This is a genomic window from Thiogranum longum (genome assembly GCF_004339085.1).
GTDB classification, from domain to species: Bacteria; Pseudomonadota; Gammaproteobacteria; order DSM-19610; family DSM-19610; genus Thiogranum; species Thiogranum longum.
Genome location: NZ_SMFX01000001.1, coordinates 851,609 through 906,574, shown reverse-complemented (window position 1 = coordinate 906,574; position 54,966 = coordinate 851,609). Strand labels below are relative to the sequence as shown.

Sequence of the window (54,966 nt, the reverse complement as noted above, 5' to 3'; positions counted from 1 at the left end):
CAGTGGAATATACCAGTACACCCATCATCGAAAACGGAGAGCTGGCTGGCGCTGTAGTGGTATTCAAGGACATCTCGGAACGTAAACAGGCAGAACAGGAATTACGCCAGGCTTATGCCGAAGTCGAGCAGATGAAAGGACGCCTGGAAGCCGAGAACATTTATCTGCAGGAAGAGATCAAGGTTGAAAGGAACTTCGCGGGCATTGTCGGACAGAGCCATGCCGTCCAGCAGGTATTACACCAGATTGAACTGGTCGCACCCACCGATGCCAGCGTCCTGATCAGCGGGGAATCAGGGACTGGCAAAGAATTAATTGCATGCGCAATACATGAGCAGAGCACCCGGAACGAACGCCCATTAATCCGGGTCAATTGCGCGGCGATACCCCGCGAATTGTTCGAGAGCGAATTCTTCGGCCATGTCAAAGGCGCCTTTACCGGCGCACTCAAGGACCGCACCGGCCGGTTTGAACTCGCTAATGGCGGCACCATCTTTCTGGATGAAGTCGGGGAAATCCCCATGGAGCTGCAAAGCAAGCTGCTGCGTGTCTTGCAGGAAGGGCAGTTCGAACGGGTCGGCGAGGAAAAAACCCGTACGATTGATGTGCGTGTTGTTGCCGCATCAAACCGTGACCTGAAAGAGGATATCGAATCCAGGCGTTTTCGCGAGGACCTGTACTTCCGACTGAATGTATTTCCCGTTGAAGCAGTACCGTTGAGAAACCGTATTGATGATATCCCGTTGCTGGCTACACATTTCATCACCCTGGTCTGCCGCCGCCTGAACCGCCCGGAACCAAACCTCACACAAACTAATATCAGACAGCTACAGGCTTACCAGTGGCCTGGCAATATACGCGAGCTGCAGAATGTCATTGAGCGGGCCTTGATAGTGAGCAAAGGCAGGCGGCTGCAGTTCAGTTTGCCGAGTGAGGGCATTGAGACAGACACTGTATATACCGGATCCGCAGGAGAAATAGCGGAAGATGTCACCTTCCCCGAAACAGAACGACTGGCCCGTGACCGTGCCAATATCCTTACAGCCTTACGGATCACCAACGGCAAAATATCGAGCAAGGATGGTGCCGCTGAATTACTTGGCATCAAACCTACAACATTGGCATCACGGATGAAGTCCCTGGGTGTGGAAAAACCGAAATAGCAGTTGGGACGGCGTGGCTGCGTCACATCATCAGGCAATACCATACCCATGTAATGACAGCACTTACCTGTTTAAACGGGTCTTTATAAACGCTATTGGACAACCACTAACAGAATCGGCCAAATAGATCGCTATAACAAGTTGATTTAAAAAAGAATTATGGCGCGACCGGAGAGATTCGAACTCCCGACCGCCTGGTTCGTAGTGTTCCGACTGAACCCCTGTATATTGTTGTAATTATTAGCTTTTATACGAGATACACTGTCCAATAAAATCGGGCTATTTGGCTATATTTGCCTGTATTTGGGGTTATTTGATGCTTTCTATTGGACAAGTGATTTACTCATGTTACTTAGTACTTGTGATCACTTCACGCAATGAGACACTCGTACGGAATCTTCAGGCCTTCATGTAATTTCCGGATCATTGTCAGCGTCAAATTTCGCTTTTTACCCAATACCTCGGACACACGCCCACTCGTTCCGATATACGGTTCCAGGTCTTTGCGCGACAAGCTGTTCTGCTCCATCAAGAACTTGATCGCCTCAACGGGATCTGATGCGGGAATGGCATAATGCTCATCTTCATATTTTTCTACGAGCAACATCAGAACATCCAGTTCATCGCCTCTTGGCGTATTGGGTTTTGCACCCCAAAGCTCATCGATGCGCTTTAACGCACGATTCAGTTCACGTTCATTTTTGATGGGCCTCAGTTTCATCATGCACCTCAAATATTCTCAATATCCTCAATCTCGTCGTATTCCTTATGTGTCCCTACAAAGCGAATCAGCATCCCGTGCCGGATATAATCGACAAGCACTACAATTCTGTACTTGTTCCCACATAGATTAAAAACAACACGGTTATTCTTTAAGATACTCGCATTACGTAAATCCGCCTTTAATTTGTGCGGCGTACTCCACTCTGCCGCTGCACAGAAGTTATACCATTCCGTCATTTGCTTCCTTGCATCTCTGTATTTCGGACTACTCTCCCAAAACTTCCGCAGCATGGACTTTGCGATCACTCTCATCGGCTCACTCTAGCATCCTCCCGTTATGGGAGCAAGTAGAAATATCCCAATTTGGGAGGTTCGGTAACGATACGGATAGTAAACTCATCACAACTAAAACAGCGCCTGTAGCAGATCGTCATCACACAGGTCCCACCCAGACGTGCAATATTCAACAGTTCATCGTAAGAACCACGGCACAATGAACTTTTCTTATGTGCAGCGAGTACTTGCGCGGGGATTAGTCGTTCAGATGAAGGCGCAAAAAGACGGCACCTGTCCAATAGAATGGATATTCTCCCCCCTATTGGACAGACATGAGGAAACCGGCTATGCGGAATGCATGTAACATGCTGATATGAATAGAAAATTGGCGCGCCCGGAGAGATTCGAACTCCCGACCGCCTGGTTCGTAGCCAGGTACTCTATCCAGCTGAGCTACGGGCGCGTAGAAGCGCGAGATTATCCATAAGCACGCGCTAAAACTCAAGGACATTCGCTCTTCCGTAGACAAAAAAAGACCCCTTGCGGGGTCTTTTGATATTTGGCGGAGAGGGAGGGATTCGAACCCTCGATGGGCTATTAACCCATACTCCCTTAGCAGGGGAGCGCCTTCAGCCGCTCGGCCACCTCTCCAGTCTGACAATCAGTAATTACGCGATTTCAGAGGCGGCAAGGATACCGGCGTCGATCTGCGAGGTAAAGTTAAAACTCGTTGTTATCGACAGCCTCCTTCGAGGCAGTACCTGAATCCTGTTCACGCTTGATGCGATCGTAGATCTCTTCACGATGCACAGCGACTTCTTTCGGCGCATTAACGCCGATACGGACCTGGTTACCCTTTACGCCCAGCACAGTGACGGTTACTTCGTCACCGATCATGAGAGTTTCACCGACCCGTCTTGTAAGTATTAACATTCCTTTTGTCTCCTTGACCTGCACTTTTTCACCTGCCCACATTAAAGGGCTGGCACATATTCATAAGGCAACCAACGTACAATCTAGTGTCGGCCACCCCCATTAAAACTAAAACACAACTTCAGTTTTTTGTTTTTATTGGATATTTTATTTTGCGCGAATGCTTATTTGGAGACTTAATTTACAGCTTCCTGCTCAAGCTCAAACGCCTCGTGCAGGGCGCGAACACCCAGTTCGAGGTACTTCTCGTCAACCACCACCGAAACCTTGATCTCGGAGGTCGAAATCATCCTTATATTAATCCCCTCTTTCGCCAATGTCTCAAACATCGTTGATGCGATACCGGCGTGTGAGCGCATACCCACACCGACCAGGGAAATTTTGACGATTTTGTCGTCACCCGATACTTCACTGGCGCCCAGCTCATTGGCGGTCGCCTGAAGAATCTCCATTGCACGCGCATAGTCATTGCGGTGAAGGGTGAAGGTAAAATCGGTGGTCTTGCCATCCGGCGCCATGTTCTGGACGATCATGTCGACCTCGATGTTGGCATCGGCGATCGGCCCGACGATCAGGTGCGCAATACCCGGCTGATCCGGCACACCGAGCACGGTGAGCTTCGCCTCGTCGCGATTGAACGCGATACCGGAGATCAGTGCCTGTTCCATTCCTTCTTCCTCATAGGTAATCAGCGTGCCGTTGCCCGGCTCGAAACTGGACAGTACACGCAGAGGCACATTGTACTTCCCCGCAAACTCCACAGCACGGATTTGCAGTACCTTTGAGCCAAGGCTGGCCATTTCGAGCATTTCCTCGAAAGTTATACGATCCAGCCTGCGCGCATCAGGTGCAACCCGCGGATCTGTGGTGTATACCCCATCAACGTCGGTAAATATCTGGCATTCATCAGCTTTTAACGCTGCAGCCAGTGCCACGGCGGTGGTATCTGAACCGCCACGGCCCAGTGTGGTGATGTTTCCTTCCTCGTCGATACCCTGGAAACCGGCCACCACCACCACCCGGCCCGCCGACAGGTCGGCACCGACCCGCTCGGCGTCGATGTCCTGGATACGCGCCTTGTTGTGTGCGTTGTCAGTCAGGATATGGACCTGTCCACCGGTGTAGGAGCGCGCCGGGCAACCGCGCTTTTCCAGCGCCATTGACAACAGGGCAATGGTGACCTGCTCGCCGGTGGAAAGCAGGACATCGAGCTCACGGGGTACAGGGCGGTCGCTGATCTGGCCAGCCAGTTCCAGCAGACGGTTGGTTTCACCGCTCATGGCAGACACCACCACCACGAGCTGGTGCCCCTGATCGCGGTAGGCAATGACCTTGTCCGCCACCGCCTCGATACGCTCGGGCGTGCCGACTGAAGTCCCACCATATTTTTGAACGATTAACGCCATTTCAGCTTGCCAATCCAGTGTCCGCGCCAAAACGGTGCATTAGACTACAAATCGAGGTGTGATAAAACCGTTTAATCAGCCGCCAAGCTGCTGGCTGACCCACGGCACCACGGAGGCCAGCGCCGCGTCGAGATTTTCCGGCTGGTTGCCGCCGGCCTGTGCCATGTCCGGGCGTCCGCCGCCACGACCACCGACCTGTGTTGCCACCTGGTTCACCAGGTCACCGGCCTTGATGCGTTTGCTCTCGGCCTTCGTCACGCCAGCCGCCAGTGAAATCTTGTCGCCCTCGACCGTGGCGAGCACCACGGCGGCAGCACCCAGTTTGTTTTTAAGCTGATCCACGGTCTCGCGCAGCGTTTTGGCATCGGCACCGTCGAGCCGTGCGGCCAACACCTTGATGCCATCGACTTCCTGCGCCTGCGAAGCCAGGTCGCCGCCCTGGGTACTGGCCAGTTTTGCCTTCAGCGTATCCAGTTCTTTTTCCAGTTTACGGTTACGCTCGATCATCTGGCTGACGCGCGTGGTCACGTCCTCGCGGTTACCCTTCACCAACGCTGAAATCTCGCCGAGGTTCTTTTCGGTTTCACCGATATAGTGCAATGCTTCCTCGCCGGTCACTGCTTCGATGCGGCGCACACCGGAGGCAATACCGGTTTCGGACAAAATCTTGAACACGCCGATGTCACCGGCGCGTCGCGCGTGCGTACCGCCACACAGTTCGACAGAGAAGTCACCGATCGACAGCACCCGCACTTCATCGCCGTACTTTTCACCGAACAGGGCCATGGCGCCGGCTTCCATGGCCTCGTCAACGGGCATGACGCGGGTTTCGATATCGGCGTTGGCGCGGATCTGTTCGTTGACCAGCGTTTCGATCTGTTCCAGTTCTTCCGGCGTGACCGGCTGAAAGTGCGAGAAGTCAAAGCGCAGCCGCTCCGGGTCAACAAGCGAGCCTTTCTGCTGCACATGATCGCCCAACACCTTGCGCAAGGCCGCATGCATCAGATGTGTCGCGGAGTGGTTCAGGCGTGTCGCATCACGACGCTGTTGATCGACCAGCGCATCGACCTTGTCACCCACATGCATCTCGCCCTGGGTCAGCATGCCAAGGTGCGCAATCACATCCTTGCCCTGCTTCTGTGTATCCATCACGCGGAACACGCCGCCCTCGAAGCGGATCACACCCCGATCGCCGACCTGGCCACCGGACTCGGCGTAGAACGGTGTATGGTCGAGCACCACGATACCCTCTTCACCACCCTTCAGGACGTCGACCTTCTCGCCATCGTGGAACAGGCCGGTCACCTGTGCCTGGTCGTTGAGCGTATCGTAGCCGGTAAATTCCGTGCTGCCATCGATCTCGATACCGCCGGTATCGACCACAGAAAAATGGCTGGCCGCGCGCGCGCGGTCGCGCTGCGCTTCCATTTCGGTTTCGAAACCGGCCATATCCAGCGACAGGCCACGCTCACGTGCAATATCAGCGGTCAGGTCAACCGGAAAGCCGTAGGTATCATAAAGCTTGAACACGGTACTGCCGGGAATGACCTTGCCTTTCAGCCTGGCGATAGCGTCTTCCAGAATCTTCATGCCGTTGTCGAGTGTTTCCGCGAAGCGCGCTTCTTCCTGCGCCAGTACTTTCTCGACCTGCGAGCGGGCCTTGACCAGCTCCGGGTAGGCGTCACCCATCTCCTTCACCAGTGGCGCAACCAGTTTGTGGAAAAACGGCTCGCGCTGGCCCAGCTGGTGTCCGTGGCGAATGGCGCGGCGAATGATACGTCGCAACACATAACCGCGGCCCTCGTTGGAGGGAATCACACCATCAACCACCAGGAACGAACAGGCGCGGATGTGGTCGGCAATCACGCGCAGAGATTTGCTTTCCAGGTCCTTGCAGCCGATGAGATCCGCCGCGGCCCGTATAAGATTCTGGAACAGGTCGATTTCGTAATTACTGTGCACCCCCTGCAGAATCGCAGCCAGCCGCTCCAGTCCCATGCCGGTATCGACAGAAGGCCTGGGTAACGGGTTCAGGGTACCGCTGGCATCGCGGTCGTACTGCATGAACACCAGGTTCCAGATCTCGATATAGCGATCGCCGTCTTCCTCGGGGGTACCGGGTGGTCCGCCGGGGATGTCCGGGCCATGATCGTAGAAGATTTCCGTACACGGCCCGCAGGGACCGGTATCCCCCATCGACCAGAAATTATCCTTTGCACCGATGCGCGAGAAACGCCCGGCATCGACACCGATTTCCTTCAACCAGATGTCCGCGGCTTCGTCGTCGTCCTCGAACACTGTCACCCACAGGCGCTCCGGTGACAGCTTGACGACTTCGGTCAGGTACTCCCAGGCAAACCGGATGGCTTCGCGCTTGAAATAATCGCCAAAGCTGAAGTTGCCGAGCATTTCAAAAAAGGTGTGATGGCGCGCCGTATAACCGACGTTTTCCAGGTCATTGTGCTTGCCACCGGCACGCACGCAACGTTGCGAACTGGCCGCGCGTATGTAGCTACGCGTTTCCAGCCCCTGGAAGACATCCTTGAACTGCACCATGCCGGCATTAGTGAATAGCAGGGTCGGATCGTTGCCGGGCACCAGCGAGCTGGAGGGCACGATTTCATGGCCTTTTCCGCGGAAAAACTCCAGGAACTGCCGGCGTATTTCGGTGGTACTTGTCATGGCGCGGAAAGGTACAGGATATTGTCGCCAATTGCATCCATATCGCGAGTTAGCTGCTGTAAAGTATGGGAAATCCCGAACCCGGGAGTAACCCCGGAGCGACTCAGGGGTAACGCGGCGCCGACGCGAGTGCGGCACGCGCCTGTTCACCGCTAAACCCCCGCTGCTGCAGGAAACGCAACTGGCGTGCGCGCTCCCTGAAGTCCTGCGGCGGGGTAACACCGAAGCGCCGATCACGCTGCCGGCGCGCGGCATCGAACCAGTCCGCTCCCAGCTCGCGGAACGCGTCTTCAACCAGTCCTTCGTCCACACCCCGCTCGCGCAACTCGGCGCGGATCTTCAGTGGCCCGGTACCCCGCTCGTGTCGGCTGCGGACAAACACCTCCGCGAAGCGCGCATCGCTTAAATAACCGTCATCAACCAGTTGCGACAGCACTTCGTCGATGACAGCAGGCCTGTAATCGCGACGCTCCAGCTTGAAGCGCAGTTCGCGTTCACTGTGCTCGCGGCGCACCAGCAGCCTCAGTCCACAGGCGTAGGCCTTCTGACAGGCTTCCGCAAAACTGCATTCGGCGTCCGGCTCAGTGTTTGACTTCTGCGGCGTCGACCTCTTCATCCACTTTCGTCTCTTCCACTGTGTTGGTTTCCAGCAGCATGGCGCGTAACTGACGGTCGATGTCCACGGCCATCTCGGGATGTTCCTTCATGTACTTGCGTACATTGTCCTTACCCTGGCCAATACGGTCACCGTTGTAGCTGTACCAGGCACCGGCCTTGTCGATCAGGTCGTTCTTGACGCCCAGGTCAATCAGCTCACCTTCACGTGAAATACCTTCACCGTACAGGATCTCGAACTCGGCCTGGCGGAAGGGCGGCGCCATCTTGTTCTTCACTACCTTGACACGGGTTTCGTTGCCGACAATCTCGTCACCCTTCTTGATGGCGCCGATACGGCGGATGTCCAGTCGCACCGAGGCGTAGAACTTGAGCGCATTACCACCGGTGGTGGTTTCCGGGCTGCCGAACATGACGCCGATCTTCATACGAATCTGGTTAATGAAGACCACCAGTGTATTGGAACGCTTGATGTTAGCCGTCAGCTTGCGCAATGCCTGTGACATCAACCGTGCATGCAGGCCCATATGCGAATCGCCCATGTCGCCCTCGATCTCGGCCTTGGGCGTGAGTGCCGCCACCGAATCGACCACGACGATATCCACCGCGCCGGAGCGCACCAGCATATCGGTGATTTCCAGTGCCTGTTCGCCGGTATCCGGCTGCGAGACCAGCAGATCGTCGATCTGCACGCCCAGCTTCTCGGCATACGCCGGGTCCAGCGCGTGCTCGGCATCGACAAAGGCCGCCGTGCCGCCGGCCTTCTGGCACTCGGCGATGGCCTGCAAGGTCAACGTAGTCTTGCCGGATGACTCAGGCCCGTAAATCTCGACAACGCGTCCACGCGGCAGACCACCAATCCCCAGCGCCACATCCAGTGCCAGCGAACCGGTGGAAACAACGTCCACGTCACGTACCGCGCCCACATCGCCCATGCGCATGACCGAGCCCTTGCCAAACTGTTTTTCGATCTGACCAAGTGCTGCGCTGAGTGCCTTGCGTTTGTTATCGTCCATCGTCTTCTCCCGACTGTTGCATCTTCAAGAACACGGACCCCGGGGCGGGCTTTCCGCGGCAACCGGGCGTCTCCCGGTTGAATGACAGGCAGTATGCCGCATACCACTGTAAAAATAAACAGTAGTGTTTCTGATCCGTGTCAGCCAATACCCGACAGGCCGTCGAGCTTGCAGATTACAGCGCCCATCGTTCAAGAACGACATATCGGACGCCATCAGGAGACGGTACGGATTCGGCCAGCACAAAGCTGTCCACCGGCCAGACCAGGGGCTCCGGCAACGGGTCTTCAACGGGATTTTTTGCCTTGCGAGAAAGTGTTACGTGGGGAACGAAAGGTCGTGTCTCAGCTTCTGTACCGCACGCTTCAAGAGCGCCGTTCAGCCTGTCGACCAGCTCACCGAGCGCTGCCGGCGGTGCCGACGGCCCCAGCCACTGGATGCGTTTACGCGCCCAGCCACCATAGCGATCCAGTGACAGTGTAAACGGGCAAGCGCTGACCTGTGCAGCGGCATGACAAAAGCAGCGCCGGGCCGACTCGTCCTGCATGCCCAGGAAGCGCAGCGTCAGGTGCAGGTTGTGTGCCGGCACCGGCTGCCTGCACAACTGACGGGACACGGCGGCAAGTTGCTGGCGCACAGCATCATCCGGCCACAGCGCAAAAAACAGTCGCCGTTTGCCTTCAGCGGGCACCGGTTTCCAGCCGTTCCAGCAGGCCCTGCAAGGCCGCCGCCACGGACTGACGGCGCACCCTCTCCCGGTCGCCCTCGAAATGGTAATGCATCGCCTTCTGCCAGCCGTCCGGCCCGGCCCAGGCCATCCACACGCTGCCGACCGGCTTGTCGGGCGTGCCACCACCCGGCCCGGCAATCCCGCTTATTGCCAGCGACCAGTGGGCCGCACTGTTGGCCAGCGCGCCGTCCGCCATTTCCCTGACTGTCGCTTCGCTGACCGCGCCGTATGTCTCCAGCGTTGTGGGCAGCACGCCCAGCATCTGCTGTTTGGCCAGGTCGGTATAAGTCACAAATCCACGCTCGAACCAGCCGGAACTGCCCGGCATGTCGGTACACACCTTGGCCACCCAGCCCCCGGTGCAGGATTCAGCGCAGGCGAGGTACTCACCGCGTGCCTGCAAGTATTCGGCCAGAGTAACGACCCGCGCTGCAATCCCCCCCGGCATGGTCGCTAGTCGCCGCTATTGATGGTGCAAATCAAACCGCCGACCACAAACCGCGATTCCTCTGCCAGCGCCTCGACACGCACCACTTCGATAGTGGCGTCCAGTACCGACATCAGCACCTGTGTTGCCTCGATGCGCAGGTTTAGCCGATCGCCGGGCTGCAGTGTCTCATCGGTCACAAACAACACCCCGTTACCGCTGAGGTTGCGCCCCTCTGCGGTGAAATGCCGTCCGGTATCCACGGCTTCAAGGGAAATATCGCAGTCCACCGGTACGCGAATGAAATCCCGCTTTTCGTCGAATGATCGCCGGTCCAGACTCATGCCCTGCTCCTCTCCTGTTATGACTCCATCAGTATCAAACACCGGCCGGATGTGCAAGCTATGGCCGGCGCTTCAATTGGGCTAGACTGGCGCACCATGTCAGCCGCCCCCGAGACACGCAAGCACACGCCCATGATGCAGCAGTACCTGGGCATCAAGGCCGAGCACCCGGATATCCTGGTGCTGTACCGGATGGGTGATTTTTACGAACTGTTCTACGAAGATGCGCGGCGTGCCGCGGAGTTGCTGGATATCACCCTCACCGCGCGCGGCCAGTCGGCCGGCGAACCCATCCCCATGGCCGGCGTACCGGTGCATTCCATCGAGCAGTACCTCGCCAAACTGGTGCGCCTCGGTGAATCGATAGCGATCTGCGAACAGATCGGCGACCCGGCCACCAGCAAGGGGCCGGTAGAGCGCAAAGTGGTGCGTATTGTCACCCCCGGCACCCTCACCGAAGAGGCCCTGCTGGACGACCGCCGCGACAACCTGCTGGTGGCGCTGCACCGCGATGACGAGGGCTACTACGGACTGGCGGCCCTGGATCTGTCCGCCGCCCGCTTCACGGTACAGGAGTTCAACGGCGAGGACGCCCTGCTGGGCGAGGTCGCACGGCTGCAACCGGCCGAGCTGCTGGTCAGCGAGGCTCTGACGTTGCCCCCGGCATTGCACCAACGCGCCGGCCTGCGCCGGCTACCGCCCTGGCACTTCGACACCCGCAGCGCGGCCGAACAACTCAACCAGCAGTTCGGCACCCACGATCTCAGCGGCTTCGGCTGCCAGGACATGCCGGTTGCCGTGGGCGCCGCCGGCGCGTTGCTGCAATACGTCAAAGACACCCAGCGCGCCGCCCTGCCGCACTTGCGTGGCATGCACACCGAACGCCACGAAGACAGCGTGATCCTGGATGCCGCCACACGGCGCAACCTGGAGCTCGATCAGGCCCAGTCCGGTGAGAAAAAACACAGCCTGATCGCGGTGCTGGACAAGAGCGTCACCGCCATGGGCGGGCGTATGCTGCGACGCTGGCTGCACCGGCCGCTGCGCGATCGCGACACCCTGGCCCGTCGTCATCAATGTATCGACTCGCTGCTGCAGGCAAACCTGTTCGAGTCCCTGCGCGAGTCCCTGCGTGGCAGTTGTGACCTGGAACGCATTCTGTCGCGCATTGCGCTCCGCTCGGCGCGTCCGCGTGATCTCAGCGCCCTGCGTGACACCCTGGCGCGACTGCCCGACCTCCAGCAACTGCTGCGCAGTGACAGCGACCCGCTGCTGGGCCAATTGTCCAGTCGCATTGGCGAGCACCCGAAACTGGTGAAATTATTGCGCCGGGCGATCCCCGATATTCCGCCGGCACTGGTTCGCGACGGCGGCGTGATCGCCACCGGTTATGATGAAGAACTCGACGAACTGCGCCGCCTGTCCGAACAGAGCGACCAGATCCTGCTGGACATGGAAGCACGCGAACGCGAACGCTCCGGCATCAACGCACTGAAAATCCGCTATAACCGGGTGCACGGCTACTACATCGAAGTCAGCAAACTGCAGGCCGACAAGGTGCCGGACGACTACCAGCGCCGCCAGACCCTGAAGGGCGTGGAGCGCTACATCACCCCGGAACTGAAACAACACGAAGACAAGGTGCTGAGTGCGCGCAGCAAATCGCTGGAGCGCGAGAAACAGCTCTATGAGCAACTGCTCGAGCTGTTGATGGAGCGTCTGCAACCATTGACAGCCTGCGCCGAAGGTCTCGCCAGCCTTGACGTGCTTACCACGCTGGCCGAACGCGCCGAGCGGCTTGGCTGGTCGCGCCCTGTGCTTTGTGATGAACCCGGTATCGTGATCCGCGGCGGTCGTCACCCGGTCATCGAGCAGTGTAGCGACGACCCGTTTGTTCCCAACGATGTCAGACTCGATGACAAGCAACGCATGCTGGTCATCACCGGGCCGAACATGGGTGGTAAGTCAACCTACATGCGTCAGACCGCGCTCGTGGTGCTAATGGCCTGCATGGGCAGTTTCGTGCCGGCGGACGCGGCGGAAATCGGTCCGGTAGACCGCATCTTCACACGCATCGGCGCATCCGACGACCTGGTGAGTGGCCGCTCCACCTTCATGGTGGAAATGACCGAGACCGCCAACATCCTCAACAATGCGACCGACCGCAGCCTGGTGCTGATGGATGAAATCGGTCGCGGCACCAGCACCTACGATGGCCTGTCACTGGCCTGGGCGGTAGCACGGGAACTGGCCGCTATCGGCGCCTGGACGTTGTTTGCCACACATTACTTCGAACTCACCAGCCTGCCCGAGGAATGTAACGGGATTGCCAATGTACATCTCGATGCCGTGGAGCACGGTGACCGTATTGTGTTTTTACATACGGTGAAGGAAGGCCCGGCCAGCCGCAGTTACGGCCTGCAGGTGGCGGCACTGGCCGGTGTACCGGAAAAGGTATTGATCGAAGCCCGGAAGCAGTTACAGCTACTGGAAAACAAACTGCATCAACAGGCGGTAGCAGACAGTGACACCACGCAAATCGACCTGTTTCCGGGTGACCGGGAACACCCGCTGGCCGAAGCCTTCCAGGGCATCGACCCCGACAACCTGACGCCAAGGCAGGCACTGGAACTGTTGTACAAGCTCAAGGAGCTGAGCACGTAGGCACCACCGCTAGAACATAATATCCTTGACGACATCCACACTGCCAGACGTTCTGACCGGGGACGCCTGATGCAGTCTCGATTATTGATAAGTCTTTCCCTGGTGCTCAAGCCAGCCACCAATATGGCGCCCACCCGGGTCATGGTGCGTCCAGTGTACAACGCCCCCTTTTTCATTCCATTCATACTCACCGTAGAATGCCAGCGTATCACCGGCACGCAGATTGGCCACTCGTGGCGCAAGGTCAATATTGTGTGCAATCAGGATAGTCTGACCGGCGGGAAGTTTGACGAGCAATCGTTGATGCCTTGAACCATCAAGATCATCCGGCAAGACTTTCACCACCACACCTTCACCCCGGACCTGGACGTCGCTTTTCCGGTTACTGATGGCCTGCTGCAATGCATTGCCCGAAACCTCACCCGAAACCTGATCCTGGCCTGCCAGTCCGGGCAGGGTAATCCCCCGCTCCTGGGCTATCCCGTAAACCAGCGCCAAGGCAATAACAAGAAACAGCGGTTTTTTGGCACCCTTCTTCATAGCATTGAACCACCCGTCATATCATTCTTCATCATTACCGTCCTTCCGCGCTGCTTCGCTGTCTGACCCGGAGCGCATTTTTTCACGCTGCCGCTTACCGACCCAAAGGGCGCCAATCAGACTTGCAATCACACCAATGGCCGTCACACCGACAACAACCAGGCCGGATGATTTCATCGGTGTGGTATCCCCCGGTTTGTTCATGCAAGAACCTCCCGTTATCTGGCGGTTATGAGTGCCCAGTCGCACATGAGCTGTCCGTCAACGTCACGACTCTGGCTGTAATATACATAGTCAGCAATACGGACAATGCAAAGGCATATAATCCAAAACGCATTTCGACGCTGACGATTACGCCGAGCTTAACAGCTACTACCAGCACTGCAACGACAAAAACATCCAGCATCGACCATTTCCCGTACAAATGCATCAACCGCAAAGCCCTGTCAAGGTTGTTGGCGGGCATTGCACGCTTGCCAAGCAGCCGGTACAAAACACCGATTTTCAGGATCGGCAACACAACACTGAAACCGGCAATAATAACAAACAGAAACACCTGCCCCTCTTTTAATAATTCCAGCACACCACCCAGCACAGAGAAAGTATTCTCTACCAGTACGAATTTCTTCAAGGTGATAATGGGCGTGACCAGCCCCGCAAACAGGCTTACGGCAGATATGGCCAACAATATCCGTAGCCGCCTGACAGCTTCAGGGTAACGGAGCGCAATATTCACACACTCACTTTCAGGGTGATTCATGGTAAGGCTGCATTACCTGCATTGAATAGCTACCTGTTAGCGATATCAGGACTTAAAACGGAATTTGGGTAGTGTAATATTGTAGTAAATGGCCAGCAGGCGTGAAATAAATATGCCCAGCCCTGCAATAACAGCTGCCAGCGTTATGTCCAGACCGAAGTGCAGGAAACCGATAAAGAACAAAGAACCGACCCACGAGACTGTTGCATATAAAGGGCTGAGAAAAACAACAGGTGGTTCGTTGCATAGCAGGTCACGGAAAACACCACCCATGGTTCCTGTAATAACACCCATAAAGCTTGCAATAAGAGGCGGGGCACCAACCATTAGCGACACCAGAGTACCTGCCACACCAAACGTTGCCAGACCGGCGGCATCTGCAACCAGGAAGAATCTCGGGGGAACCACAACAAGCCTTGACGCAATAAAGATCACAATGGCACTAGCAAGCGATGCCATAAAGAATACCTGGTCGCGAATCCAGAATGTATCCCTGTCCAGCAGCATGTCGCGTAGCGAACCACCACCAAGGCCTGTTGCTATAGCAATTATAATTACGCCGAACAAATCGTACTGTTTGAAGCCGGCCTTCAGAACACCTGATGCGGACGAGACAATGACGGCCAGCAGCGTTATCCAGTATAAATTATCCAGTAATAGAGGCGTTGGATTTAATGTCATCTGCGTGTTTTAACTTGGTGCTTGTTGTTTAATCATAAAGAATATATTGCATTGTTTCAGGCAACACCAGCTCTGCCAGCCGGAATGTCACTACGCGGCCACACCGAATAATCTCCCGACACCTGCAGTTAACACCATGGCAAGCGCCCCCCAGAATGTCACTCTGGCCGCACCAACTGTAACAGGCGCCCCTCCGGCGCGGGCGACTTGTCAGCCATTGATTATCGAGACACCAAGCAATAATGGAGTTGATACAGCCGCAGCCACATTCGCTCCCAGGTATCGGGGGTAATCACCGATTCTTGATGCATATTTGCGCGCCCCCGAAAGAGCATACAACGAAAATACAGCAGGAATAACAGCAATAATACTCTGACCTGGTATATATCCTTTAGCAATAGCGACAAGTATCGATAAATACGCTGCCACAAAAAATATCGTGTATACGACAGTGCTTTTATCCAGACCATATGCAATTGGAAAGGTATTGCGACCAACGCTGGCATCCGCCTTTACGTCCGGGTACTGATTTAGCAAAAGAAGGTTGTTTATCAGGAAAAACGGCACGAGGGAAACCAGCCAGGGTAAATGTGAATTCCCACCGGTTAAAATCATATGTGTACCGAGAACCATCAGAATCCCAAATCCCAGGCCAGGAGCGATCAGGCATGGAAATGGAAATCGGTTAAGCCATTGTGTATAGGTAATGATCAAAACCACACCGGCAATGCCAACAGGCAGGATCTGAATGCCCCGCTCAAGAATGAGGTAGACGCCGATTATGGCTGTCACCATCAACGACAACAGGCCGATAATCAGGACTGCATTAGCCATTTCAGGGTTGCCTGGAAGTGCACCACTGCCACCACTAAAGGCTGTTTTTTCGGTTTTGAAATCCAGCCCACTTTTGAAGTCGAAGTATTCATTAAGCATGTTTACGCTTATATGAGCGAAGACCGCACCGGTAAGAACAAGAAAAAATAAAATTGGGCTCACATGTGACCGGGCAGCAAGCGAAGTACTAAAACCCAGAAATACACAAATGGGAGACAAAACAAGAAATGAGGGGCGCATTGTCCCAAACACAGTTTTCAGTAGCATCGTTCAGATTCTCGGCTCCGAGCGGTTAACCTTAGGGTTAAATTCCCATAGCGGAGCGCATGTCACGCCTGAATGACTTGTCTGGTACAGGCTGGAATAAACTGGAATTTAGTGGCCGTTACTTGTGAGCAATTAGCGAGGTAATTACTCTATGCATATATCTGGTTTCATCAGTAAGCTCGTCGATTGGTTCGTGGTAGCCTTCATTTGACATACACTACTCCTCATTTAATACGGGGTGTCAACTATTTCGCAGGCACTCTCGGAACGACTTGACTGTCTTGTTCTACATCTACAGATTGGCGGCTCGTTCGGAAATACACTCGTATCCCCCCATCTCAAGGTCACGGCAAATTTTTGGCCGCTTCTCGTAAATCATACACATCATGGTGTTTCTATCCAGGGCCGAACACCAGCCATCTTCTAGCCGCGCCATGCTCCTCCCGCCCCACTCATCTAGCTCAATATAATTGTCGGGCACATCGGTATCACCAATGAGCAGCACCTCTAAACGGCAACAGTAGGCCTCACATTTTCTACAGGTCAACTCGGTATCATGCAGCGTTATAGCGTCGATTGTCATAAACGACTTTTCATTTTTAATATAGACATCCATTTACATCGCCTGAAAACGAATTATCAGCTTCAGCGACAGGCTTTGTTTTCGCCGCCAGGGGCGCGTAGCGAAGCGTCCCGGCCTAGAGTGGCGTAACCTTATTCGCACACGGCCCTTTTTGGCCTTGCCCAACTTCATACTCTACTTTCTGACCATCACTAAGCGTCGCATATCCACCACCACTCTGGATTTCCGAATGATGAACAAATAAATCCTTGCCACCATCATCCGGGGTGATAAAACCGAAACCCTTATCTGCATTGAACCACTTTACGGTACCTGTACTCATGTCGTGTTTTCCTTTGTGTGTTTAATATTCATTAACTTCGATTATTTACCTACGTGTCGCCGGTTGTTGCCGCTTTATCATCATTTCCAGGTACAGGCCGGGCATCCTGCGGCTGACTATCGCCTACCCCCGCTTTTTGTAACCGCTTCTCTTCCTTCTTTTTCTTTTTGGCGATTTCTTTCTGGCGCTTTTCAAACGCGTAATTGGGCTTGGCCACTTGTATTCTCCTCTACATAATTTCAGGACTGGAGCCGTTAGAATACGGTATTTTACAACCGATTATGCTCTTAATAGCATCGATAGTATCGGAAATCTCGATAGAGTACTGGATTGATAGCGAACGTCAACCTCAGGCACATACGACCAGGCTGTGCGGCGCAAACGGGGCGCAGCGGAGCTTTCGTCAGAACGAGCGCATTATCGGGCGATATTATGATTATCGAATACGGTAACCTGTATGACATGCCACACAAGCAGATGTAACTTCAGAAAGAGCCTTATAAGTAGACAATAAATCCCCTTCTTGAGCTTTTAGCGAAAAGCGGCTTGCTGCTCTGTGCATGCTTGTGCCCGCCTGGCGCATACCTTCCGGCATAAGCCTGGCCATGTGACTTGCTCCATGTGATTCAAGTGAACTCATTCCCAGCTGCGATTCTGCTATTTCTGCTGCCTGGTCTGGCTGCTCATTTGCCAGGTTTATAAGTATTTCATTTATGGCTACTAAATGATCGCGCATATTTGACATCATATGCTGCTGCATCATTTCTGGTAGCTCAACCAGCCGCCTTGGGTCTTCATCTGCGGTTAATAAGTTACTTGTTGCGACAAGAACAATTGGCGCAATAATCTGCAGCTTCTTCCTCATCACGGTACTTTCCTTTTTTCGCCTAACGCCCGGCTCACCTGCGCGCTAAAGTTGTGGCCTGCTTTTTCGGTGGCCGCTTTAGAACGTCAGCGTGCAACAGATCGTTGTTGTTAAGTAATCGAAAATCATGGTGCATTAAGCGCTATTTTGATGGAACTCGATTACATTTTTATCTTGGTCACGTATGAAGAACATGATTCCACCATCTGGTAGTGTTATTGGTCCTTCTGTAATATTGATGCCTAGATCTTCTATTTGTTTCTGAACAGCACTAATATCATTTACATCCAGGGCAATATGTGTGTAGCCTGGATATCTTTCCTTTACATCCATTAGAATATTTTTTGTAATTCCTGAATCCGCATTTAAAATAAAATTTATATTCACACCAGATGGATGCTCCATTATCGCGACGGGTTCTGGACCGACAGGACCTGCAAGAAATATAAACCCGAGTTGTTCGTAAAACTTTCTCGCATCATCCAGGTTTTCAACCCTGATTCCAATGTGATTTATCCCTGTAATCTCTTTCATGTAGCCCTCGTTCTCTCTAGTGGTTATGTGCACGTAGCGCGTCCGGTTAAGCGATTTGTCAGATTTGCTTTTCATTTGAATTTTATTGGACTCTGTGTATTTTTATCGACACTAAGCGTAAAAATATCTGGTCTGGCGTAATGCCCGGAAACATCAAGGTCACGTTTTGAAATAGCAACTCGTTTTGAGTCTACCTCTGCATATAGAATACCTTTTTCTTTATGCATTGGACCCGCTACTATTTCACCACCAGGTGCGACGACTATAGAGTCTCCAGGGTTTATCCATTCTTCATCAGAAGGATAAAAGGTTTCTTTATCTGGAAAATCGTTAGGAATGTCGCGGTTTGTAATAACTACGCCGCTACATATAACCCAGCAACGCGCTTCTCGCGCGATGTGTTGCATTGTTCCTATCCACCCATCGCCGCTATCGTATGTGAGTGCAACATAAATTTCGAGATTCTGTGAATAAAGAGCATACCTTGATAAAGGCATGTAATTTTCCCAGCAAATTAAAGTTCCTGTTCTTCCTGCTGTCGTTTCTACAACATTTAAACCAGTACCATCACCAAAACCCCAGACCATTCTTTCAGGATTTGTTGGCATAAGTTTACGGTGACGATTAACAATATTACCGTCTTTACTAATCATTACTGCTGTGTTGTAGAGTGTTGCATTACTTACTATATTGTCTCGTTCGTTTAATCCACAAATAACGCTAATTTTATTCTTCTTCGCACTTTCATATAGAGGTTTCAGGTCACCGGCATCAATATCAACGGCGCTATCTAATAAACGAGAATGTAACTCTTCACTTGCACCCCAGTCACCACCGGGACGCAGCCTCCATATCCAGGCGGGGTAGCCAGATATGTATGCTTCAGGGAATATAGCCAGCTCGGCGCCGTTTGATGCTGCTTGCTCTATCAATTGAACTGCCTTATCAATCGTTTTATCTCTATCAAGTAAAACGGAGGACTCTTGTATGATTGCTATCTTTGTCATTTATTATGTCTCAATTGAACGGGGAGTTCCTACTAAAAAGTTGACACCCCGTAGTTATAAACATGCTTGATCAAACTCCATCGGTGACTGGATGGCTGGCGCACGCGTAAGGCATGACGCAGGGCTCTTCGTGACAGCGCAGCCGTTCGCTCCTTGCCCAGCGCCCAACCCAACAGGCGTCACGAATAGCGATCCATGACCGTGGCCAAATAGCGTCACTGACCGGCTACTTTAGAATTGAGCCGCGCTGATTTTTAGCGTCGGTTCGAATGATTGGTTATGTGCGCTACGGGGACGCTTGAAACCAACCCTGCAGATATGCTTTAATGTGTACACGCACGCTTAATTATACACATTCGGAGTGGTTATGCGCACCAATATTGTTATCGATGACAAACTCATGGCTGATGCACTTAAACTCACCGGCGCTAAAACCAAGCGTGAGGCAGTTGAGCTTGGCCTCAAGGCACTGATTAGATTAAATAAACAGCAAGCGATCAAGAAATTTAAGGGCAAGCTCAAATGGGACGGCGATCTTGATAGCATGAGACTCAACAGATGATCTTTGTCGATTCCAGTGTCTGGGTTGATTACTTCAACGGCAACCCGACACCTGAAACTGACAAGCTTGATTCATTGCTTGGCATTGAACCGGTTGCTACAGGAGATTTGATTCTTGCTGAGGTTTTGCAGGGTTTCAGAAATGATAAGGACTACAAAACCGCAAAGAATCTACTTACATCACTTACCGTATTCAATATGCTCAATACCAGCATCGCTGTAAAAAGTGCTGATAATTTTAGGTTGTTAAGAAAGAAAGGCGTTACCGTCAGAAAAACTATAGACTCGATTATCGCAACCTTCTGTATTGAGTATAGTCTACCATTACTTCATTCCGATAAAGACTTCCAGGCATTTCATAAGCACCTACGCTTAAAAAATGCGATTTAGCACATAACGGTTGGCGTGAGTAGCGGCAGCGCGCGCCTGCGTCCCTGACGTCTGCTCGACGCCATGGTTATATTTGGCTACTCCGAGATTGCTTTAATAACCGCCTCCGGGTTCTTTTGCACAACCTTGAGTAAAACCCGGGCAGCCCCTCTAGGGCTTCGCAAGCCTTGCTCCCAATGACGCAGGGTACCAAGTGAAATTCCAAAAGCCGCGCAGAATCGTTGCTGGCTCATCCCGGTTTTTTCACGAATAGCCTTCACGTTTATTTCTTCCGGCGTATGCTCGACGACTTTACTTTTCTTTCCCTTGGAATAGCTGATCGCATCGGTTAAACCTTCTTGTATTTCATCAAATGCTTTACCCATCTCTCTAACTCCAGAAACTCACCAGCTCTTTAACGAGCCTGGACAACACCTGCTTTTCCTTCATAGAAATATTGGCCTTTTCATTCTTCCCAAAAACAGTGAGAAGATAGAGAGGCATTATTTCGCTATGGAAATAGCAGATAACCCTTACTCCGCCACTTTTCCCTCCACCACTCCTGGCCCATCGGAGCTTGCGGATACCCCCTGTATTCTGGATAAGGACACCGCTTTGCGGATTTTCCGAAAGATAAGCAATCAGATCCGATTTTTCCTCTTCGGAAAGGAGCTGATTCGCTTTTCTTTGAAACGTCCCTGTTTCTGCGACGGTAATCATGTAAGATCAAGCATACTCCAATGGAGTACCTTGTCAAGCGGTAAAACAGATGTTTATTGCAAAATATAACGACCAGGCTAACAGGCACGCCGTTTTTTTGCGCGTCCGGTTGAGCGCCTTGTTAGAGGTTGCTGTTGCGATGCTGAATACACATCCAATAAGCGCCGGATCATTTTTTGATATTGCGTTTTATGTTTTTTTGCCTCTTGCTTGAAAAATTCCACACTTTCTTTGCTAAGAGAAATGGTGACCTTTACGGTATCTTCCTTAAAGGCAAGTTCCTCTGGAGATGGGAGGAAATCAGCTATCACCTTCAGCTCACCAAGCTCTTCATCGGTATATTTAATTTTCGCGCTCATAGATCTTTTTACCTTTCCGCCAATAACCGGCGCCAAATATTCGAATTACACCAGCGCGATAAGTAAACCTCACCGTCACGACACCACTTCCAACCTTTCCAAAGCAAAAATACCGTTTTTCTTTTTTATTACTATGGGCCAGGTCTTCTGCAATTATCCTGCTCGGGTCGGCGAAAGCATACTGCGCTTCCGAGAACGAGATATCGTGTTTTAACTGGTTTGCTAGATCCTTCTCTGGATCCCAATCGAAGCTGTCCTTGCTCATAAGGTCAGTATAGTCTGGATATGGCCAATATGCCATATTTTTATATGTATTAAAATTCAGGCGATTAGCAGTATGCAACCTCTAACGATTAAGGCCAGCCGCACGCGGTACGCCCGTCGGACTGGGCCGCATGGTTAGAGGGCGAATCCAGCAAACACCAATCAACGGGAATGCCAATAGCCAGGTTTACGTTTGTGATGTGCAATTGCAATGATTTCGACTTCCTGACCCTTCAACCTGTATATAAGACTGAATGGGAACCGGGGCATTACATAACGACGCGCCCTGGTACCGAATCGAGGCCATCGATCCGGACCCTCTCGAACCATCTCTACCGAATGATTTAATTCTTGCGTAAAAGCACGGGCAGCAAGCAGGCTGCGTTGCGCATACCAACTAAAGGCCGCATCAGCCTCGTTAATTGCTGCCGAATGAAATCTAACTGTTCTCTGCGGCATCCAGCCTTTTTAGGAGTCGATTCCTTACATCTTCCCAAGGAACCAATTTGGCATCACCAGAATCCAGCGCCGCCATCCGGCGTTCTATTTCCTCTAGCCACGCCGCTTCAACCCCCTCCTCCACTTCCGTGTCCAAACTCTCCAATAAAAGCCCAGCAAGCGAAGCCCTCTCTTCGTCTTCGAGTTCCATCGCCTGCTGATATAGTTCGCGTGCTGAAGTTGCCATGCGATAATAATAGCACACCATAAACGGCATATGCATCAGTCGCTTAAGTTCTCTAACGATTGAATTGAACCGCGCTGATTTCTAGCGTCGGTTCGAATGATTGGTTATGCCGCAGACTCTTGGCGAACATCCCAACCCGGAAAGACGAGAACAGCGGGATGGCATTTAAGCGCCCTGGCAAGAATCTTTGCCCGCTCCACTCCAAGGTTGACTCGATCATTCTCAATGGCAGAGATGGTGGATTGCGGAATGCCCGTTAGCTCAGAAAGCTCGTTCTGACTCATTTCCTGTAATTCACGAAGAATCCGAACCGACTCCCCAACAGAGACATCCACCGACTTCTTTGCTTTTCGATAATCTTTCATCTTACTTCCTACGATAATCGTGCGGCGTCACGTTAACCACCTGAACCAAAACAAGATCCTTCTCGATTTTGTAGATGACGCGATACTGAATGTTTAGACGAGATGAACGATGCCCTTTCCATTCACCACGAAGCGCCTCATCCCTAAAGCCTCTAATTTGCTTCAACCCATCAGGGCCACTTATCAATATGATATCTTTCCATTTTTCATATCGTTTGAGCACGTCAATTGGCAGCGACGCAAGCTGCTTTACGGCCTTCCTGTGCTCGTATATCTCCCACATACCTTAATTAGTATATATACGTTATATAGTATGTCAACCCTGCGGCATAACGATTAAGGCCAGCCGCGCATACGCGCGTCGGATTGGGCCGCATTGTTATACCTTACCCCGCTTGCTTTAACTCTTCTCTGATAACTTTCCGTAATGCATCTTCTAATGATTTATCGTGTGCTTTGATATGCTCACGCAATGCTTCGTTTATAAGCGTTTGGTAGTTTCCGCCTCCTGCAGCATGCACCAGGTTCTTGAAGTGCTCAATAATGTCCGCGTCTAAACGAATGGTGATACGAACCTTGTTTGGGTCAGGCTTGATTACGGCGCCTCGTTTTCCTTTACTGAAATCTTCACTCATAGCTCAGGCCTTGATAATACTGTTTGGTTTGACTGCGATCGGCTTTCCGGGCTGAAATAATGCGAATACAATTTTCGCCACGTTCAGCGTGAACAACGAAAAGGACATTCAATTGCGGCCCCAGTCCCAATGTTTTAAAACGTTGTTCCGGGTGATCCCTATCTTCAATGGTAAGAGCGTTTTCATCCTCTAGAGCAATCACCGCATCAGCGAAGTCCACCCCGCGTTTGCGGAGATTTTCGGCAGCCTTCCTTGGATCCCACTCAAAGTCCATGAGATAAGTGTATGTACATTCCGTGTACATGTCAATGTAGATAAAAGCGATTATTTTTCAGAGGTATAACGACCAAGTTGAGCAGCACAAAACCCGTGGTTTGAATTGCGGTATAGTGACGCGAAGCGACACCGCAATTCAAACCACGGGTTTTGGGTCAGCTCGAACGCCTGGTTATGTGTTTCTTTACCCATTGAATGAACCTTTACTCCCTAAATACTCAAGCTCCTTAACAGTGCTCTCTCGCCCCAATATTCTATTTCGGTGAGGAAAACGCCCAAACTTCCGAATTATATCTCTGTGATGTTTCGCGAATTCAAGATTTCCCTCTAATTCGTTTTCACGGAAAAGCTTAACCGCTAGGTCTTGATCCTCTATTTTTTCACTATGCATAAACGGCATAAATAAAAATGACAATTGCTCATCATTGAGCTGAGGTACAAAACCATTATTAATAGAAGCTCTTGCAACTTCTATCGCGTCTCCCTCGGTTTTAAAGCTCTTTGCTTCACCTCGAAACATATTGAGCGGAAATTGATCAAATATTAGAACTAAAGCTAAGCTACCCAGAGCATCCTTTTTCCACCCATCTAGCTCGCCTTCTACCGCTCGCTCCCAAACAGTTTCATACTTACTGCGAATCTCGGCATCTAACTCCGGCGTAGATGAAAACCACTGGCTTCTGACCTGATCTGAGTACCAATAATCAATGACTTCTTGAGGGTTCATTTATTAGTCTGTTGTTTAAACACATAACGCTTGCCTAGATTGTGAGGCGCGTTTACGCACCGCGTCAATTTGAGGCGGTTGTTATGTGGCATTAAATACGTTGGCACCTCATTAATTACGAATCAATTTTTTTGCTAGTGGGTATGAAACAATCGCTAATACAGCCCATGCCAACCCCAAATATTTCATAACACTTTCTGGCGCTTGCACATTCAGCGAAATCAACAATACAACCGCTACAAAAATAATGCCAAAGCTTATAATTAAAGAACCTACTATGTATTTCATATTAATTATCATGATCGGTTTAAATTAATCATTAACTACATAACGCCAAAGCTGTGCGGCGCAAACGAAGCGCAGCGTAGTTTGCGTCCGAACGAGCGCCTTGTTAGCGCTTTTGCTCAAAATCTGCCTCTGAGTAACCAAGCTCGGCCATCTTTGCATGGTAGCTTTTAGCTTTTTGTACATCCTTTAGGTTATTGCCATAAAAGTACAACAGTGCCGCAATAAATTGCTTTTCACTCTTAGAGTATTGGGCGGTGATAGGAAGAACGGCATCCAAATATTTAGCGCCATCTTCAAACTGATTTAATTCTAGGTAGGTTGCTGAAAGTTCTGCCATTCTTCTGCCACTTTTTATACTACTTTTACCAGACAGCTTTTCTTCTTCAGCGAGCGACCTTGTAAGCGCCTCTTTTGCGTCGGTGTAACGGCCTGATTTACGTAGCACTCTACCAAAATTATATAATTTCTCGGATTTCGCCTCTGGCCCTAAGTTACCCCACTCGACGTTAACGTAGGCTCGATAGCATGCCTCCGCTGCTACTTGCATGTTTCCTGCTCTTTCAGCTTCCGAGCATGTTTGCGAGTAACGATCAGATGTTGCGCGGTTGAGGGGATTTGCACACCCGACTAATGCTGCAAATAAAACAAGCATTGAAAACTTAATAGCAATATTCATTATTGTTGATTCTCCTTATTCTTAGCGCTAACGTCACCCATCAGCCGCGCCGTTCTTTGGCATCTGCTGGATGGGCTTGTTAGCCTCTTCATGCTTGAAAGGTGGTAATGAGCCGAAATCAGCGTTAATTTTCTTAGCCAACTCTTGAGCACGCTCCAACTCTGATCCACTCAATCGCGATTTTACCCTCTTAAGAATACTTTTCGCCTCCTCCGCGACGGGTTCTGATCTTCCTGCGGTTAAAGACAACCAAGCATAAGCCTGAAGGTCATTACCTATAGGTGGTGGTACAAGTGAATACAGAATGCCCAATTGCAATTCTGAGCCTCGATGCCCTAGCGCCGCACCCGCAAAGAACATTTTTGCTGCTTGCTCAAATTCTTGATTTGCTGCCAATATCATTCCGACGTTATAAAAAGCGGGTGGGTATGATTGCTCGGCCGCCTGAAAATACAGTTGTATTGCTTTTTTTCCATCACCAGCTAGGCATTTACCCGTGCTGTAGTAACGCGCCATCATGTAGATGGATTGCGCATTATTGTCTTCTACGCCTTTCTGATATTTTTCGATAAGCTTGTCGTTGCAGGGTGGAGCCGCTTTTTCAATAGGCTCAGTAAGCCCTACTGTACTAGCGAGCATCAAGGCGAATAATATTGTTGTTCGTTGCTTGTCCATGTTTTAAGGCTAACGTCGCCCTTCAGCTGCGCGGTTTTTGCGTCGGCTGGAAGGGCTTGTTAGGCGCCACCAAAGGACACCATCGAAACCCCAATACTAATAATCCACATATCGAGGACCAAACCGAGCCAGCGCCAAACCGCGTTCTCTTCCGTTGCTGGAGTTACGACATAGCCCAGAAATGTTTCTTTTCCTAGGCTAAAGTTTCGTATCTCCAGGATGCCGAGAAATATCAGAGGGATCGCAATCCACTCAATGTCCAAGCTCTCCGGCAATAAGACCTTTACAAGAAGCATGGCTGCTAGCATTCCAAGCCCTAACCACCACACGGTATTGCCAATAGTTCTAGCAACAAAATTTTTCCCGTCTGATACTTCCACAAACCAGTAGTAACGGTTCAAGCTAGGACTAGAACTTCGAGTTAAGGGCTGAATCACCTCTCCTTCAGCAAGCTTTTTTCTCAGCTCAACAATCTCAAACTGATTTAATTCGGCCGGCGCATTGCATTTACGGCATGAATGAGCCTCAGATTCATTCAATGCTCTGCAAACATTGCAAACCCATTCATAATCCATCCAATTAGCGCCTAACGTTTAGTTAACCTGCATGTTTTACAACGCGCCTTTTTGTGACATTATCGGGCGCAGCGAGGCTACAAAAAGGCGCGTTGTAAAACATGTCAGGTTGAACTTTTTGTTATGTTAATATCACTGGTGCTTGTTAATTTCATCGATTGCTGCTTTCCGGTATTTCAAAAGATCCTCAGACCTAATGAACCACAATATTTCATCTGGCTCTGATATGTTATTTAAGGCTAAGCGCCCTAAAACAAGGTGTCCTTCTAGGAGTACTGGTTCTTCCTCTCCATTTATATCAACAAGTTTAATTTTGAACTTTTCTTGTAGTGATTGAAACGAATCAATTTTATAAAGCTTTATAGAGTTTTCATTAAAAACTATTGCCATTATCCCGGCATCATTTTCGTTTACAGATAACCTAAAATATGAAAGCGGGCCAGTAGATTCCCATGATCCTGACAAATCATGCAATGTTGGATTTTGCACCATCAATGATACGCAACCACTTGCAAGGATAACAACAAACCCGATTGCCAATAGTTTCCTATTCATTTTCTCTTAAACATAACATTGTATATCTGGAAAAACGCCGTGTTATAACACGTGCGTTTTCCGTATATCCCGCACAGGGTTGTTCCGGTGCGCCCCGTTTCTTGTCTGTAAACCTACGCTTGTATCCCTTTCTTTTCAAGCCGCTACACACCTCAAACCTGCTTACTGGCACCAGTTACGGATCAACCCCACCTGTAGAATTAACTCAATTTTCCATCTATCCACGCCTTGCAATCCGGGAGCAGGCTATTATACTGTTCATCCATACAGTCCATGGAGGGATATGTATTATGACCAGGAAACGCCACAGCTCGCCTTTTCTTGACCAGGTTCGAAATACGATCCGGACCCGGCATTACAGCATTCGTACCGAGAAGTCTTATGTAGGCTGGGTTCATCGCTACATTCTGTTCCATAACAAACAGCACCCGAAGGACCTTGGCGAAAAGCACGTTGCCGAGTTTCTGACCTATCTGGCTGTCAAGCGTCGTATATCACCCAGTACGCAGAACCAGGCGCTGAATGCGCTGGTTTTTCTCTACAAACAGGTTATAGGCCAACCGCTGGGGGATATTCTGAATGTGGTTCGCGCCAAACAGCCACAGCGACTGCCAACGGTATTGTCACAGGATGAGGTGCGCAGGCTGATCCGTCAGGTTGATGGCCCCTGCTGGCTACCGGTCTGCCTGCTGTATGGTTCCGGCCTGCGGTTAATGGAGTGCCTGCGCTTGCGCGTCAAGGATCTGGATTTTGAGCATCGCGCCATCACGGTGCGCAGTGGCAAGGGCGGCAAGGACCGTGTGGTCACCTTGCCGGACCCCTGCATCGAACCCCTGAAGCGCCAGCTTGAACTGGTTCGGAATCTTCATGAAAAGGACCTGGCCGATGGCTTTGGCGCTGTGTGGCTGCCCTATGCACTGGAACGCAAGTACCCGCAGGCACCGAAATCATGGGGCTGGCAGTATGTGTTCCCGGCCAGCAAGCGCAGTAACGACCCGCGCTCCGGTATCAGGCGGCGTCATCATCTGGATGACAGTTGTCTGCAGAAAACCGTCAAACGCGCCTTGCGCCGGGCAGGTATCTTCAAACCCGCCAGTTGCCACACGCTGCGACATTCCTTTGCCACTCACCTGCTGGAACGGGGTATGGATATTCGCACCGTTCAGGAACAACTGGGACACAAGGATATTCGCACTACGCAGATCTATACCCATGTTTTACAGCGTGGCGGTAATGCAGTGATCAGTCCGTTGGTGGACATCCTCGGCAGCGGCAATTCATTCAGTCCTGGTCCGCCAGCAACGCCTTGAGTTCGGGCACACAGGACCCGCAGTTGGTGCCGGCCTTCAGCGCTTCACCGATCTGTTCCACGCTGGTGAGGTGCTGGCTTTGAATAGCATCGACCAGGGTATTGATGCCGACACTGAAACAGGAGCAGACGATAGGCCCGGCGTCTTTCTGACCGATGGCAGGTTTGCCGGTAAGCAGGCTGGTGCGTGCGGCATCGTCGAGCGGGCCCTGTTCGAACAGTTTTGATAACCAGTCACGTGATGGCAGGTGGATATCGGGGCCGATGAAGATGCAGCTTTCCAGCTGGTTATCGACCAGCCGTGCGGCGCGGTAGCGGTTGACGGCCGGGTCGAAGTATTCCAGCCAGTCGACGTCGGTTTCGTGGCTGCATAACAAATCGCGCGCGCAACGGGCCCAGTCTTCGGGGCTTTGCTCGCCGGCGATTTCATAGCGCCACATGCCCTGCCCTTTGGCGCAGGACCAGTAGGCCGCATTTTTCAGCTCCAGCCGGCGGCGCGACAGGATAAAGCCGTGCCAGACGACCGGGAAGGGTTCGATGGCCACGGGGGTATATTTGAATTCGGGTTGTCCGGACACCGGGTCGGTAGCCGGGCTGACCAGGCAATCCACACTTGGCACGCTGGAGAATTGCAGGTTCCAGTGCATGGGCACGAACACGCTGCCACGCTGCTGGGTACCCGTGACCTGGGCACGCACCACGATCTCGCCCCACGCACTGTGCAGCCTGACCAGGCCGTGATCTTCGACGCTGTACTGCGTGGCATCGTCGGGGTGCAGTTCCGCATAGGGTTCAACGATGTGACCGGACAGGCGCGGTGATTTACCGGTACGTGTCAGGGTGTGCCAGTGATCGCGCACGCGGCCGCTGTTCAGCACCAGCGGGTAGTCATCGCTGATGGCATGCGCCGGTTGCGGGTTGTTGATCGGCACGAAGCGCGCGCGACCGTTGCGGGTAAAGAAGTGGCCATCGCTGAACATGCGCGCACTGCCCTGCGGGGCGGCATGACTGACCGGCCACTGCACGGGGGGCAGGTACTGGTAGTCTTCGTGACTGAGGCCGGCCAGTTCACTGATGTCGAAATCACGCTCGCCGTCGTTTTCAAAGCCGGACAGTGCGGCGTGCTCACGCCACACGTCGACGGCAGCCGGGTAGTCGAATGCACTTTCATAGCCCATGCGCCGTCCGACTTCACTGACAATCCACCAGTCCGGCCGTGCATCGCCCTGGGTCGGCAGGAAGGCGCGTTGACGGGAAATACGCCGCTCGGAATTGGTGACGGTGCCTTCTTTTTCGCCCCAGCTTTGTGCGGGCAACAGTACGTCGGCGTATTGGGTGGTGTCGGTGTGTTCCACACAGTCCGACACCACCACCAGTTCACACTGCCCGAGTGCAGCACGTACGCGTTGGGTGTCGGGCAGGCTGACGGCCGGGTTGGTGGCCATGATCCAGACAGCCTTGATCTTGCCGGTCTCCATTGCCTGGAACATGTCCACGGCTTTCAGTCCGGCCTGCCCGGGGATGGCCGGGGACTGCCAGAAACGTTGCACGCGTTCGCGGTGTTGCGGGTTGTCGATCTCCATGTGTGCGGCCAGCTGGTTGGCCAGCCCGCCAACTTCACGCCCGCCCATGGCGTTGGGCTGCCCGGTAAAGGAGAACGGCCCCATGCCAGGCCGTCCGATACGGCCGGTCAGCAGGTGGCAGTTGATAAGGCTGTTGACCTTGTCGGTGCCGAAGGAGAACTGGTTGATGCCCTGCGAGAATACGGTGACCACACGTTCGGTACGCGCAAATAACCGGTAGAACTCGCGCAGCGTGTCAGTATCGATACCGCAAGCGGTTGCAACTACGTCAAGCTCACCGGCGGATGCGCGCGCGCTGGCCAGCGCTTCATCGGCGCCATCGGTGCAGCGTTCCACGAACAGGGCATTCAGTTCGCCGCTGTCTTGCAGGTAGCACAGCAGGCCGTTGAACAGCATGGCATCGGAACCGGGACGCACGGCAAGGTGCAGGTCGGCAACATCGCAGGTTGGCGTCGCACGCGGGTCGATCACCACGACCATAAGATCCGGGTTGTCTTTTTTGGCCTTGCGGATACGCTGGAACAGCACCGGGTGGCACCAGGCGGTATTGGAGCCGGCCAGCACAATCAGCTTGGCGCGCTCCAGGTCTTCGTAACTGCACGGCACCGTGTCGGTGCCAAAGGCGCGCTTGTAACCGGCCACCGCCGAGGACATGCACAAGCGCGAGTTGGTATCGATGTTGGCGGAGCCGATGAAGCCTTTCATCAGCTTGTTGGCGACGTAGTAGTCTTCCGTCAGTAACTGGCCGGAGACATAAAATGCGACGGCATCGGGGCCGTGTGTTTCGATCACGCGTTTGAACTCACCGGCCACGTGATCCAGCGCGCGGCCCCAGTCGGTGACTTCGCCATCGACCTTCGGGTACAGCAGGCGGTTATCCGGCCCGACGGTCTCGCCCAGCGCTGCGCCCTTGGAGCACAGGCGCCCGAAGTTCGCCGGGTGATCGGGGTCGCCGCGCACACTGACGTTCATCGCCTCGTCGACGCTGACCAGTACGCCGCAGCCGACGCCACAGTAGGGGCAGGTGGTTCGGATTTCGGGGTTACTCATTCGGCCATTATACCCGTTGGCCGAGGTGCGGCATCAGATATCGAGCATCAACTTGAGCGGCTTGCGCATGCCGGCAATCTTGCACGCCTGCTGGCCGTAGCCGTAGGGAAACAGCGAGTACAGGAACTTGCGGCTGGCTTTTTCCTTGCCGAGTTTTTCCCGCAGTGCTTTTAGCGCATGGCGTGCTTCGGGGACAGTCTGGCGTTCTTCAAAGTAGCCCCGCACAAAGTAAACAACTGTCCAGTGGTCATCGCTCATGTCAATCCGTTCGCGCGTTGCCAGTGCATTGGCAACCTGCATATCCCACTCTTCCGGGTAGAGCAGGAAACCCTCGTTATCGAGACTGACTTCGGTACCGTTTACTTCAAGGGTCATTTCATTACTCCATCAATTACCAGACAGCTTGTTATCAAAATACCGTGCGCAGGCTACGGGGTTCGAGCAGGCGGCCACCAATGAAACGTCGGTAGTCGTCACGCACCGAGCCATACACAAAACGTGACCAGCCAGCGGTCGCCAGTACCAGCAGTGTCAGACGAATCACATCCCACAGACCGGGGAAATCGACAAACACCAGCAAGGTCAGTGGCCAGACATACAACAGGCCACGCAGACCGTGCTTGCCAACGATCAAAAGGACACCGGCCAACCGCAGTACGCGCTGTCGCAGTGACTGGTACTGCACCATGAACACGGCACGTTCCAGGTCATTGTCGAATTTATCCGCTGGATTCCGGCCTGCGCCGGAATGACGGGGAGGTGTTTTGCACGGGATCACTACTGTAAACCTGTCAGTGCTCGGCGACCTGCACGCCGACCTGTGTCATGTCGGCCAGTCCCGCCTCGCGCGCGTGTTCCTCGAATGCCGGGTTCTTCCAGAAGAAGGCACCGGGCAGGGTGGTCGGGATGACCAGTACGTAGAACAGTGCGCGACCGATCAGCGCAGCGCCCGACAGGGCCAGTGCCGCAAGGCCCCACAGGACAAAACCGGCAACACCTTGCAGCCCGCTGAGGGCCGCGAGTGCGATCAACAGGCCGGCGCCGAGCATCAGCGCATTGCGTAACCAGTAGGTTTTGCCGAAGGTAGTGGTCTGCTCCATCCACGCGGCCTGCCCTTCACCGCTGTGGTGGCGCAGGTAGTCCGCGTGACGGTAAAGACCAAACGCCTCGATCACCAGTCCGGCCAGCGCCAGCAGTGTCAGTGTCTGCAACAGGGGCGTGTAATCGGTGTCCTGTACGACCAGCAACGGTACGAACACCAGCGCCACGGCCAGCGAGCCGAGCGTTAGCATGCTGGCGTAAAAGCTGGTCAGCACCTGCCAGTGGTTCCAGAACGGGCGCGCCGGGATGCGGTAGATGCGGTGCATGAAATAAATCGACACGGGGCCGGCAATGACCGCCAGCCAGCCGGACAGCTCGCGCACAGCGCTGACCAGGCCTTCCGGTAACCAGGCAAACAACTGCGGCAAACCTGTCAGCACGGCATAGGCGCCAAGCAGGTTATAGAACACGGCGACAGCGGCAACTTCACGGCTGACCGGCGAATGGCGCAAATTATTAAAGGCACGGTAAAAGCGGTGCGGACGTCCCAGGTGCAGGGTGGAGATCACCAGGGCAAAGGTCTGTACTGCAATCAACCCGAACAGCATGACCGGGTAGGCAACCGGGTGAGCGGCAGCGCCCAGCGACGCCAGTCCGAACGGCGGGCCGAGGAATAACAGCAGGAATGCGCCGACCACGGCCTGGGTAATCAGCGTAAAGAGCACCAGCGGATCTTCGCGTGAGCGCAGTTTGGTGAGGTTCCACTGCCTGGGTTTATTGGTTCGCTTCAGCGCTGCGCTGCGGTACGTTCCCTGCCCGCCTTTAACGTCGGGCTCCGGCTTTGCGTTCTGGTCATCGCGCACGTAGCGGATCGGGGTGCTGTCGGTGCGGCGCATTTCCCGTGGCAGGCTGCGCGTCTGCTGAAAGCGGATATTGGGCTGAGTAATCGAGGTGTCGGGGAAACCGGGAATGCTGGTGGAAAGTTGTTCGCGGTTCTCCGGGACGGTTTCGATCACGCCAAAGTCGAGCGCACCGCCGAGACAGGCCGAGGCACAGGCCGGTTTCAGGCCGACTTCCAGGCGATCGACACACATGTTGCACTTGGAGACATGGCCGGCGACCGGGTCGAGTTGCGGTGCGTTGTACGGGCACACCCAGGTGCAGTAACCACAACCGAAGCAGATGTCCGGGTCCTGCAGCACAGCACCGTACTCGGCAAACTTGGTATAGGCGCGCGTCGGGCAGCCTTTGAGGCACACCGGGTTGTCGCAATGGTTACAGGCCATGGAAATATTCAGGCGCGCTACCGCCGGGTAGCTGCCACCTTCAAGATACCCGACGGAACGGAATGCCAGGTGTGCCGGCGTATCGTTCTTTTCCGCACAGGCGGCCTCGCAGGCGTGACAGGCAATGCAGTTGTCGGCATTGAAATAGAACCCGTGCTGCTTGTAGCGGTTGGGGTTGTCGCCAACGCTGCTGTCGCCGTTGATGTTCAGGCTTTGTCCAGCCAGTGGATCATTTTCATCGATCAGCTGGATGGGCTTGCCGTAGCAGTTGGTCTGCGGCGCTTCGGAGTCCGGAATAAAGGCGTATTCCGGTTCGTTGTTTCTTACTTTGAACATAAGTTGATTGACTGCCTGAATAAATCACTGTCATTGCGAGCGCAGCGCGGCAATCTTTCTAACTCTTGCAACAAACTGTGGGAACTTGCCGCGCTGCGCTCGCAATGACGGAAGTTTTTAATACTGCTCATAACGATCAATAGGCCCGCGCCGCAAGGTTCAATTCTGCTGCCGCCTGCTGGTCCTCGATCGGCTCCACACGCACGGCGCACTGCTTATAGGCCGGCTGGCGCGAATGGGGATCGAGCAAGCCGAGACTGACGCGGTTCACGCACTCGTGGTAGTGAAACGGCACGAAGATCATGTTGCGCGGTACGCGCTGGGTGCTCTGCACCAGCACAACAGCATCACCGCGCCGGGACACCAGGCGCGCATACTGACCGTGCTCCACACCAAACTCCGCGGCAGCATCCGGGTTCATTTCCATGTAAGGCGTGGGACTGAACTTGTTCTGGTTACCGACCTTGCCGGTGCGGGTGCGGGTATGGAAATGCTCTACCACGCGGCCGCTGTTCAACCACAGGGGGTATTCATCGTCAGGCCGTTCGTTGTTGTCGACAAACGGCAGCGGAATAAGTTTGGCCTTGCCGTCCGGGTACTGGAACACGCCATCGGTATATAAACGCTGCGAACCGGTTTCGTCACCGTCGCGACAGGGCCATTGCAAGCCTCGCTTCTCCTCGATCTTGTCGTAGCTCATGCCGGAGATATCCAGAAGACGCCCTTTCGACAGCTGTTTCATCTCCTCGAAGGCCTGTTCGGTGGTCTCGGGAAAGTTCGGCTTTTTGTCGCGCTCGATGCGCTTCGCCATTTCGTTAAAGATCCAGAAGTCCGGCTTTGAATCACCGAAGGGTGGCATGACGTTACGGATCAGGTTGACGCGGCGTTCGGTGTTGGTGAACACACCTTCCTTCTCGGCCCAGATGGCGGCCGGCAGGAACACGTGACTGTATTCGTTGGTCTCGACATCGGCGTAGGCATCCTGCACTACCAGGAAGTCCAGTTTCTCCAGTGTCTTGCGGATGCGTGCCGTGTTCGGCATGGAGGTCATGGGGTTGGTGGCGATCAGCCACAGGCCCTTGATCTGCCCGGTTTCAATCGCAGGCAGAATATCGGTCATGAACAGGCCGCGTTTTTCCGGGAAGAAGTCTTCGTCGATGCCCCAGAATTCGGCAATGTCCTTGCGGTCCTGCGGCTTCTCCAGCGCACGGTAACCCGGCAGGCCGGAACAGGACGACCACTCGCGCGTGCCCATGGCGTTGCACTGGCCGGTGATGGACAGGCTGCTTCCACCGGGCTTGCCGATGTTACCCGTGATGAGGTTGAGGTTGTTGATGGCTACCACGCCGTCGGAACCGTGTGTGGACTGGTTGATACCCATGGTCCAGATGGTCATGGCCGAGCTGGCTTTGGCATAGACGCGCGCGACGTTGCGGATGGTGTCTTCGTCGATACCGCAGAGCTTCGAGGCCGTCAGCGGGTCGTAGTCCTGCACCGTGGCCTTGAAGGCCTCGAAGTCTGTGGTGTGGGCGCGGATATAGTCTTCGTCCTGCAGGCCTTCTTCCAGGATCACATACGCCAGGCTGTTCAACAGCACCAGGTCTGTGCCGGGACTGATCGGCAGGTGCATGTCGGCATTCTGCGCCAGCATGGTTACACGCGGATCGACGACAATTAACGGGAAAGGCCGCTTCTCGCGCGCTTCGCGCATGCGCCAGTAAATAATCGGATGCTGTTCCGGCAGGTTGGAGCCGATTGCCAGCAGGCAGTCCGTATGTTCAAAATCATCATAGCAGCCGGGTGGGCCGTCGGAACCGAATGAACGTTTGTAACCTGATACCGCCGATGCCATGCACAAGGTAGTATTGCCATCATAGTTATTGGTCCCAACCACACCGCGCGCCAGTTTACCCAGCGTATAAAACTCTTCCGTCATGATCTGGCCGGTAGACACAATGGCGAACGCATCACGGCCGTGCGCTTCCTGGATGCGCTGGATCTCGGACGCAGTCTTGTCCATCGCCTGGTCCCAGTTTGCTTCCCGGAACGGCTCATGGATACGATCACGCATCAGCGGCACGCGTCCACGGCCGCCACTTTCGAACAACTCGTACTCGAAAATACCCTTGATACACAGCTTGCCACGATTCACATCGGCATCACCAACGCCACGCGCCGACACCGCCTTGCCGTCCTTGTTCAGGCCGACTTCAATCGCACAACCGGTAGAACAATAACCGCAGGTCGTGTACTTCCACTCCACCGCGCCCTTGTCGGCCAGTTTAATGGGGTTCTTTTTGTGACGTCCGAAAAGCATCAGGCGTTCGGACACCCCTCATTCGGTGTCAGCGACAACATAATCACATCACCCTCGATCTTCACCGGGTAACTCGCCGCACACCCTTCATCCGGCGCCACCGCTTCACCCGTATCCAGCCCGATCTTCCAGTCGTGCAACGGACAGGCCACACGCTTGTCGTGCACAATGCCCTGCGACAGCGGCCCGCCCTTGTGCGGACACTGGTCGCGCAAGGCGAAAATCTCGTCGTTCACGGTGCGGAACACGGCAATATCGCCTTCGGCGCGGCTGACCACGCGCGCACCCTGGCGCGGGATTTCCCCGATCTTGCCGACTTTAATCCAGTTATCGTTACTCATGTCTTTAACCTACCTGCGTGATCGGGGTAAATTCGTGTGCTTCGCCACCTTTGGCGCGTTCTGCCCACGGATCATCCTGTGCAAATTTCTGGGCATACAGGAAGCGTTCTGCCAGCGCCTTGCGGCCTTCATCGTCCTCGACGATTTTTTCCTTCACGTAGCTCAGGCCTACGCGCTCCAGCCAGGGCGCGGTACGCTCCAGGTAGTGAGCTTCCTCGCGGTACAGTTGCATGTAGGCGGCAGCGTATTCCTTGACGTCTTCCGGTGTCTTGACCGTGCACAGGAAATCCGTTGCACGCACCTTGATGCCACCGTTACCCCCCACGTGCAGCTCGTAACCGGAATCAACACAGACCACGCCGAGATCCTTGATGGTCGCCTCGGCACAGTTACGCGGACAGCCGGACACGGCCATCTTGTACTTGTGTGGCGTCCATGACCCCCAGGTCATCTTCTCCAGGTCTATACCCATCTGCGTGGAATCCTGTGTGCCGAAACGGCACCACTCGCGGCCCACGCAGGTCTTTACGGTGCGCAGCGCCTTGCCGTAGGCGTGACCGGACACCAGGCCGGCTTCATTCAGCTCGCCCCAGATTTTCGGCAGCTCATCTTTCTTCAGGCCGTACAGCGCGATGCGCTGGCCACCGGTCACGTGTACCGTCTTGATGTTGTACTTCTCCGCCGCATCCGCGATAGCGCGCAGCTCTTTTGGTGAAGTGCCACCGCCCCACATGCGTGGAATCACCGAGTAGGTAGCATCCTTCTGGATGTTGGCGTGGGCACGCTCGTTGATAAAGCGCGACTGGCTGTCGTCTTCGAACTCACCCGGCCACTGGCACAGCAGGTAGTAGTTGAGCGCAGGACGGCACTTGGCGCAGCCATCCGGTGTTTTCCATTCGAAGAACTGCTGTGTGGAGGGAATATCTTTCAGTTCGTGCTCACGGATGCCGGCACGTATTTCATCGTGCGTGAATTCAGTGCAGCCGCACAGCGGTTTCTTTGCCGGTGACTCGGAGTAGTCGCCGCCCAGTGTGTGCGCCAGCAAGGCTTCGACAAGTCCGGTACAGGAACCACAGGAGCTGGACGCCTTGGTGTGTGCACGCACATCGTCCAGGGTAAACAGATTTTTCCTGGTGATGGCATCAACGATATCGCCCTTGCAGACACCGTTACAACCACAAATCTCGGCGGTGGCAGCCATGGCGGCCACACGATTGTCATCACCGTGGCCGGAATCACCGAGGTGGGCCTGACCGAACAGCAGGTTGTCACGGATGTCGGACACATCGGTGTTGTCGCGCAACAGTTCGAAGTACCAGGTACCGTCGATGGTGTCACCGTACATGACAGCGCCGATGATGCGGTTGTCACGCAGTACCACTTTCTTGTAAATGCCGCGGCCCGGGTCCTGTAATACCAGTTCTTCGGTATGTTCGTCGCCGTGGAAATCACCGGCAGAAAACAGGTCGATACCGGTTACCTTCAGTTTGGTCGATGTCACCGAACCTTCATAACGGGCAATACCCAGGTGCGCAAGGTGATTGGCGCACACCTTGGCCTGTTCGAACAGCGGCGCCACCAGACCATAGGTCGTACCACGGTGCTGTACACACTCGCCGACAGAATAGATGCGCGGGTCAAAGGTCTGCAGGGTGTCGTTAACGACAATACCACGCTCGCAGTGCAGGCCGATCTTCTCGGCCAGCTCAATATTCGGTTTGATGCCGACCGCCATGACGACGATGTCGGCGGGAATTTCCAGGCCGTCCCTGAAACGCACAGCCTCGACCTTGTCCTTGCCCAGCACGGCCTCGGTCTGCGCTTCCATCAGGAACTTCATGCCCTTCTCTTCCAGCGAGGCTTTCAGCAGTGCGCCGGCCGGCTTGTCGAGTTGACGCTCCATCAGGGTATCCATCAGGTGCACCACGGTGACATCCATGCCCTGCTTCATCAGGCCATTGGCCGCTTCAAGACCGAGCAGTCCTCCACCGATCACCACCGCCTTGCCGTTTTTTTTCTTCGCGGCTTCGAGCATGGTGTCGACATCGGCGATATCACGGAAAGCAATCACACCGTCCAGTTCGTTACCGGGAATCGGGATGATGAAAGGATGAGAGCCGGTGGCAATAATCAAACGGTCGTATTTTTCTTCAGTGCCGTCCGAGGCACACACGATACGCTTTGCACGGTTAACGTCCTCGACCCATTTGCCCTTGTGCAGGGTAATACCGTTGTCGGCGTACCACTGCTCGTCGTTGATCATGATCTCTTCGATGGTCTTCTCGCCGGCCAGCACCGGCGATAACAGGATACGGTTGTAGTTACCGTAAGGTTCACCACCGAACACGCTGATGTCGTACTGCTCGGGTGACAGCTTCAGCAACTCTTCAAGGGCGCGCACGCCGGCCATGCCATTGCCGATTAAAACGAGTTTCTCTTTCATGTAACTTTTCCAGTGAGGGTCTGACAGGTGTTTAGCAAGCGCTGTGCCAGACCACTGAATTCATATTTTTAATTTATTTAACAAAAAGATAGCTATATACGATGGGTTGCGTCCGGACACTATGCATCACACCACGCACTACATTAGTGCGTGCTTATACGCTAATGCCTTGGCATGGAGCAGCACAGGCGCTTGATAAAGGGCTGACGCTTGCCCGGTAAACGGGCGCTGGCAGAAAAACCAACCGGGCCGGTCAGCGTGCAGGCGCCCGCAAAGGACGACTACCACGGGGTTTCAGACCACGCATGTCATCCCTGCCGTGCACCCGCCAGCCATACAAGATAACGGTAGCCCGGGTGCATGGCATAGTCCTTGCTGAAGGCATCAGCAGTCATATTCAACCGGGGATACAACGCACCATGCAAGCCACAGGATTCAAACTATTTTCATTTTCCGGCGAAACGAAAATCCTGCACCTGACCTGGTTCGCCTTCTTTCTGAGTTTCCTGGTCTGGTTCAACCACGCCCCGCTGCTCGGCGCCATGCGCGAGACCTTTGGCCTCAGCGACCAGCAGATCAAGACGCTGCTGATACTCAATGTCGCGCTGACGATTCCGGCGCGCATCATCATCGGTATGCTGGTAGATGCGTTCGGGCCACGGCGCATCTACTCGGGCCTGCTGTTTGTGTCTGCATTCCTGTGTTTCGGCTTTGCGATTGCGGACAGTTATGAACAACTGGCGCTGATGCGCTTCCTGCTCGGCTTTGCCGGTGCCGGTTTTGTGATCGGCATCCGTATGATCACTGAATGGTATCCCGCCAAACAGGCCGGCATTGCACAGGGCATCTACGGTGGCTGGGGCAACTTCGGTTCCGCAGGCGCTGCGTTGATTCTGCCTTCACTGGCAGTTGCATTCGGTGGCGACGACGGCTGGCGCTACGCCATCGGCAGCACCGGCGTACTGGCACTGATCTACTCCGCGGTGTATTTCTTTTCTACCAGCGACACGCCGAAAGGATCGACCTATTTCAAACCAAAGCGTAACGGCGCGCTGGAGATCACCAGCCCGGGTGATTTCTTCCTGTACCTGGTCATGAACATTCCGCTGTACGCGGCGCTGGCGGTGCTGGCCTGGAAACTCAGCCCGGCCAACCTCGGTATGCTCAGTGAGCCTGTGGTGGATATCATCTACGCGATACTGCTCAGCCTGTACATTTTCCAGACCATACGCATCTACCAGATCAACGGTCATGTGTTCAAAAAGCCGGTACCGGAGATCGAACGTTACAAATTCAAACAGGTCGCCGTACTGGACCTGGCCTACATGGTGACGTTTGGTTCGGAGCTGGCTGTGGTATCGATGCTGCCGCTGTTCTTCCAGGACACTTTCGACCTGTCTATCGTAAAAGCCGGCCTGATCGCCTCGGTGTTCGCCGGGCTAAATCTTGTTATGCGTCCGGCCGGCGGCTGGATCAGTGACAAATTCGGGCGCAAGCGCTCTCTTGTTATTATCATGGCCGGTCTGGCAGTTGGCTACCTGCTGATGAGCTATATTGACGCTGGCTGGTCCGTGCCTGCGGCGGTTGCCGTCGTTATCTTCTGTTCCATTTTCGTCAACGCCGGCAACGGTGCCGTGTTTGCCGTTATTCCCCTGGTCAAGCGTCGCCTGACCGGGCAGATCGCCGGGATGGCAGGCGCTTTTGGTAATGTCGGTGGCGTGGCATTCCTGACCGTGCTGTCCTTCGTGGCGCCCAACGTATTCTTTCTGGTCATTGGTGGCGCCGCCGTTGTGGTACTGGTTGCCGTACTGTTCTTCCTCGACGAACCCGAGGGGCACATGACCGAAGTCCTGCCGGACGGCACTGTGCAGATGATCAAGGTGAGTTAATGTGACATCATCCTGTCATGCCTGAACTGACTGTCATCGCCGGCCAGCGCTCGGAAGCCGGCCTCAAGGAGAGCAACGACGACTCCTGCGGGATTCGTATTCCGGAACAAAGCACGCTCCTGAAAGACAAGGGTGTCGCCGCTGTCATTGCCGATGGCATGAGTGGCAGCGAAGCCGGGCGTGAGGCCGCTGACTACAGCGTAAAGGGTTTCCTCAACGACTATTACAGTACCCCCGAGTCCTGGACGGTCGAAACCTCCGGCGAGAAAATACTGGGCGCACTGAACAGCTGGCTCTACAGCCAGGGGCACCAGCAGTACGGTACGCCGAAGGGGCTGGTGACGACACTCAGCGTTATGGTGATTAAATCCACCACGGCCTACCTGTTCCATGTTGGTGATACGCGCATTTACCGCCTGCGCGATGGCGATCTGGAGCAAATGACCAACGACCATCGCGTGACAGTCAGCTCGGACAAAAGCTATCTCAGTCGTGCCATGGGCATAGATACCCACCTCGATATCGACTTTCATTCTTTCAGTGTGGAAAAGAATGACGCCTATCTTCTGACGACCGATGGTATACATGATTTTGTCGATGACACCACGTTAAAACGCCTGGTACTCGAGAACCTGAAACACCCCGAGGAAGCGGTGAAAGTCATTATCCGCAAGGCGGCAATGAACAACAGCAACGACAACCTGAGCGCACAGTTGCTGTACATCCAGGACCTGCCGGAAGGTGACGAGCACGAATTCTTCCGCAAGCTCACACAGCTGCCCTTCCCTCCACCACTGGAACCCGGCATGGTGCTGGACGGCTACCGTATCCTGCGCGAACTGCACGCCAGTAACCGCACCCAGGTGTACCTCGCGCTGGACACGGAAACCGATACACAGGTGGTACTGAAAACCCCGTCGGTCAATTTCGATGACGACCCGGAATACATTGACCAGTTCCTGCACGAGGAATGGGCGGGTAAACGCCTGAACAGTGCGCACATACTCAAGGTGCTGGATCCACACGGACGGCGTCAGTTTCTCTATTACGTCACCGAATATATAAAAGGTAAAACGCTGCGCCAGTGGATGCGCGACAACCCGAAACCTTCGATCGACGCGGTGCGCAACATCGTGGAACAGGTCGCGCGCGGACTGCGTGCCATGCACCGGCAGGAAATGATCCACCAGGACCTGAAGCCGGAAAACATCATGATCGATGAACACGGTGTGGTAAAGATTATCGACTTCGGCTCGACCAAGATAGCCGGTATCTCGGAAATAACGACACCGCTGGATCGCGACAACGTGCTGGGCACCCGGCATTACACCGCACCCGAGTACCTGCGCGGCCACAGTGGCAGCAACCGCTCCGATATTTTTTCGCTCGGCGTCATCACCTACGAAATGCTTTGCGGGAAACTGCCCTACCCGAAGGAATTGAGGGAGAACAACCTGAACAAGGTTCGTTATGTTTCTATTCGTGAACACGACAAGGTGATACCGACCTGGGTCGACGGCGCGCTGATGAAGGCCGTTGCCATCAACCCGGAGCGTCGCCACAGCCTGTTGTCAGAGTTTATCTACGACCTGTCTCACCCGAATGAGCACTACACCCGCCTGGATCAACAGCCACTCATCGAACGCAACCCGGTGGCATTCTGGCGTGCGTTGGCAATCATCTTCATGGCAACCACGATTGCCGCACTGGCACTCTGAATAATTTAGACGTCATTGCGATGCCTTGACCCGCAAGGGTAAGGCATCGCAATGACGTGGAATTATCAGGCAGTAGCCGGCTGCTGGTTTCTGTAGTGCTTTTTCAGCGTCCCGATCGGCACCCTGCGCTCACCGGTTTCAACGTAATGTTTGTAACCCAGCAGCACATCACGTGCGAGTCCCTTCATTTTCGGTACCAGTAGCGGCGTAAGCAAGGCAGGCTTTGCCAGGTAATTGATATCGATCGCAAGCCGTGTGTGATCTGACGTGGAGTCAAGTATGGTAAAAGTGAATGACATCTCCCGGACTGGAAAGTTTTTCCACTCATAGACCTCGTATTTATACGAACGGCCCTCTTCATAGTCAGTAATACGTTCCTTGAGGGTGATCTTCAGCCCCATATCAACGATATGACAGACGCGCTCGCACCCTGGCGATGCAGTATTTTCACTGCCCGTCTCTGCATGTGATTCAACGACACCACCGTGAAAACGGGAAACATTGCCGTATTGTGACAACACCTTCCACATCTGTTCAGGTGTGGTACGTATCAGGGTTTCGTGATGGATATTTTTCGGGTTCATAATTTACTCCTTGCCAAAAATCTTCTGGGCCAGAATCAGCCCGGGACATATCCCGACCAGCGCGGCGAACAGGAAAAATCCAGGTACCAGATAAAGAAACCAGTGCACCTTATCGAACCCGGTGAGCCAGATACCCACCGTTATGAAAACCGATGCATTGAAAAGAAAAAATCGCATTGCCTTACTTGCCCGGGTCATCTCTACCTCCTTCACAGTCACTTGCATCAACGTGAGAAAAATTGTAGAAATGTATCAGTACGATAACAATACTGATTTGTTATACATCTTTGTTCTCAAAAGGAGATCAATAGGCGTATGGATGACCTGAAACGCATGGTGATCTTCTCTCACGTGGTTGAAACGAAGAGCTTTTCCGGCGCGGCGCGACGTCTGGGCATAGCCCGCTCGGCCATCAGCCGGCACATCTCGCTGCTGGAACAAAGTGTGGGGGTCCGACTGCTCAACCGCACCACACGCAGCCTGAGCCTGACGGAAGCCGGGGAAACGTATTACCAGAGCTGTGCGCGTATTGTGGCCGAGGCACAGGAGGCAACACGCCGCATCAGCCAGCTGCAGGACGAGCCGACCGGGACACTGCGCATTGCCGGCCCGACCGGTTTTGGCAGCCAGCTTGCGACATTGGTGAATCTCTTTACTCAGCAATACAGCGGACTGAGCGTAGAACTGTTACTGGATGACCGTGTTGTTGACATGGTGGAGGAAGGGATCGATTTAAGCGTTCGCGTGGGCTGGCTGAGTGATTCAACCCTTATCGCCCGCAAGTTGTGTGACTCACCGCGCCTGCTGTGCGCTTCACCGGACTATATCGAGCGTAATGGAAAACCGGAAACCCCGGCACAACTGGCCAGCCATGAGTGCATTATATTCAGCCAGCTTCCGACACCGCACCACTGGACATTCATACGTAACGGGAAGGAACAGGTTGTCCATGCAAAGGGACGCCTGAAAACCAACAGCGCAGTCGCCGTACGGATGTTCGTACTGGGCGGTTCGGGGATTGCCGCCCTGTCGAACTTTATGGTTGGTGATGACATCCGCGCCGGACGCCTGGAGCGACTGTTACCGGATTATGATTGCGGCAGCGCGGGTGTCTATGCCGTTTACCCTGATCGCCGTTTCCAGCAGGCCAGGGTCCGGTTGTTTATCGACTTTCTTGAGAGTCGTATCCGGGACTATATTTAGATTGCCCCCGATTCATTCGTCATGCCGGCGTAGGCCGGTATCCATGTCATTGAAAGCGCTGGATCCCGGCCTGCGCCGGGATGACGCTAATCAGATCTCGCGCGTCGCCAGGAATCGTACATCCGGGTGACGCTCGATGGCCAGCTCCAGGTTTACGCGCGTCGGGGCGATATACACCAGCTCACCGGCCTGGTCGATCGCCAGGTTGTCGTAGGCCTTTTCACGAAATTTCTCCAGCGTTTTCGGATCATCGCAATCGATCCAGCGCGCCGTGGCGACGGAGATATTTTCAAAGGCACATTCGACCTTGTATTCGTCCTTGAGACGCTGCGCAACCACTTCGAACTGCAACACACCAACGGCACCAAGAATCAGGTCATTGTTTCGTAATGGACGAAACAGCTGTGTGGCGCCTTCTTCACTGAGCTGTTCAAGGCCTTTCTGCAGGGCTTTCATGCGCAGCGGGTCTTTCAGCACCGCACGACGGAACAGTTCCGGCGCAAAGTTTGGGACGCCTGTGTATTTAAGCGCTTCGCCCTGGGTAAAGGTATCACCAATGCGGATCGTACCGTGGTTGTGCAGGCCGATAATATCGCCCGGGAAAGCTTCTTCGACATGCCCCCGGTCTGAAGCAAGAAAGGTCATGGCATTGGCCACCTGCACGTCGCGCCCGATACGTACGTGGCGCATTTTCATGCCCCGTGTGTAGCTGCCGGAACAGACACGAAAGAAGGCAATGCGGTCACGGTGCTGTGGGTCCATGTTGGCCTGTATCTTGAACACGAAACCGGTCAGCTTTTCCTCGGTGGGATCTACGCTGCGCGTGGTGGTTTCGCGTGGTTGTGGCGGCGGCGCATGCTCGACAAAATAATCCAGTAGTTCCTGCACACCGAAGTTATTGATGGCTGAACCGAAAAACACAGGACTCAGTTCTCCACGCAGGTAGGCTTCCTTGTCAAAGCCGTGACTGGCGCCCTGCACCAGTTCGATTTCCTCGCGCAGCTCATCGACCTGACTGCCCAGCGCTTCATCGAGCTGCGGATTATCCAGGCTATCGATCACCGTGACCGCCTGCTTCTTGCTGGCATCACCACCCTGGTACAAAAAGACCTTGTCCTGCTCGATGTGATAGACACCCTTGAAACGTTTTCCCATGCCTATCGGCCAGGTAATGGGGGCGCATTTTATCTTCAACACCTCTTCCACTTCGTCCATCAGATCGATGGCATCACGCCCTTCACGATCGAGCTTGTTGATGAAGGTAAAGATCGGCGTGGTACGCAAGCGGCAGACATCCATCAATTTTATGGTGCGTTGCTCGACACCCTTGGCCACGTCGATGACCATCAGCGCCGAGTCAACAGCCGTCAGGGTGCGGTAGGTGTCTTCGGAAAAATCCTCATGGCCCGGTGTATCCAGCAGATTGACCATGGCGTCTTTATAGGGGAACTGCATGACGGATGAAGTCACGGAAATGCCGCGCTCTTTCTCCATTGTCATCCAGTCTGAAGTTGCATGCCGGGCTGCCTTGCGGCCCTTGACGGTACCCGCAAGCTGGATGGCACCACCGAACAGCAGCAGCTTTTCGGTCAGCGTGGTCTTACCCGCATCCGGGTGGGAGATAATGGCAAAGGTACGGCGACGCTTTGCCTGATCGGAGATACTGCTCATTTTGCTGCCGGTTAACTAAAACGGCCATTTTACCCGAACGACAGGACTTTTGCTCAGGGTGTCGTGCCCACCAGGACAGCCTTCTGTAACAACAGGAGATCTGCTACGTTGAGAAAATTGTCATTATTGATATCTGCCAGCGCCAATTCCAGTGCGGTCGGCGAAATGACACCCGTCACCAGGCGCGTCATGACCACAACATCGCCGGCATTGTACAATCCATCGGGGTTATTACGTGGTCCTATATCGCCTTTATCAGACACGTTTGGATCAAGGCCATAGACATTGACTTCATCACCATCGGTGAGACCGTCACCGTCCGTATCCTGCACGGTCGGTAGCGTACCGATAACGAACTCATCCACGTTCAACAATCCATCACTATCGAAGTCACCGGACCCCGTTTCTGCCAGCGTGCCAAAGTTGGAAAACTCCCAGTTGTCCGGCAGGCCATCAACGTCAGTGTCACTGTTGCCATAACTGGTGATTGTCAGACTCGCGCTGCCTGTCCTGCCCAGGGAATCTGTGGCCGTAGCAGTAATCGTATGCGTACCCTCAACCAGGGTAGCCGCAAGTGGGGAGCCACCACCCAGTGCGCCTGAAATATTTGATGACCAGGTCAGGGAAGCACTTACATCTCCGTCCTCGATATCGCTTGCATCCGCCTGCAGACTGACCAGGTCGGTATCCAGAAACATTGCATTATTCGCAGGACTGGTAATCGTTACGACCGGCGAGTTATTCAATGTCACGTTCAGCTGAAAACTTTCGCTTGCACTGCCGGTCGCGTCAGACACCGTTACCGTAATGGTAACACTCCCGGAACTCCCTGTTTCCGGCGTCACCGACAAGGTACGCTGACGGCCACTTCCACTGAAGGCCAGACCGGCGGGTGCAACAATAGCTGAGTTTGAAGATACAGCGGTCAGACTCAAGCTTGACAGTGGCGTATCATTGTCCAGTACCAGGACGGTTACAGGGATCGTTTCCCCGTCCATGGCACTCTGATCACCCAGCTGCGCAATAACCGGAACTGCATCGGGAAATGCCGACCAACCGATATCTGTCATTAGCTGCAAGGCAAGCCCCGGACCGGACTTGGGTCCGGTATCAATCGGTTCCATCAGTTCATTAGGCGTCAAGGCATTGCTGAAATGTGAGACTGATGACCCGCCGCTCAATGCTGCTGGCGCATACATTTCGACATGCCCCAGTCCGGCACCCGAAGTGTAATTGGCAGCCTGCGCTGTTACATCCGGACCCGTCCAGTGCAGGTCATTGGTATCGGTCGCCGAGGCCAGGCGGCCTGCGTCAGTCAGTTGGTCCCATGTTTGTCCAATACTGTGGTCTTCCAGGTTAAGCATGAAAATATCGTTCTGGCCGCTGAATTTGGCGCCGCTGGCAAGATCAACGTACGTCTGGAAACCCAGGCCGTGACCGATCTCGTGAAGAACGACGCTCAATAACTCAATCGTGCCGGCTGGCCGGTTGCCGTCCAGACCGTAGTACCAGTTGGTGCCGTTAAGGCAGCCATTATTATTGTCGATGCTTGAATTGAAGGTGGCGGTAATTTCTGCAGTAGACGCATTCTTATCCTGACCTGACAGACTGTTAGCCAGTGCTGCTGCATACCAGGTATCCCTGACCGGCGTAAAACGGAAGTTCCCGTGGATCGTTGTTGTCCCGGCTGATCCAAGTACAGCCTGTGTAGAGGTGCAACTCAGGGGATTAAATTGCGCATCAATAACTATGTCAACACTACTGTCTACAACCGCTTCCCAGATCTTGGCAGCCTGTTCAAAAACATTGAGACGTTGCTGACCAAGTGTTGTGCCCGGGTTCCCGCCTGCCGGTGAAATCGCCGTTGGGTCGTTAAAACCTTCGCCTGCGCCATCCAGGTTCGATATGATTATTTGTGTAGCCTGTGCATTCAGACTACACAGGCAAAGGAAAATAGCCACTATTCCTGACTTGATCACCTCCAGGTTTTTCATTGTTGTCCCGATGTCGCGGGCAAGTGGGTGTAGTCTGTAATCTGTATATTTCCATCCTTATCAATTGTTGCCACCGGCGCAGTCTGAAAACGTCCTTTTAAATCTACACTTGAAACACCATTTGTGGTTTTTTCAACAAGCCCTTTTGACGAGGTACTCAGTATTTTTCCCAGCGCATCGCGTATTTCAGGTTCCAGTTCCGGGGCCTGCTCAGGAGACGTGGGTGACACATCTGAGTTTGCATGCTCCGGGGTGCCAGGCAGACTATCTCCCTGAGACGGTAGTGCAGGGGCCGTTTGACCAGCGGGCTGGGATGGAGCGGATTTTCCGGTGAGTGGAGTCGAGCTTTCCGGTTTCTTGCCGGACATCAGAAAGACTGCAAGTCCAGTAACCAGTACAACCCCCAATAGAATCAAGCCTGCATTCTTGTTCATTTTTCTCTACCTGACTAGATCCTGCCAGATACCTTTTATCAAGACTGCGTATAACTATATCACCGAAATAAAACAGGCGTATTAGCCCGCACTTATAATATTGTTAATCAACAGGTTGACAGAAATTTGCGCGGCTTTTGAGCCGGTCAATTAATCAGGTAGTCAAATCCAGCGCCAGCAGCAGCGCATCTTCACGCCCATTCTCTGACGGGTAGTAATTGCGACGACGCCCCATTTCGTTAAACCCCATCGCGTCATAAAGCCGGATCGCAGCGGTATTCGAAGGCCGCACCTCCAGCATCAGGGTGTCCGCCCCGTGACGACGGGCCAGCTGGATGAAGTGCATCAACAATTTCCGCCCTATCCCCTTGCGCTGTGATTCAGGATGCACCGTCAGGTTGAGAATATGTGATTCACCGGCGGCGACACTCATCACACCGTAGCCCAGCAACTCGCCATTTTCCTCGTAACACCAGCAGCAGTACCCGACACGCAGACAGTCACGGAATATGCCTTCGCTCCAGGGAAATTCGTAGGCTAACGGTTCGATCGCCATAACCCTTTCCAGATCATTCACTGTCATGGGACGCAGACGTTCTCCCTGGTCAGAGAGAATCGCGCTCACGAAGAAGCCTCGTTCACAATCTGCATGGCCAGCTGAAGATCCTGCCAGGCCTTGCGTTTCTCTGCCGGCGAGCGCAGCAGGTAGGCGGGGTGATAGGTTGCCACCAGGGGTATGCCGGTATCGCGGAATGTGTGCACGCTACCGCGCAGTTTTCCGATGGGTGTATCGCACTGCAACAGGTTCTGCGCCGCAATGCGACCTACGGCCAGGATCAGTTTTGGCTGGATCAGTTCGATCTGACGCATCAGGTAAGGCTCGCAGCTCGCCACTTCCCCGGGCCGTGGATCACGGTTATCGGGTGGTCGGCACTTGAGGATATTTGCAATATAGACCTGTTCCCGCTCCAGCCCGCAGGCAAGCAGCATGGCATTCAGCAACTGCCCGGCGCGCCCCACAAAAGGCTCACCCTGCGCATCTTCGTCTGCACCTGGTGCCTCGCCGATCACCAGCCAGTCGGCATTCCGGTTACCTGTGCCGAATACGGTTTGCGTGCGACTGGTGTGCAGTTCACAGGCCGTACATTCGCTGACACGGGACCGCAACGTGTCCCAGTCCAGTCCCGCAATCTGCGGGGAGCCCTTCCCTGCACTGTCGTTTTCAGGCTCAGTCCTGATGACAGCAGGGCTGTCGTGAGATTTCCGTGGCGGAGCAGCCCGGGCATGCTCCTGTGAACGCTCGCCTTCATGATTGTCGGGGGGCAGGGATACATCCACCTCATCTCCTGCCGGCTGCGCATTTTCCGGCAGCCCTGACGCTCTCCGCTGCCAGCGCAGAATACCCATGGCATCAAGGTACTGCTGCTTCGCGTTACCTGCTGTATCGCCACCCCGGTTCATGTCTGCTACACGTCACCCAGTTGCGGATGCTCACGCCCCTCCGGTTCGATAATCTTGTTCAAGGCGTTCACATAGGCGCGCGCCGATGCAATCACGATATCGGTATCCGCACCTTGCCCGTTAACGATGTGCCCGGCCTTTTCCAGCCTGACTGTGACTTCACCCTGTGCATCAGTACCACTGGTGATATTGTTGACCGAGTAGAGCTGCAATTCCGTACCGCTGCCAACAATGGATTCAATGGCCTTGAATGTCGCATCAACAGGCCCGCCACCGGAAGCACTTGCCCGTTTCTCTTCACCATTGATATTAAGCGTGACATCGGCGCTCGGGGTTTCGCCGGTTTCGGAACAGACGCGCAAGGCCACCAGTTTGAACTGTTCGTTCTCAGCCTCCTGGCTGGCCTCGGTCACCAGTGCCTGCAGGTCTTCGTCATAAATCTCGTGCTTCTTGTCGGCAAGTTCCTTGAAGCGCGCAAAGGCTTCATTCAAAGCCTCTTCAGAATCGAGGTGGATATCCAGTGCTTCAAGACGGGTGCGGAACGCATTACGACCCGAGTGTTTACCCAGCACAATGCGGTTGGCCGCCCAGCCAACATCCTGGGCACGCATGATTTCATACGTCTCGCGGCTCTTGAGCACACCGTCCTGGTGAATACCGGATTCATGGGCGAAGGCATTGGCACCGACAATCGCCTTGTTCGGCTGCACGGCAAAACCAGTGATGCTCGACACCAGCCGGGAACAGGCCATGATTTCCGGGGTTTCCAGCCGTGTATCACAGGTGAAGACATCACGCCGCGTGCGCACGGCCATCACCACTTCTTCAAGTGCGGCGTTACCGGCACGCTCACCCAGTCCGTTGATCGTGCACTCCACCTGGCGCGCGCCATTGATCACGGAGGAAAGCGAATTGGCCACGGCCAGGCCAAGGTCGTTGTGGCAATGCACGGAAAATACAGCCTTGTCTGAATTCGGTACCCGCTCGATCAGCTGACGAATCAATTCGCCGAACTGGTGCGGCAGGTTATAGCCGACGGTATCGGGAATATTCACCGTGGTGGCACCGGCATCGATCACCGCTTCCAGCACGCGGCAGAGAAAATCCAGCTCCGAACGCCCGGCGTCTTCCGGTGAGAATTCGATGTTGTCGGTGTATTTTCCGGCGCGCTTTACCGCCTTTACCGCCTGCTCAATGACCTGCTCGGGCTCCATGCGCAATTTCATCTTCATGTGGATCGGTGACGTTGCAATGAAGGTATGGATGCGGCCCGAGGCCGCATCAGCCAGCGCCTCGCCCGCACGATCGATATCCCTATCCAGCGCCCTGGCAAGCCCGCACACGGTCGAGTCCTTCACCGCACGCGCCACCGCTTGCACCGACTCGAAATCTCCGGGGCTGGCGATGGGGAATCCGGCTTCGATGACATCGACACGCAGACGTTCCAGTGCCCGCGCAATGCGGACCTTCTCGTCTTTGGTCATTGACGCGCCCGGGCTCTGCTCGCCGTCGCGCAAGGTGGTATCAAAAATGATTAATCGATCGCTGTTCATGTTCTGCTCCAGCGCGGCACAGGCCGCGTCCCGCGCACGCAGCATACCAAAACGGGCGCTGCTTGCGCATCAAATTCATCTGTTATTTCGGGGTGTTGCGTTTCGCCTCGCCAGGCTGAGTATTAGCCGCGCAGCGGCAGCAGCAGTCGTGCAGACAGCGACAGGCCGCGGAGATCCCGGGCCGGAAAGGACATCGAATTGTCGCTGTAATGTGTCATGTCATCGCTAACGGTAAGTTCAGCGGAAACTATAGGCAAACCGCTGCTGGTCTGCAATATTTTTTTACGCGCCACTATCAGGCAACCCGGCGGGATACGCGTAGTGCGCAACCCAGCCTGTATCACTGTGCACCACCTGCCAGTCATCGACATCAAAATGAATGACCGTGACAGCACCGGCCGGCATATCCAGCGAATCACCTGTCAACATCTGCCGCAACCAGCTGATCCCCGGGTTATGCCCGACCAGCGCAAGATGCCGGCAGGTCGGGGTGGTACGCTGCACTTCGGCCAGCAAGACGTCGGCACTGGCATTATAGAAAGCATCGATATAGCGAATGTTGTGCGCCGGAAAGCCCACTTCCGCTGCGACAAGCCGTGCGGTCTCCCGGGCCCGATGGGCCGGGCTGGATATCATACAGTCGACACCCAAACCCAACTCCGCCAGGCGTCGACCCATGCGCACAGCATCCTGCTCTCCGTGCGGACTCAGCGTACGATCGAAATCAGCGACACCCGGGCTGGGCGAAACAGCCTCGGCATGACGGATCAGGAATAACTCAAGCATGCGCCAAGTATGGAGAGATTCAGCTTCCAGTCAACCCGCAACAAATTTCCGGGCGGCCGGAAACGACAAGGGCGGAAGATCCTGCGATCATCCGCCCTGGTAGTTTTCCTGAAAAAGGCTATTACTTTGCGTCGACAATATGGTCTGCAGAGAAAATGCCCAGCTGGGTCGCATTCTTTACTGCACCGGAAGCATTTTCACCCCCGGAGAAAAAACTGCCTACAAAACCATTATCACCATCTGCTGCTGTAAAGTTCACTCCCTCCACAGCACCTGTTGCTTCAAAGCCGTTAAATCCATTCTCGGAAGCAAAGCGACCTACCACCGTGTCATTGCCCAGATTGAACTCCATGGTAACTGCCGAATTGTAATCCAGCACGACACCCTGGTAGATAGCCGTGACATTGCCGGCGGCAAATGTTTCCATCTGTTCAATGGTTGGCGTACTTCCAAAGGCAAAGTAACCGTTTGCAGAGAAGAAGTCGATGATGGGAGGATTTACAGGACCACCCGTATTAATTCGTGTTTGGGTCAGTTGTTCGTCACTCCAGCTACCAGTATCAGCATCGAAGTCAAACTGCTCGGTAAGCGTTGAAGTCTGGCTTTGCTGCGTGACACGTATACCATTCTCTTCACGCACGATCTCGCGACTGGTGACTGTGCCGGTATAGCTTCCCTCACCTTCCATATCGACAGAAGCAATATCAGGAAAGTCCGGATTTTCAGTACCGGTGACTTCGAAATTCACCTGCTGAACACCACCCGCGCCACCGCCAACAGCAGCCGCCTCGACACCTGTCGATGTGTCTGCTGAATCCGATGCCTCGAGATTGAATCGGGCCAGAACCGGTCCACCCGGATTATTTTCGGATTGGTCATAGCCCTCAACAGCCGATGCGGCTTCGACCATGCCATCATCAGTGTAGTAAGTAGCATAGCCACAATTCGAACCCGCACTGCAGAAATTCGTGACTTCAACAGGCGTGTCCGCAAGTTCTGGATGAAACTCGTCACTGTCCTGGGGACGGGTATTGTGTGCCGCCTCCGGTGTGAGTTTTGCCACATACGTCTCGGGACCGCCAGCAGCCGGACTGAGTATGGCCCAACGACCCCATTTGTAAGCGGAATCTTCTTCCTTTTTCTTTGCTGCGTCGGCTACAGAACTCAGCCCCAGAGCCAGTGCGATACTTGCAACAATGATATTTCTTGCGGTATTCATCGTGAATATCCCCGATTTCAATGACACGTAAATTAAAGACTGATTAATATAGCCCAAGCAACGATTATGCCGTCATGAAAAACTGTATGTTCCGCAAGGCTTTAACGAATCAGGCGACACCAACAGCCCCGAGCAATGTAAATAAATCCGTCAATGGCGGGTTGGGGTCTACCCTGGCATATTGAATATTGTTATTTATATTTCAATAGGTTGCCAGACAACACCCGGAGGTTGCCAAAACCCCTGTATAAACGTAAAGTTTTCCGACGAACGTTTATCTCGCCTCGTTTAAAAACTTCTTGTCAGGCTTATCATCCACTGATTCCGTATGTAGCTATACAATGCCCCGATGTTTGAGTCGTTGAAGGTTCTTTCCCAATACACACTGAGAACCGAATCCTTGAGCAGGTCACCGTCATCCTTGTACTCATGCAACAAGCCCACGGTAGTACGATATTCGACATCGTCACGCTCCTTGTTGAACAGCGTGTCACGGCCATCGTACTGAAATGCAGAAATGCGCCCGCGGGCATAGGCCGAACCATTGTGCCAGGTATCTGTACTCACACCCGCATTCACCTGGCCACCCAGGTAGCCGAACTGATCGTCATCGGCAAAAAACTTGATGGCTTTTGCACCCAGGGTGGTAACCACCTGGCGATTATTGAAATACCGCCCAAGATTGAGCCCGGTAGCAATATAATCGCCCTCGCGTCCATCATCGACCTTACGGTTATAAGCACGCCGCGTATAAATCGTATCCCAGTTCAACTCTCCGTTCTCGAACTGCCAGGTGATGGAAGGGTTAACCGAGTTAAACCAGCCAAGCGCGTGGCCACCAAGTGTCAGGTAGTCCGAACGCACCTGCAAAGATGCACGCCAGTGCCTCAACATCAACACAGCAGGCCCGGTACTGACACTGGCAACTGCCAGGTCGAATTCATCAAACTTGTTGTACTTGCGGGAGTAAACGCTGGCATTTGTCTGCCATACCAGCATACCGGTACGTTCACCAAGCTCAACTCGCTTGCCGGACTGGTAGAGGTGATCCAGACCAGCATTGACGACATAGGCATTATCGCTCTTCGCCAGTGACCCGGGGGTAAGATTCAGATCAATATCACCCACCCGGATATGCTGTCATTGGGCCCGACATTCACATTGCTGTCATGCATGACACCGCCGGAAATGAAGGGTTTGAACGCATTCTTCTGCCCATACTGCTGAGAATCGCGTTTGACCTGGGCAAGAAAGGCCAGGATGGTTACGCGTACTTCAGGAGGCGTTGCAGGGTTATCAAGTACCTCCTTGGCAAGCTTTTCTGCCTTCTCGTAACGCAAGGAACGATAGTAAGCGAGTGCCAGCTCGAGCTTTGCACGATGCAGACGGGGGTTAATATCAAGAATTTTGCTAAAGGCTCTGATCGCAGTTTTCAGACGCTCTTCCTGCAAGGCGCCAATACCCTCCTGGAATGTCGCCTCAACCTCCGGATCTACATTCACTTCCGCCTGCGCTAACGGCAGCATGGCGAACGCCAGAGCTGCCCCCATCAGTAAACTCCGACACTGTTTTGTTTTTATTATGTCTTGTACCATGACGCTTCCCCAGTTAGTTTTGTGCTTATTATGCTGTATATTACCAAAATA

64 protein-coding genes, 2 tRNA genes and 1 pseudogene (1 of these 67 running past the window's edge) are annotated in these 54,966 nt (G+C 53.9%); 8 read left to right on the top strand and 59 right to left on the bottom strand.

Annotated features, from left to right (window positions below):
• Positions 1 to 1,163 carry the 3' portion of a sigma-54 interaction domain-containing protein gene (locus tag DFR30_RS04565; RefSeq protein ID WP_207891805.1) on the top strand. Its footprint begins 331 nt before the window's first position, so only the last 1,163 of its 1,494 coding nucleotides appear in the window; its start codon lies off the left edge, out of view; the stop codon is at positions 1,161 to 1,163.
• 370 nt (positions 1,164 to 1,533) lie between these two features.
• Here DFR30_RS04565 and DFR30_RS04560 read toward each other — a convergent pair whose 3' ends face one another.
• From DFR30_RS04560 to DFR30_RS04505, 12 genes are all read right to left on the bottom strand, one after another.
• Complete coding sequence (locus tag DFR30_RS04560; protein WP_132974375.1) at positions 1,534 to 1,884, bottom strand: helix-turn-helix domain-containing protein; 351 nt, start codon at positions 1,882 to 1,884, stop codon at positions 1,534 to 1,536.
• Positions 1,885 to 1,892: 8 nt separating this feature from the next.
• A complete protein-coding gene (locus DFR30_RS04555; protein WP_243640677.1) occupies positions 1,893 to 2,123 on the bottom strand; it encodes a type II toxin-antitoxin system HigB family toxin in 231 nt (76 codons plus the stop codon).
• Between the two features lie 425 nt (positions 2,124 to 2,548).
• Positions 2,549 to 2,625, bottom strand: a tRNA-Arg gene (locus DFR30_RS04550).
• Between the two features lie 97 nt (positions 2,626 to 2,722).
• A tRNA-Ser gene (locus DFR30_RS04545) sits at positions 2,723 to 2,813 on the bottom strand.
• 69 nt (positions 2,814 to 2,882) lie between these two features.
• The gene (gene csrA, locus DFR30_RS04540; RefSeq protein WP_132971542.1) at positions 2,883 to 3,095 is read right to left on the bottom strand and encodes a carbon storage regulator CsrA; all 213 of its coding nucleotides are present in this window, start codon (positions 3,093 to 3,095) and stop codon (positions 2,883 to 2,885) included.
• Between the two features lie 176 nt (positions 3,096 to 3,271).
• Positions 3,272 to 4,501, bottom strand: coding sequence for an aspartate kinase (locus DFR30_RS04535; protein WP_132971541.1), 1,230 nt, complete (start codon positions 4,499 to 4,501; stop codon positions 3,272 to 3,274).
• Positions 4,502 to 4,576: 75 nt separating this feature from the next.
• Positions 4,577 to 7,183 (bottom strand): alanine--tRNA ligase, encoded by a 2,607-nt coding sequence (gene alaS, locus DFR30_RS04530; RefSeq protein ID WP_132971540.1) that lies wholly within the window; start codon positions 7,181 to 7,183, stop codon positions 4,577 to 4,579.
• Between the two features lie 103 nt (positions 7,184 to 7,286).
• Positions 7,287 to 7,799, bottom strand: a complete 513-nt coding sequence (locus tag DFR30_RS04525; RefSeq protein WP_132971539.1) for a regulatory protein RecX — start codon at positions 7,797 to 7,799, stop codon at positions 7,287 to 7,289.
• Complete coding sequence (recA, locus tag DFR30_RS04520; protein ID WP_132971538.1) at positions 7,765 to 8,814, bottom strand: recombinase RecA; 1,050 nt, start codon at positions 8,812 to 8,814, stop codon at positions 7,765 to 7,767. Before recA ends, DFR30_RS04525 begins: the two co-directional genes overlap by 35 nt.
• A 175-nt stretch (positions 8,815 to 8,989) precedes the next feature.
• Positions 8,990 to 9,505, bottom strand: coding sequence for an RNA 2',3'-cyclic phosphodiesterase (gene thpR / locus DFR30_RS04515; protein ID WP_165869087.1), 516 nt, complete (start codon positions 9,503 to 9,505; stop codon positions 8,990 to 8,992).
• Complete coding sequence (locus DFR30_RS04510; RefSeq protein WP_132971536.1) at positions 9,495 to 9,992, bottom strand: CinA family protein; 498 nt, start codon at positions 9,990 to 9,992, stop codon at positions 9,495 to 9,497. Before DFR30_RS04510 ends, thpR begins: the two co-directional genes overlap by 11 nt.
• A gap of 5 nt (positions 9,993 to 9,997) precedes the next feature.
• Complete coding sequence (locus tag DFR30_RS04505) at positions 9,998 to 10,315, bottom strand: PilZ domain-containing protein (protein WP_132971535.1); 318 nt, start codon at positions 10,313 to 10,315, stop codon at positions 9,998 to 10,000.
• Between the two features lie 96 nt (positions 10,316 to 10,411).
• Here DFR30_RS04505 and mutS point away from each other — a divergent pair, with 96 nt between their 5' ends.
• Positions 10,412 to 12,979 carry a DNA mismatch repair protein MutS gene (mutS, locus tag DFR30_RS04500; protein ID WP_132971534.1) on the top strand — a complete coding sequence of 856 codons (2,568 nt, stop codon included), beginning with the start codon at positions 10,412 to 10,414 and terminating at the stop codon, positions 12,977 to 12,979.
• 81 nt (positions 12,980 to 13,060) lie between these two features.
• On the opposite strand, the gene DFR30_RS04495 is transcribed toward mutS, so the two are convergent.
• The 12 genes and pseudogenes from DFR30_RS04495 to DFR30_RS04440 form a co-directional block, all read right to left on the bottom strand.
• A complete protein-coding gene (locus DFR30_RS04495; protein ID WP_132971533.1) occupies positions 13,061 to 13,519 on the bottom strand; it encodes a DUF3465 domain-containing protein in 459 nt (152 codons plus the stop codon).
• Positions 13,520 to 13,540: 21 nt separating this feature from the next.
• Entirely contained in the window at positions 13,541 to 13,723 is a 183-nt protein-coding gene (locus DFR30_RS04490; RefSeq protein WP_132971532.1) for a hypothetical protein, read from the bottom strand.
• A gap of 25 nt (positions 13,724 to 13,748) precedes the next feature.
• Positions 13,749 to 14,279 (bottom strand): paraquat-inducible protein A, encoded by a 531-nt coding sequence (locus tag DFR30_RS04485; protein ID WP_132971531.1) that lies wholly within the window; start codon positions 14,277 to 14,279, stop codon positions 13,749 to 13,751.
• A gap of 45 nt (positions 14,280 to 14,324) precedes the next feature.
• Positions 14,325 to 14,960 carry a trimeric intracellular cation channel family protein gene (locus tag DFR30_RS04480; RefSeq protein WP_132971530.1) on the bottom strand — a complete coding sequence of 212 codons (636 nt, stop codon included), beginning with the start codon at positions 14,958 to 14,960 and terminating at the stop codon, positions 14,325 to 14,327.
• Positions 14,961 to 15,170: 210 nt separating this feature from the next.
• Complete coding sequence (locus DFR30_RS04470) at positions 15,171 to 16,034, bottom strand: prenyltransferase (protein WP_279386914.1); 864 nt, start codon at positions 16,032 to 16,034, stop codon at positions 15,171 to 15,173.
• A gap of 157 nt (positions 16,035 to 16,191) precedes the next feature.
• Positions 16,192 to 16,275 (bottom strand): annotated as a pseudogene (locus DFR30_RS14705) (ferritin); the annotation flags it as partial.
• Positions 16,276 to 16,353: 78 nt separating this feature from the next.
• Positions 16,354 to 16,677: a YkgJ family cysteine cluster protein gene (locus DFR30_RS04460; RefSeq protein ID WP_243640675.1), complete on the bottom strand. Its 324-nt coding sequence runs from the start codon at positions 16,675 to 16,677 to the stop codon at positions 16,354 to 16,356.
• Between the two features lie 82 nt (positions 16,678 to 16,759).
• On the bottom strand, positions 16,760 to 16,966 hold the full coding sequence (locus tag DFR30_RS04455; RefSeq protein ID WP_132971528.1) for a cold-shock protein: 207 nt from the start codon (positions 16,964 to 16,966) through the stop codon (positions 16,760 to 16,762).
• A 49-nt stretch (positions 16,967 to 17,015) separates the two neighbouring features.
• Positions 17,016 to 17,183 carry a hypothetical protein gene (locus tag DFR30_RS14235; RefSeq protein WP_165869086.1) on the bottom strand — a complete coding sequence of 56 codons (168 nt, stop codon included), beginning with the start codon at positions 17,181 to 17,183 and terminating at the stop codon, positions 17,016 to 17,018.
• Between the two features lie 219 nt (positions 17,184 to 17,402).
• Complete coding sequence (locus tag DFR30_RS04450; protein WP_132971527.1) at positions 17,403 to 17,831, bottom strand: cytochrome c; 429 nt, start codon at positions 17,829 to 17,831, stop codon at positions 17,403 to 17,405.
• A 135-nt stretch (positions 17,832 to 17,966) separates the two neighbouring features.
• Entirely contained in the window at positions 17,967 to 18,365 is a 399-nt protein-coding gene (locus DFR30_RS04445; protein WP_132971526.1) for a VOC family protein, read from the bottom strand.
• A 71-nt stretch (positions 18,366 to 18,436) separates the two neighbouring features.
• Positions 18,437 to 19,372, bottom strand: a complete 936-nt coding sequence (locus tag DFR30_RS04440; protein ID WP_132971525.1) for a carbon-nitrogen hydrolase family protein — start codon at positions 19,370 to 19,372, stop codon at positions 18,437 to 18,439.
• A gap of 367 nt (positions 19,373 to 19,739) precedes the next feature.
• On the opposite strand from DFR30_RS04440, the gene DFR30_RS04435 reads away from it, so the two are divergent.
• Together DFR30_RS04435 and vapC are read left to right on the top strand one after the other, a co-directional pair.
• Positions 19,740 to 19,934, top strand: a complete 195-nt coding sequence (locus DFR30_RS04435; RefSeq protein ID WP_132971524.1) for a type II toxin-antitoxin system VapB family antitoxin — start codon at positions 19,740 to 19,742, stop codon at positions 19,932 to 19,934.
• The gene (gene vapC / locus DFR30_RS04430) at positions 19,931 to 20,323 is read left to right on the top strand and encodes a type II toxin-antitoxin system VapC family toxin (protein WP_132971523.1); all 393 of its coding nucleotides are present in this window, start codon (positions 19,931 to 19,933) and stop codon (positions 20,321 to 20,323) included. Before DFR30_RS04435 ends, vapC begins: the two co-directional genes overlap by 4 nt.
• A 77-nt stretch (positions 20,324 to 20,400) precedes the next feature.
• Here vapC and DFR30_RS04425 read toward each other — a convergent pair whose 3' ends face one another.
• The 16 genes from DFR30_RS04425 to DFR30_RS04355 form a co-directional block, all read right to left on the bottom strand.
• Positions 20,401 to 20,688, bottom strand: a complete 288-nt coding sequence (locus DFR30_RS04425) for a helix-turn-helix domain-containing protein (protein WP_132971522.1) — start codon at positions 20,686 to 20,688, stop codon at positions 20,401 to 20,403.
• 4 nt (positions 20,689 to 20,692) lie between these two features.
• Positions 20,693 to 21,022: a type II toxin-antitoxin system RelE/ParE family toxin gene (locus tag DFR30_RS04420; RefSeq protein ID WP_132971521.1), complete on the bottom strand. Its 330-nt coding sequence runs from the start codon at positions 21,020 to 21,022 to the stop codon at positions 20,693 to 20,695.
• 77 nt (positions 21,023 to 21,099) lie between these two features.
• A complete protein-coding gene (locus DFR30_RS04415; RefSeq protein WP_132971520.1) occupies positions 21,100 to 21,381 on the bottom strand; it encodes a CopG family transcriptional regulator in 282 nt (93 codons plus the stop codon).
• Positions 21,365 to 21,646: a BrnT family toxin gene (locus tag DFR30_RS04410; RefSeq protein WP_132971519.1), complete on the bottom strand. Its 282-nt coding sequence runs from the start codon at positions 21,644 to 21,646 to the stop codon at positions 21,365 to 21,367. The genes DFR30_RS04415 and DFR30_RS04410 overlap by 17 nt, the downstream gene beginning before the upstream one ends.
• 161 nt (positions 21,647 to 21,807) lie before the next feature.
• A complete protein-coding gene (locus DFR30_RS14755) occupies positions 21,808 to 22,104 on the bottom strand; it encodes a type II toxin-antitoxin system RelE/ParE family toxin (RefSeq protein ID WP_132971518.1) in 297 nt (98 codons plus the stop codon).
• Complete coding sequence (locus DFR30_RS04400; protein ID WP_207891804.1) at positions 22,085 to 22,366, bottom strand: addiction module protein; 282 nt, start codon at positions 22,364 to 22,366, stop codon at positions 22,085 to 22,087. Before DFR30_RS04400 ends, DFR30_RS14755 begins: the two co-directional genes overlap by 20 nt.
• Before the next feature lie 68 nt (positions 22,367 to 22,434).
• On the bottom strand, positions 22,435 to 22,695 hold the full coding sequence (locus DFR30_RS04395; RefSeq protein ID WP_132971517.1) for a helix-turn-helix transcriptional regulator: 261 nt from the start codon (positions 22,693 to 22,695) through the stop codon (positions 22,435 to 22,437).
• A 1-nt stretch (position 22,696) separates the two neighbouring features.
• Positions 22,697 to 22,978, bottom strand: a complete 282-nt coding sequence (locus DFR30_RS04390; protein WP_132971516.1) for a type II toxin-antitoxin system mRNA interferase toxin, RelE/StbE family — start codon at positions 22,976 to 22,978, stop codon at positions 22,697 to 22,699.
• Between the two features lie 103 nt (positions 22,979 to 23,081).
• Positions 23,082 to 23,330 (bottom strand): BrnA antitoxin family protein, encoded by a 249-nt coding sequence (locus DFR30_RS04385; protein WP_132971515.1) that lies wholly within the window; start codon positions 23,328 to 23,330, stop codon positions 23,082 to 23,084.
• The gene (locus tag DFR30_RS04380) at positions 23,323 to 23,604 is read right to left on the bottom strand and encodes a BrnT family toxin (RefSeq protein WP_132971514.1); all 282 of its coding nucleotides are present in this window, start codon (positions 23,602 to 23,604) and stop codon (positions 23,323 to 23,325) included. The genes DFR30_RS04385 and DFR30_RS04380 overlap by 8 nt, the downstream gene beginning before the upstream one ends.
• Positions 23,605 to 23,790: 186 nt before the next feature.
• Positions 23,791 to 24,333: a DUF924 family protein gene (locus tag DFR30_RS04375; RefSeq protein ID WP_132971513.1), complete on the bottom strand. Its 543-nt coding sequence runs from the start codon at positions 24,331 to 24,333 to the stop codon at positions 23,791 to 23,793.
• Positions 24,334 to 24,444: 111 nt separating this feature from the next.
• The gene (locus DFR30_RS14230) at positions 24,445 to 24,621 is read right to left on the bottom strand and encodes a hypothetical protein (RefSeq protein ID WP_165869085.1); all 177 of its coding nucleotides are present in this window, start codon (positions 24,619 to 24,621) and stop codon (positions 24,445 to 24,447) included.
• A 103-nt stretch (positions 24,622 to 24,724) separates the two neighbouring features.
• Entirely contained in the window at positions 24,725 to 25,297 is a 573-nt protein-coding gene (locus DFR30_RS04370) for a tetratricopeptide repeat protein (RefSeq protein ID WP_132971512.1), read from the bottom strand.
• Between the two features lie 33 nt (positions 25,298 to 25,330).
• A complete protein-coding gene (locus DFR30_RS04365; RefSeq protein ID WP_132971511.1) occupies positions 25,331 to 25,972 on the bottom strand; it encodes a tetratricopeptide repeat protein in 642 nt (213 codons plus the stop codon).
• 59 nt (positions 25,973 to 26,031) lie between these two features.
• Complete coding sequence (locus DFR30_RS04360; protein WP_132971510.1) at positions 26,032 to 26,547, bottom strand: hypothetical protein; 516 nt, start codon at positions 26,545 to 26,547, stop codon at positions 26,032 to 26,034.
• A gap of 132 nt (positions 26,548 to 26,679) precedes the next feature.
• The gene (locus tag DFR30_RS04355) at positions 26,680 to 27,102 is read right to left on the bottom strand and encodes a hypothetical protein (RefSeq protein WP_132971509.1); all 423 of its coding nucleotides are present in this window, start codon (positions 27,100 to 27,102) and stop codon (positions 26,680 to 26,682) included.
• A 290-nt stretch (positions 27,103 to 27,392) separates the two neighbouring features.
• On the opposite strand from DFR30_RS04355, the gene DFR30_RS04350 reads away from it, so the two are divergent.
• Positions 27,393 to 28,412, top strand: coding sequence for an integron integrase (locus DFR30_RS04350; RefSeq protein ID WP_132971508.1), 1,020 nt, complete (start codon positions 27,393 to 27,395; stop codon positions 28,410 to 28,412).
• Here DFR30_RS04350 and DFR30_RS04345 read toward each other — a convergent pair.
• The 7 genes from DFR30_RS04345 to nirB form a co-directional block, all read right to left on the bottom strand.
• Positions 28,384 to 31,044, bottom strand: coding sequence for a nitrate reductase (locus DFR30_RS04345; RefSeq protein WP_132971507.1), 2,661 nt, complete (start codon positions 31,042 to 31,044; stop codon positions 28,384 to 28,386). The two genes, DFR30_RS04350 and DFR30_RS04345, sit on opposite strands and share 29 nt — an antisense overlap.
• Positions 31,045 to 31,077: 33 nt before the next feature.
• Positions 31,078 to 31,419, bottom strand: a complete 342-nt coding sequence (locus DFR30_RS04340; RefSeq protein WP_132971506.1) for a TusE/DsrC/DsvC family sulfur relay protein — start codon at positions 31,417 to 31,419, stop codon at positions 31,078 to 31,080.
• A 34-nt stretch (positions 31,420 to 31,453) separates the two neighbouring features.
• Positions 31,454 to 31,822, bottom strand: coding sequence for a hypothetical protein (locus DFR30_RS04335; protein WP_132971505.1), 369 nt, complete (start codon positions 31,820 to 31,822; stop codon positions 31,454 to 31,456).
• Between the two features lie 13 nt (positions 31,823 to 31,835).
• A complete protein-coding gene (locus tag DFR30_RS04330; protein ID WP_132971504.1) occupies positions 31,836 to 33,707 on the bottom strand; it encodes a DmsC/YnfH family molybdoenzyme membrane anchor subunit in 1,872 nt (623 codons plus the stop codon).
• Positions 33,708 to 33,843: 136 nt separating this feature from the next.
• Positions 33,844 to 36,024 (bottom strand): molybdopterin oxidoreductase family protein, encoded by a 2,181-nt coding sequence (locus DFR30_RS04325; RefSeq protein ID WP_132971503.1) that lies wholly within the window; start codon positions 36,022 to 36,024, stop codon positions 33,844 to 33,846.
• Entirely contained in the window at positions 36,024 to 36,365 is a 342-nt protein-coding gene (gene nirD / locus DFR30_RS04320) for a nitrite reductase small subunit NirD (protein ID WP_132971502.1), read from the bottom strand. The genes DFR30_RS04325 and nirD overlap by 1 nt, the downstream gene beginning before the upstream one ends.
• A gap of 4 nt (positions 36,366 to 36,369) precedes the next feature.
• Entirely contained in the window at positions 36,370 to 38,808 is a 2,439-nt protein-coding gene (gene nirB / locus DFR30_RS04315) for a nitrite reductase large subunit NirB (RefSeq protein WP_132971501.1), read from the bottom strand.
• Between the two features lie 305 nt (positions 38,809 to 39,113).
• Between nirB and DFR30_RS04310 the strand changes: the two genes are divergently transcribed.
• Positions 39,114 to 40,697, top strand: coding sequence for a NarK family nitrate/nitrite MFS transporter (locus DFR30_RS04310; RefSeq protein WP_243640674.1), 1,584 nt, complete (start codon positions 39,114 to 39,116; stop codon positions 40,695 to 40,697).
• A 17-nt stretch (positions 40,698 to 40,714) separates the two neighbouring features.
• A complete protein-coding gene (locus DFR30_RS04305) occupies positions 40,715 to 42,415 on the top strand; it encodes a bifunctional protein-serine/threonine kinase/phosphatase (protein ID WP_132971500.1) in 1,701 nt (566 codons plus the stop codon).
• A 65-nt stretch (positions 42,416 to 42,480) separates the two neighbouring features.
• Here the strand turns inward: DFR30_RS04305 and DFR30_RS04300 are convergent, their stop codons facing one another.
• Positions 42,481 to 42,999 carry an SRPBCC family protein gene (locus tag DFR30_RS04300; protein WP_132971499.1) on the bottom strand — a complete coding sequence of 173 codons (519 nt, stop codon included), beginning with the start codon at positions 42,997 to 42,999 and terminating at the stop codon, positions 42,481 to 42,483.
• Positions 43,000 to 43,002: 3 nt separating this feature from the next.
• Positions 43,003 to 43,212, bottom strand: coding sequence for a hypothetical protein (locus tag DFR30_RS04295; protein ID WP_132971498.1), 210 nt, complete (start codon positions 43,210 to 43,212; stop codon positions 43,003 to 43,005).
• 102 nt (positions 43,213 to 43,314) lie between these two features.
• Between DFR30_RS04295 and DFR30_RS04290 the strand changes: the two genes are divergently transcribed.
• The gene (locus DFR30_RS04290) at positions 43,315 to 44,202 is read left to right on the top strand and encodes a LysR family transcriptional regulator (RefSeq protein WP_132971497.1); all 888 of its coding nucleotides are present in this window, start codon (positions 43,315 to 43,317) and stop codon (positions 44,200 to 44,202) included.
• A 90-nt stretch (positions 44,203 to 44,292) separates the two neighbouring features.
• On the opposite strand, the gene DFR30_RS04285 is transcribed toward DFR30_RS04290, so the two are convergent.
• From DFR30_RS04285 to DFR30_RS04240, 10 genes are all read right to left on the bottom strand, one after another.
• Entirely contained in the window at positions 44,293 to 45,873 is a 1,581-nt protein-coding gene (locus DFR30_RS04285; RefSeq protein ID WP_132971496.1) for a peptide chain release factor 3, read from the bottom strand.
• A 53-nt stretch (positions 45,874 to 45,926) separates the two neighbouring features.
• Positions 45,927 to 47,867: a putative Ig domain-containing protein gene (locus DFR30_RS04280; protein ID WP_132971495.1), complete on the bottom strand. Its 1,941-nt coding sequence runs from the start codon at positions 47,865 to 47,867 to the stop codon at positions 45,927 to 45,929.
• On the bottom strand, positions 47,864 to 48,301 hold the full coding sequence (locus DFR30_RS04275; protein ID WP_132971494.1) for a hypothetical protein: 438 nt from the start codon (positions 48,299 to 48,301) through the stop codon (positions 47,864 to 47,866). The genes DFR30_RS04280 and DFR30_RS04275 overlap by 4 nt, the downstream gene beginning before the upstream one ends.
• 154 nt (positions 48,302 to 48,455) lie before the next feature.
• Positions 48,456 to 48,926: a ribosomal protein S18-alanine N-acetyltransferase gene (gene rimI / locus DFR30_RS04270; RefSeq protein ID WP_243640673.1), complete on the bottom strand. Its 471-nt coding sequence runs from the start codon at positions 48,924 to 48,926 to the stop codon at positions 48,456 to 48,458.
• Entirely contained in the window at positions 48,923 to 49,762 is an 840-nt protein-coding gene (locus DFR30_RS04265) for a uracil-DNA glycosylase (protein ID WP_207891802.1), read from the bottom strand. Before DFR30_RS04265 ends, rimI begins: the two co-directional genes overlap by 4 nt.
• A 5-nt stretch (positions 49,763 to 49,767) precedes the next feature.
• On the bottom strand, positions 49,768 to 51,315 hold the full coding sequence (locus tag DFR30_RS04260) for a 2-isopropylmalate synthase (RefSeq protein WP_132971493.1): 1,548 nt from the start codon (positions 51,313 to 51,315) through the stop codon (positions 49,768 to 49,770).
• Between the two features lie 282 nt (positions 51,316 to 51,597).
• Positions 51,598 to 52,101, bottom strand: coding sequence for a SixA phosphatase family protein (locus DFR30_RS04255; RefSeq protein ID WP_132971492.1), 504 nt, complete (start codon positions 52,099 to 52,101; stop codon positions 51,598 to 51,600).
• 121 nt (positions 52,102 to 52,222) lie between these two features.
• Positions 52,223 to 53,320, bottom strand: a complete 1,098-nt coding sequence (locus DFR30_RS04250; protein WP_132971491.1) for a hypothetical protein — start codon at positions 53,318 to 53,320, stop codon at positions 52,223 to 52,225.
• Positions 53,321 to 53,608: 288 nt separating this feature from the next.
• Positions 53,609 to 54,448, bottom strand: a complete 840-nt coding sequence (locus tag DFR30_RS04245) for a hypothetical protein (protein ID WP_132971490.1) — start codon at positions 54,446 to 54,448, stop codon at positions 53,609 to 53,611.
• Positions 54,430 to 54,846 (bottom strand): tetratricopeptide repeat protein, encoded by a 417-nt coding sequence (locus DFR30_RS04240; RefSeq protein ID WP_207891801.1) that lies wholly within the window; start codon positions 54,844 to 54,846, stop codon positions 54,430 to 54,432. The genes DFR30_RS04245 and DFR30_RS04240 overlap by 19 nt, the downstream gene beginning before the upstream one ends.
• Positions 54,847 to 54,966 lie beyond the last annotated feature (120 nt).

Excerpts from the sequence above, each read along its gene's own strand:
- DFR30_RS04560 (WP_132974375.1), bottom strand. The coding sequence starts at position 1,884 with ATGAAACTGAGGCCCATCAAAAATGAACGTGAACTGAATCGTGCGTTA.
- DFR30_RS04555 (WP_243640677.1), bottom strand. The coding sequence starts at position 2,123 with ATGACGGAATGGTATAACTTCTGTGCAGCGGCAGAGTGGAGTACGCCG.
- csrA (WP_132971542.1), bottom strand. The coding sequence starts at position 3,095 with ATGTTAATACTTACAAGACGGGTCGGTGAAACTCTCATGATCGGTGAC.
- DFR30_RS04535 (WP_132971541.1), bottom strand. The coding sequence starts at position 4,501 with ATGGCGTTAATCGTTCAAAAATATGGTGGGACTTCAGTCGGCACGCCC.
- alaS (WP_132971540.1), bottom strand. The coding sequence starts at position 7,183 with ATGACAAGTACCACCGAAATACGCCGGCAGTTCCTGGAGTTTTTCCGC.
- DFR30_RS04525 (WP_132971539.1), bottom strand. The coding sequence starts at position 7,799 with ATGAAGAGGTCGACGCCGCAGAAGTCAAACACTGAGCCGGACGCCGAA.
- recA (WP_132971538.1), bottom strand. The coding sequence starts at position 8,814 with ATGGACGATAACAAACGCAAGGCACTCAGCGCAGCACTTGGTCAGATC.
- DFR30_RS04510 (WP_132971536.1), bottom strand. The coding sequence starts at position 9,992 with ATGCCGGGGGGGATTGCAGCGCGGGTCGTTACTCTGGCCGAATACTTG.
- DFR30_RS04505 (WP_132971535.1), bottom strand. The coding sequence starts at position 10,315 with ATGAGTCTGGACCGGCGATCATTCGACGAAAAGCGGGATTTCATTCGC.
- mutS (WP_132971534.1), top strand. The coding sequence starts at position 10,412 with ATGTCAGCCGCCCCCGAGACACGCAAGCACACGCCCATGATGCAGCAG.
- DFR30_RS04495 (WP_132971533.1), bottom strand. The coding sequence starts at position 13,519 with ATGAAGAAGGGTGCCAAAAAACCGCTGTTTCTTGTTATTGCCTTGGCG.
- DFR30_RS04490 (WP_132971532.1), bottom strand. The coding sequence starts at position 13,723 with ATGAACAAACCGGGGGATACCACACCGATGAAATCATCCGGCCTGGTT.
- DFR30_RS04485 (WP_132971531.1), bottom strand. The coding sequence starts at position 14,279 with ATGAATCACCCTGAAAGTGAGTGTGTGAATATTGCGCTCCGTTACCCT.
- DFR30_RS04480 (WP_132971530.1), bottom strand. The coding sequence starts at position 14,960 with ATGACATTAAATCCAACGCCTCTATTACTGGATAATTTATACTGGATA.
- DFR30_RS04470 (WP_279386914.1), bottom strand. The coding sequence starts at position 16,034 with ATGCGCCCCTCATTTCTTGTTTTGTCTCCCATTTGTGTATTTCTGGGT.
- DFR30_RS04460 (WP_243640675.1), bottom strand. The coding sequence starts at position 16,677 with ATGGATGTCTATATTAAAAATGAAAAGTCGTTTATGACAATCGACGCT.
- DFR30_RS04455 (WP_132971528.1), bottom strand. The coding sequence starts at position 16,966 with ATGAGTACAGGTACCGTAAAGTGGTTCAATGCAGATAAGGGTTTCGGT.
- DFR30_RS04450 (WP_132971527.1), bottom strand. The coding sequence starts at position 17,831 with ATGAGGAAGAAGCTGCAGATTATTGCGCCAATTGTTCTTGTCGCAACA.
- DFR30_RS04445 (WP_132971526.1), bottom strand. The coding sequence starts at position 18,365 with ATGAAAGAGATTACAGGGATAAATCACATTGGAATCAGGGTTGAAAAC.
- DFR30_RS04440 (WP_132971525.1), bottom strand. The coding sequence starts at position 19,372 with ATGACAAAGATAGCAATCATACAAGAGTCCTCCGTTTTACTTGATAGA.
- DFR30_RS04435 (WP_132971524.1), top strand. The coding sequence starts at position 19,740 with ATGCGCACCAATATTGTTATCGATGACAAACTCATGGCTGATGCACTT.
- vapC (WP_132971523.1), top strand. The coding sequence starts at position 19,931 with ATGATCTTTGTCGATTCCAGTGTCTGGGTTGATTACTTCAACGGCAAC.
- DFR30_RS04425 (WP_132971522.1), bottom strand. The coding sequence starts at position 20,688 with ATGGGTAAAGCATTTGATGAAATACAAGAAGGTTTAACCGATGCGATC.
- DFR30_RS04420 (WP_132971521.1), bottom strand. The coding sequence starts at position 21,022 with ATGATTACCGTCGCAGAAACAGGGACGTTTCAAAGAAAAGCGAATCAG.
- DFR30_RS04415 (WP_132971520.1), bottom strand. The coding sequence starts at position 21,381 with ATGAGCGCGAAAATTAAATATACCGATGAAGAGCTTGGTGAGCTGAAG.
- DFR30_RS04410 (WP_132971519.1), bottom strand. The coding sequence starts at position 21,646 with ATGAGCAAGGACAGCTTCGATTGGGATCCAGAGAAGGATCTAGCAAAC.
- DFR30_RS14755 (WP_132971518.1), bottom strand. The coding sequence starts at position 22,104 with ATGCCGCAGAGAACAGTTAGATTTCATTCGGCAGCAATTAACGAGGCT.
- DFR30_RS04400 (WP_207891804.1), bottom strand. The coding sequence starts at position 22,366 with ATGCATATGCCGTTTATGGTGTGCTATTATTATCGCATGGCAACTTCA.
- DFR30_RS04395 (WP_132971517.1), bottom strand. The coding sequence starts at position 22,695 with ATGAAAGATTATCGAAAAGCAAAGAAGTCGGTGGATGTCTCTGTTGGG.
- DFR30_RS04390 (WP_132971516.1), bottom strand. The coding sequence starts at position 22,978 with ATGTGGGAGATATACGAGCACAGGAAGGCCGTAAAGCAGCTTGCGTCG.
- DFR30_RS04385 (WP_132971515.1), bottom strand. The coding sequence starts at position 23,330 with ATGAGTGAAGATTTCAGTAAAGGAAAACGAGGCGCCGTAATCAAGCCT.
- DFR30_RS04380 (WP_132971514.1), bottom strand. The coding sequence starts at position 23,604 with ATGGACTTTGAGTGGGATCCAAGGAAGGCTGCCGAAAATCTCCGCAAA.
- DFR30_RS04375 (WP_132971513.1), bottom strand. The coding sequence starts at position 24,333 with ATGAACCCTCAAGAAGTCATTGATTATTGGTACTCAGATCAGGTCAGA.
- DFR30_RS14230 (WP_165869085.1), bottom strand. The coding sequence starts at position 24,621 with ATGAAATACATAGTAGGTTCTTTAATTATAAGCTTTGGCATTATTTTT.
- DFR30_RS04370 (WP_132971512.1), bottom strand. The coding sequence starts at position 25,297 with ATGAATATTGCTATTAAGTTTTCAATGCTTGTTTTATTTGCAGCATTA.
- DFR30_RS04365 (WP_132971511.1), bottom strand. The coding sequence starts at position 25,972 with ATGGACAAGCAACGAACAACAATATTATTCGCCTTGATGCTCGCTAGT.
- DFR30_RS04360 (WP_132971510.1), bottom strand. The coding sequence starts at position 26,547 with ATGGATTATGAATGGGTTTGCAATGTTTGCAGAGCATTGAATGAATCT.
- DFR30_RS04355 (WP_132971509.1), bottom strand. The coding sequence starts at position 27,102 with ATGAATAGGAAACTATTGGCAATCGGGTTTGTTGTTATCCTTGCAAGT.
- DFR30_RS04350 (WP_132971508.1), top strand. The coding sequence starts at position 27,393 with ATGACCAGGAAACGCCACAGCTCGCCTTTTCTTGACCAGGTTCGAAAT.
- DFR30_RS04345 (WP_132971507.1), bottom strand. The coding sequence starts at position 31,044 with ATGAGTAACCCCGAAATCCGAACCACCTGCCCCTACTGTGGCGTCGGC.
- DFR30_RS04340 (WP_132971506.1), bottom strand. The coding sequence starts at position 31,419 with ATGACCCTTGAAGTAAACGGTACCGAAGTCAGTCTCGATAACGAGGGT.
- DFR30_RS04330 (WP_132971504.1), bottom strand. The coding sequence starts at position 33,707 with ATGTTCAAAGTAAGAAACAACGAACCGGAATACGCCTTTATTCCGGAC.
- DFR30_RS04325 (WP_132971503.1), bottom strand. The coding sequence starts at position 36,024 with ATGCTTTTCGGACGTCACAAAAAGAACCCCATTAAACTGGCCGACAAG.
- nirD (WP_132971502.1), bottom strand. The coding sequence starts at position 36,365 with ATGAGTAACGATAACTGGATTAAAGTCGGCAAGATCGGGGAAATCCCG.
- nirB (WP_132971501.1), bottom strand. The coding sequence starts at position 38,808 with ATGAAAGAGAAACTCGTTTTAATCGGCAATGGCATGGCCGGCGTGCGC.
- DFR30_RS04310 (WP_243640674.1), top strand. The coding sequence starts at position 39,114 with ATGTCATCCCTGCCGTGCACCCGCCAGCCATACAAGATAACGGTAGCC.
- DFR30_RS04305 (WP_132971500.1), top strand. The coding sequence starts at position 40,715 with ATGCCTGAACTGACTGTCATCGCCGGCCAGCGCTCGGAAGCCGGCCTC.
- DFR30_RS04300 (WP_132971499.1), bottom strand. The coding sequence starts at position 42,999 with ATGAACCCGAAAAATATCCATCACGAAACCCTGATACGTACCACACCT.
- DFR30_RS04290 (WP_132971497.1), top strand. The coding sequence starts at position 43,315 with ATGGATGACCTGAAACGCATGGTGATCTTCTCTCACGTGGTTGAAACG.
- DFR30_RS04285 (WP_132971496.1), bottom strand. The coding sequence starts at position 45,873 with ATGAGCAGTATCTCCGATCAGGCAAAGCGTCGCCGTACCTTTGCCATT.
- DFR30_RS04280 (WP_132971495.1), bottom strand. The coding sequence starts at position 47,867 with ATGAAAAACCTGGAGGTGATCAAGTCAGGAATAGTGGCTATTTTCCTT.
- DFR30_RS04275 (WP_132971494.1), bottom strand. The coding sequence starts at position 48,301 with ATGAACAAGAATGCAGGCTTGATTCTATTGGGGGTTGTACTGGTTACT.
- DFR30_RS04265 (WP_207891802.1), bottom strand. The coding sequence starts at position 49,762 with ATGAACCGGGGTGGCGATACAGCAGGTAACGCGAAGCAGCAGTACCTT.
- DFR30_RS04260 (WP_132971493.1), bottom strand. The coding sequence starts at position 51,315 with ATGAACAGCGATCGATTAATCATTTTTGATACCACCTTGCGCGACGGC.
- DFR30_RS04255 (WP_132971492.1), bottom strand. The coding sequence starts at position 52,101 with ATGCTTGAGTTATTCCTGATCCGTCATGCCGAGGCTGTTTCGCCCAGC.
- DFR30_RS04250 (WP_132971491.1), bottom strand. The coding sequence starts at position 53,320 with ATGAATACCGCAAGAAATATCATTGTTGCAAGTATCGCACTGGCTCTG.
- DFR30_RS04240 (WP_207891801.1), bottom strand. The coding sequence starts at position 54,846 with ATGCTGCCGTTAGCGCAGGCGGAAGTGAATGTAGATCCGGAGGTTGAG.